General features: G+C 60.6%; 51 protein-coding genes and 2 pseudogenes (1 of these 53 running past the window's edge). 29 read left to right on the plus strand and 24 right to left on the minus strand.

Translation table 11 applies throughout. The features are described from left to right. Positions 1–164: 164 nt before the first annotated feature. The 3 genes from NDJ82_RS26055 to secA form a co-directional block, all read right to left on the minus strand. Positions 165–1109 carry a Nudix family hydrolase gene (locus NDJ82_RS26055; RefSeq protein ID WP_112196608.1) on the minus strand — a complete coding sequence of 315 codons (945 nt, stop codon included), beginning with the start codon at positions 1107–1109 and terminating at the stop codon, positions 165–167. 18 nt (positions 1110–1127) lie between these two features. After that, positions 1128–2345, minus strand: a complete 1218-nt coding sequence (gene argJ, locus NDJ82_RS26060) for a bifunctional glutamate N-acetyltransferase/amino-acid acetyltransferase ArgJ (RefSeq protein WP_250926580.1) — start codon at positions 2343–2345, stop codon at positions 1128–1130. A 123-nt stretch (positions 2346–2468) separates the two neighbouring features. Beyond that, a complete protein-coding gene (gene secA / locus NDJ82_RS26065) occupies positions 2469–5204 on the minus strand; it encodes a preprotein translocase subunit SecA (protein ID WP_099585515.1) in 2736 nt (911 codons plus the stop codon). A gap of 294 nt (positions 5205–5498) precedes the next feature. Here secA and NDJ82_RS26070 point away from each other — a divergent pair, with 294 nt between their 5' ends. Continuing rightward, positions 5499–5954 (plus strand): DUF721 domain-containing protein, encoded by a 456-nt coding sequence (locus NDJ82_RS26070; RefSeq protein ID WP_099585516.1) that lies wholly within the window; start codon positions 5499–5501, stop codon positions 5952–5954. Between the two features lie 4 nt (positions 5955–5958). Here the strand turns inward: NDJ82_RS26070 and NDJ82_RS26075 are convergent, their stop codons facing one another. Beyond that, on the minus strand, positions 5959–7437 hold the full coding sequence (locus tag NDJ82_RS26075) for a helicase HerA-like domain-containing protein (protein WP_250926581.1): 1479 nt from the start codon (positions 7435–7437) through the stop codon (positions 5959–5961). A 190-nt stretch (positions 7438–7627) separates the two neighbouring features. On the opposite strand from NDJ82_RS26075, the pseudogene NDJ82_RS27790 reads away from it, so the two are divergent. Together NDJ82_RS27790 and NDJ82_RS27795 are read left to right on the plus strand one after the other, a co-directional pair. Then, positions 7628–8659, plus strand: a pseudogene (locus tag NDJ82_RS27790) (HAMP domain-containing protein); the annotation flags it as partial. Positions 8660–8752: 93 nt separating this feature from the next. Beyond that, positions 8753–9517: a methyl-accepting chemotaxis protein gene (locus NDJ82_RS27795; protein WP_502941248.1), complete on the plus strand. Its 765-nt coding sequence runs from the start codon at positions 8753–8755 to the stop codon at positions 9515–9517. Positions 9518–9523: 6 nt separating this feature from the next. On the opposite strand, the gene NDJ82_RS26085 is transcribed toward NDJ82_RS27795, so the two are convergent. Both NDJ82_RS26085 and purU read right to left on the minus strand, forming a co-directional pair. Then, complete coding sequence (locus tag NDJ82_RS26085; protein WP_177411569.1) at positions 9524–9694, minus strand: hypothetical protein; 171 nt, start codon at positions 9692–9694, stop codon at positions 9524–9526. An 86-nt stretch (positions 9695–9780) separates the two neighbouring features. Beyond that, positions 9781–10629, minus strand: coding sequence for a formyltetrahydrofolate deformylase (purU, locus tag NDJ82_RS26090; RefSeq protein WP_015885632.1), 849 nt, complete (start codon positions 10627–10629; stop codon positions 9781–9783). A 347-nt stretch (positions 10630–10976) separates the two neighbouring features. Between purU and mvaT the strand changes: the two genes are divergently transcribed. Then, the gene (gene mvaT / locus NDJ82_RS26095; RefSeq protein ID WP_003175830.1) at positions 10977–11351 is read left to right on the plus strand and encodes a histone-like nucleoid-structuring protein MvaT; all 375 of its coding nucleotides are present in this window, start codon (positions 10977–10979) and stop codon (positions 11349–11351) included. Positions 11352–11440: 89 nt separating this feature from the next. Here the strand turns inward: mvaT and sbcB are convergent, their stop codons facing one another. Then, the gene (gene sbcB, locus NDJ82_RS26100) at positions 11441–12868 is read right to left on the minus strand and encodes an exodeoxyribonuclease I (RefSeq protein ID WP_158877833.1); all 1428 of its coding nucleotides are present in this window, start codon (positions 12866–12868) and stop codon (positions 11441–11443) included. Between the two features lie 167 nt (positions 12869–13035). Between sbcB and NDJ82_RS26105 the strand changes: the two genes are divergently transcribed. From NDJ82_RS26105 to NDJ82_RS26130, 6 genes are read left to right on the plus strand one after another with little or no spacing between them, the layout of a single operon-like run. Further along, positions 13036–13728, plus strand: a complete 693-nt coding sequence (locus tag NDJ82_RS26105; protein WP_099585519.1) for an RDD family protein — start codon at positions 13036–13038, stop codon at positions 13726–13728. Next, on the plus strand, positions 13725–14705 hold the full coding sequence (locus NDJ82_RS26110) for a stage II sporulation protein M (protein ID WP_099585632.1): 981 nt from the start codon (positions 13725–13727) through the stop codon (positions 14703–14705). The genes NDJ82_RS26105 and NDJ82_RS26110 overlap by 4 nt, the downstream gene beginning before the upstream one ends. Further along, complete coding sequence (locus NDJ82_RS26115) at positions 14692–16212, plus strand: DUF4129 domain-containing protein (protein ID WP_250926583.1); 1521 nt, start codon at positions 14692–14694, stop codon at positions 16210–16212. Before NDJ82_RS26110 ends, NDJ82_RS26115 begins: the two co-directional genes overlap by 14 nt. Continuing rightward, on the plus strand, positions 16209–17366 hold the full coding sequence (locus tag NDJ82_RS26120; protein ID WP_250926584.1) for a DUF4350 domain-containing protein: 1158 nt from the start codon (positions 16209–16211) through the stop codon (positions 17364–17366). Before NDJ82_RS26115 ends, NDJ82_RS26120 begins: the two co-directional genes overlap by 4 nt. Further along, the gene (locus NDJ82_RS26125) at positions 17363–18358 is read left to right on the plus strand and encodes an AAA family ATPase (protein ID WP_099585522.1); all 996 of its coding nucleotides are present in this window, start codon (positions 17363–17365) and stop codon (positions 18356–18358) included. Before NDJ82_RS26120 ends, NDJ82_RS26125 begins: the two co-directional genes overlap by 4 nt. 7 nt (positions 18359–18365) lie before the next feature. After that, positions 18366–19697 carry a DUF58 domain-containing protein gene (locus tag NDJ82_RS26130; RefSeq protein WP_250926585.1) on the plus strand — a complete coding sequence of 444 codons (1332 nt, stop codon included), beginning with the start codon at positions 18366–18368 and terminating at the stop codon, positions 19695–19697. 63 nt (positions 19698–19760) lie between these two features. On the opposite strand, the gene NDJ82_RS26135 is transcribed toward NDJ82_RS26130, so the two are convergent. Both NDJ82_RS26135 and NDJ82_RS26140 read right to left on the minus strand, forming a co-directional pair. Continuing rightward, a complete protein-coding gene (locus NDJ82_RS26135; protein ID WP_158877838.1) occupies positions 19761–20120 on the minus strand; it encodes a PilZ domain-containing protein in 360 nt (119 codons plus the stop codon). Between the two features lie 226 nt (positions 20121–20346). Beyond that, positions 20347–20721 (minus strand): tol-pal system YbgF family protein, encoded by a 375-nt coding sequence (locus NDJ82_RS26140; protein ID WP_099585525.1) that lies wholly within the window; start codon positions 20719–20721, stop codon positions 20347–20349. Between the two features lie 175 nt (positions 20722–20896). Between NDJ82_RS26140 and pyk the strand changes: the two genes are divergently transcribed. Next, a complete protein-coding gene (gene pyk / locus NDJ82_RS26145; protein WP_032890873.1) occupies positions 20897–22348 on the plus strand; it encodes a pyruvate kinase in 1452 nt (483 codons plus the stop codon). A 64-nt stretch (positions 22349–22412) separates the two neighbouring features. Here the strand turns inward: pyk and NDJ82_RS26150 are convergent, their stop codons facing one another. Further along, positions 22413–23162, minus strand: coding sequence for an enoyl-CoA hydratase-related protein (locus NDJ82_RS26150; RefSeq protein WP_099585526.1), 750 nt, complete (start codon positions 23160–23162; stop codon positions 22413–22415). Between the two features lie 30 nt (positions 23163–23192). Next, entirely contained in the window at positions 23193–24125 is a 933-nt protein-coding gene (locus tag NDJ82_RS26155; RefSeq protein ID WP_250926586.1) for an iron-sulfur-binding ferredoxin reductase, read from the minus strand. A gap of 217 nt (positions 24126–24342) precedes the next feature. On the opposite strand from NDJ82_RS26155, the gene NDJ82_RS26160 reads away from it, so the two are divergent. The 4 genes from NDJ82_RS26160 (at position 24343) to NDJ82_RS26175 (ending at position 30552) form a co-directional block, all read left to right on the plus strand. Beyond that, complete coding sequence (locus NDJ82_RS26160; RefSeq protein WP_191960281.1) at positions 24343–25866, plus strand: fumarate hydratase; 1524 nt, start codon at positions 24343–24345, stop codon at positions 25864–25866. Positions 25867–25971: 105 nt separating this feature from the next. Further along, positions 25972–27738 (plus strand): sensor histidine kinase, encoded by a 1767-nt coding sequence (locus NDJ82_RS26165; RefSeq protein WP_250926587.1) that lies wholly within the window; start codon positions 25972–25974, stop codon positions 27736–27738. Then, positions 27732–29066: a two-component system response regulator MifR gene (gene mifR / locus NDJ82_RS26170; RefSeq protein ID WP_250926588.1), complete on the plus strand. Its 1335-nt coding sequence runs from the start codon at positions 27732–27734 to the stop codon at positions 29064–29066. The genes NDJ82_RS26165 and mifR overlap by 7 nt, the downstream gene beginning before the upstream one ends. Positions 29067–29232: 166 nt before the next feature. Then, complete coding sequence (locus NDJ82_RS26175) at positions 29233–30552, plus strand: MFS transporter (protein ID WP_099585530.1); 1320 nt, start codon at positions 29233–29235, stop codon at positions 30550–30552. A gap of 55 nt (positions 30553–30607) precedes the next feature. On the opposite strand, the gene NDJ82_RS26180 is transcribed toward NDJ82_RS26175, so the two are convergent. Continuing rightward, complete coding sequence (locus NDJ82_RS26180; protein ID WP_112196617.1) at positions 30608–31363, minus strand: COG4705 family protein; 756 nt, start codon at positions 31361–31363, stop codon at positions 30608–30610. 190 nt (positions 31364–31553) lie between these two features. Between NDJ82_RS26180 and NDJ82_RS26185 the strand changes: the two genes are divergently transcribed. Then, positions 31554–32186: a flavin reductase family protein gene (locus NDJ82_RS26185; protein ID WP_250926589.1), complete on the plus strand. Its 633-nt coding sequence runs from the start codon at positions 31554–31556 to the stop codon at positions 32184–32186. 45 nt (positions 32187–32231) lie between these two features. Here NDJ82_RS26185 and NDJ82_RS26190 read toward each other — a convergent pair whose 3' ends face one another. Together NDJ82_RS26190 and NDJ82_RS26195 are read right to left on the minus strand one after the other, a co-directional pair. Further along, positions 32232–32477 carry a hypothetical protein gene (locus NDJ82_RS26190; RefSeq protein WP_099585533.1) on the minus strand — a complete coding sequence of 82 codons (246 nt, stop codon included), beginning with the start codon at positions 32475–32477 and terminating at the stop codon, positions 32232–32234. Between the two features lie 44 nt (positions 32478–32521). After that, positions 32522–32863: an antibiotic biosynthesis monooxygenase family protein gene (locus NDJ82_RS26195; protein ID WP_065930419.1), complete on the minus strand. Its 342-nt coding sequence runs from the start codon at positions 32861–32863 to the stop codon at positions 32522–32524. Positions 32864–33190: 327 nt separating this feature from the next. Here NDJ82_RS26195 and NDJ82_RS26200 point away from each other — a divergent pair, with 327 nt between their 5' ends. Next, on the plus strand, positions 33191–34120 hold the full coding sequence (locus tag NDJ82_RS26200) for an AraC family transcriptional regulator (RefSeq protein WP_099585534.1): 930 nt from the start codon (positions 33191–33193) through the stop codon (positions 34118–34120). Between the two features lie 13 nt (positions 34121–34133). Here the strand turns inward: NDJ82_RS26200 and NDJ82_RS26205 are convergent, their stop codons facing one another. The 4 genes from NDJ82_RS26205 to edd all read right to left on the minus strand — a co-directional run bounded on the left by NDJ82_RS26205 (position 34134) and on the right by edd (position 39226). After that, the gene (locus tag NDJ82_RS26205) at positions 34134–35603 is read right to left on the minus strand and encodes an ATP-binding protein (RefSeq protein WP_112196619.1); all 1470 of its coding nucleotides are present in this window, start codon (positions 35601–35603) and stop codon (positions 34134–34136) included. Beyond that, positions 35593–36327 carry a response regulator gene (locus tag NDJ82_RS26210; protein WP_099585536.1) on the minus strand — a complete coding sequence of 245 codons (735 nt, stop codon included), beginning with the start codon at positions 36325–36327 and terminating at the stop codon, positions 35593–35595. Before NDJ82_RS26210 ends, NDJ82_RS26205 begins: the two co-directional genes overlap by 11 nt. 119 nt (positions 36328–36446) lie before the next feature. Then, positions 36447–37403 carry a glucokinase gene (locus tag NDJ82_RS26215; RefSeq protein WP_250926590.1) on the minus strand — a complete coding sequence of 319 codons (957 nt, stop codon included), beginning with the start codon at positions 37401–37403 and terminating at the stop codon, positions 36447–36449. After that, entirely contained in the window at positions 37400–39226 is a 1827-nt protein-coding gene (gene edd, locus NDJ82_RS26220) for a phosphogluconate dehydratase (protein ID WP_191947323.1), read from the minus strand. Before edd ends, NDJ82_RS26215 begins: the two co-directional genes overlap by 4 nt. Before the next feature lie 221 nt (positions 39227–39447). On the opposite strand from edd, the gene gap reads away from it, so the two are divergent. The 8 genes and pseudogenes from gap (at position 39448) to NDJ82_RS27805 (ending at position 48329) form a co-directional block, all read left to right on the plus strand. After that, positions 39448–40449 carry a type I glyceraldehyde-3-phosphate dehydrogenase gene (gene gap, locus NDJ82_RS26225; RefSeq protein ID WP_250926591.1) on the plus strand — a complete coding sequence of 334 codons (1002 nt, stop codon included), beginning with the start codon at positions 39448–39450 and terminating at the stop codon, positions 40447–40449. Positions 40450–40585: 136 nt separating this feature from the next. Then, the gene (locus NDJ82_RS26230; RefSeq protein WP_250926592.1) at positions 40586–41104 is read left to right on the plus strand and encodes an RNA polymerase sigma factor; all 519 of its coding nucleotides are present in this window, start codon (positions 40586–40588) and stop codon (positions 41102–41104) included. Between the two features lie 74 nt (positions 41105–41178). Continuing rightward, entirely contained in the window at positions 41179–42147 is a 969-nt protein-coding gene (locus NDJ82_RS26235; RefSeq protein ID WP_250926593.1) for a FecR family protein, read from the plus strand. A gap of 114 nt (positions 42148–42261) precedes the next feature. Next, entirely contained in the window at positions 42262–44826 is a 2565-nt protein-coding gene (locus tag NDJ82_RS26240; protein WP_250926594.1) for a TonB-dependent receptor, read from the plus strand. A gap of 136 nt (positions 44827–44962) precedes the next feature. Further along, a complete protein-coding gene (locus NDJ82_RS26245) occupies positions 44963–45571 on the plus strand; it encodes a biliverdin-producing heme oxygenase (protein ID WP_099585543.1) in 609 nt (202 codons plus the stop codon). Positions 45572–45652: 81 nt separating this feature from the next. Next, a complete protein-coding gene (locus NDJ82_RS26250) occupies positions 45653–46054 on the plus strand; it encodes a YbaN family protein (protein ID WP_099585544.1) in 402 nt (133 codons plus the stop codon). Positions 46055–46331: 277 nt separating this feature from the next. After that, a pseudogene (locus NDJ82_RS27800) lies at positions 46332–47471 on the plus strand (methyl-accepting chemotaxis protein); the annotation flags it as partial. A gap of 102 nt (positions 47472–47573) precedes the next feature. Then, positions 47574–48329, plus strand: coding sequence for a methyl-accepting chemotaxis protein (locus NDJ82_RS27805; protein ID WP_371926541.1), 756 nt, complete (start codon positions 47574–47576; stop codon positions 48327–48329). A gap of 59 nt (positions 48330–48388) precedes the next feature. Here the strand turns inward: NDJ82_RS27805 and NDJ82_RS26260 are convergent, their stop codons facing one another. Then, positions 48389–48952: an NAD(P)H nitroreductase gene (locus NDJ82_RS26260; RefSeq protein ID WP_099585546.1), complete on the minus strand. Its 564-nt coding sequence runs from the start codon at positions 48950–48952 to the stop codon at positions 48389–48391. A 175-nt stretch (positions 48953–49127) separates the two neighbouring features. On the opposite strand from NDJ82_RS26260, the gene NDJ82_RS26265 reads away from it, so the two are divergent. Genes NDJ82_RS26265 through NDJ82_RS26275 form a run of 3 tightly spaced genes read left to right on the plus strand, consistent with a single transcriptional unit; the run spans position 49128 to position 52715 of the window. Further along, positions 49128–50519, plus strand: coding sequence for a di-heme oxidoreductase family protein (locus NDJ82_RS26265; protein WP_400530344.1), 1392 nt, complete (start codon positions 49128–49130; stop codon positions 50517–50519). Between the two features lie 31 nt (positions 50520–50550). Next, positions 50551–51615 carry an imelysin family protein gene (locus NDJ82_RS26270; RefSeq protein ID WP_250926596.1) on the plus strand — a complete coding sequence of 355 codons (1065 nt, stop codon included), beginning with the start codon at positions 50551–50553 and terminating at the stop codon, positions 51613–51615. Between the two features lie 2 nt (positions 51616–51617). Beyond that, positions 51618–52715 (plus strand): DUF1513 domain-containing protein, encoded by a 1098-nt coding sequence (locus NDJ82_RS26275; RefSeq protein ID WP_099585633.1) that lies wholly within the window; start codon positions 51618–51620, stop codon positions 52713–52715. Positions 52716–52798: 83 nt separating this feature from the next. Here the strand turns inward: NDJ82_RS26275 and NDJ82_RS26280 are convergent, their stop codons facing one another. The 5 genes from NDJ82_RS26280 to colR all read right to left on the minus strand — a co-directional run bounded on the left by NDJ82_RS26280 (position 52799) and on the right by colR (position 56568). Next, positions 52799–53026, minus strand: a complete 228-nt coding sequence (locus tag NDJ82_RS26280) for a hypothetical protein (RefSeq protein ID WP_099585549.1) — start codon at positions 53024–53026, stop codon at positions 52799–52801. Continuing rightward, on the minus strand, positions 53023–53742 hold the full coding sequence (locus tag NDJ82_RS26285; protein ID WP_250926597.1) for a lipopolysaccharide kinase InaA family protein: 720 nt from the start codon (positions 53740–53742) through the stop codon (positions 53023–53025). The genes NDJ82_RS26280 and NDJ82_RS26285 overlap by 4 nt, the downstream gene beginning before the upstream one ends. A 4-nt stretch (positions 53743–53746) precedes the next feature. Then, complete coding sequence (locus tag NDJ82_RS26290) at positions 53747–54427, minus strand: class I SAM-dependent methyltransferase (protein ID WP_099585551.1); 681 nt, start codon at positions 54425–54427, stop codon at positions 53747–53749. A 187-nt stretch (positions 54428–54614) separates the two neighbouring features. Further along, entirely contained in the window at positions 54615–55895 is a 1281-nt protein-coding gene (locus NDJ82_RS26295) for a sensor histidine kinase (RefSeq protein ID WP_099585552.1), read from the minus strand. Then, positions 55885–56568: a two-component system response regulator ColR gene (colR, locus tag NDJ82_RS26300; protein WP_027605482.1), complete on the minus strand. Its 684-nt coding sequence runs from the start codon at positions 56566–56568 to the stop codon at positions 55885–55887. The genes NDJ82_RS26295 and colR overlap by 11 nt, the downstream gene beginning before the upstream one ends. 201 nt (positions 56569–56769) lie before the next feature. Between colR and NDJ82_RS26305 the strand changes: the two genes are divergently transcribed. Then, positions 56770–57671, plus strand: the start of a protein-coding gene (locus NDJ82_RS26305) for an LTA synthase family protein (protein WP_112196627.1). 1048 nt of this gene lie beyond the right edge of the window; only the first 902 of its 1950 coding nucleotides appear in the window; it begins with the start codon at positions 56770–56772; its stop codon lies beyond the right edge, outside the window.

Genomic DNA, 57671 nt, shown 5'->3' on the forward strand with positions numbered 1-57671 from the left:
GGTCGATCAGCTCTTGGGGAATGGATGGAAGGTCTCGCGGGGCCTCACGGGCCGGTTTCTTTTTGGTCGGCATACATGCACCTCTATCAACATGTTATGCCCGAACACAAAATTTATGACAGTCCCGAGGGGGCTTGCCCCCGATGAGGCCAGTCAGGACAACATCACCCCTCAGGCCAGAACGCCCGAATCCCAGCAACACCTTGAGCCCCGGCTTCCCAAGCCTGTTCCCGCTCTGCAGGTCCAACCCCGCCCAACAGAAACACCGGCTTGCTGAACCCACGAATCAACTCCGCCGCCTGCTCCCAACCCAAAGGCTGGGCATCTGGATGGCTCTGGGTCGGCTGCACCGGCGACAGCGTGACAAAATCCACGTCCATCATTTCTGCCAGCGCCAGTTCCTCAGCGTTGTGGCAGGACGCCGCCAACCAACGGTCTTTCGGCAACGGCCGGCCCTTGCTCGCGTATTTGCGCAATTGGGCCGAGGTCATGTGCCAACCGGCCGCAGGGAAATCCCCCAACCATTCAAACGGTCCCTTGAGCATCAACTGTGCCTTGCCCGCACACAGCCCCACCGCATCCACCGCCAAGTCGCGATATTTAGGGTCGTAACCGTTGGGCGCACGCAGTTGGACCAGCTTGATGCCACCCGCGATAGCCTTCTGAATCCCGCGCAACAGGGTCGGGGTTTCCAGCTCGCCGGGGGTAATCAGGTAATCGGCGGGCAAGCGCGCGGCGGCAACGATTGGAGCGTTAGCGGCCGGGAACTCGTAATTGATCAGATCCCGAGGTGCCACCCACTCCAGGGGTTGCCCTTCGGCACCGTGGGGCTCGCCGGTAAAGGCCGAGACTTCCCAGACATCCAGCAACACCTGCTTGTCCGGGTAGTCATGCTGCACCTTGATCAACGGCCGCGCCGTGGTCACCTGGATGCCCAGTTCTTCCTGCAATTCGCGGGACAAGGCCGTAGCGACGGACTCGCCCGCCTCGACCTTGCCGCCGGGAAACTCCCAGAGACCGCCCTGATGCTGAGTATCGGCGCGGCGCGCCAGCAGGATCCTGCCATCGACACCGCGGATCACCGCTGCTGCTACATGCACTCGTTTCACCGCGCTTATCCTCCAGGCTCAGGTACGGTATTCCGCGTTGATCTTCACGTATTCGTGGGACAAGTCGGTGGTCCAGATGGTTTCGCTGCAGTCGCCGCGACCCAACTCAATGCGGATGGTGATTTCTTCCTGCTGCATCACCGCCGAACCCTGGGCTTCGGTGTAACTCTCGGCGCGGGCGCCACGGCTGGCAATGCACACGTCACCGAGGAAAACGTCGATCTTGCTCACGTCCAGGTCCGGCACACCGGCACGGCCGACGGCGGCGAGGATGCGACCCCAGTTCGGATCGGAGGCGAACAGTGCAGTCTTGATCAGCGGCGAGTGGGCCACGGTGTAGCCGACATCCAGGCATTCCTGGTGATTGCCGCCGCCGTTGACTTCAACCGTCACGAACTTGGTGGCGCCTTCGCCGTCACGCACGATGGCCTGGGCCACGTCCATGCAGACTTCAAACACCGCCTGCTTCAATGCTGCGAACAACGGGCCGCTGGCCTCGGTGATTTGCGGCAGGTTGGCCTGGCCGGTGGCGATCAGCATGCAGCAGTCGTTGGTCGAGGTATCGCCATCGATGGTGATGCGGTTGAACGATTTGTTGGCGCCATCCAGGATCAGGCTGTGCAGCACGTCGCGGGAGACTTTGGCGTCGGTGGCGATGTAGCCGAGCATGGTGGCCATGTTCGGGCGGATCATGCCCGCGCCCTTGCTGATACCCGTGACGGTAACAGTCACACCGTCGTGCACGAACTGACGGCTCGCGCCTTTGGGCAGGGTATCGGTGGTCATGATGCCAGTGGCGGCGGCCGCCCAGTTATCCACAGACAGGTCGTCCAACGCGGCTTGCAAGGCGCCTTCGATTTTCTCCACCGGCAGCGGCTCGCCGATGACACCGGTGGAATACGGCAGCACCTGGCTGGCATTCACGCCGGTCAACTCGGCCAGCTTGGCGCAGGTACGCGCTGCTGCAACCAAACCCGGCTCACCGGTGCCAGCGTTGGCATTGCCGGTGTTGGTCAGCAGGTAACGGATGGTGCCGGCAACGCGCTGCTTGGCCAGGATCACCGGAGCGGCGCAGAAGGCGTTGAGGGTGAACACACCGGCGACGGTCGAACCTTCGGCACAGCGCATCACCACCACATCCTTGCGCCCCGGGCGTTTGATGCCGGCCGACGCGATACCGAGCTCAAAACCGGCAACCGGGTGCAATGTGGGCAAAGGACCAAGACCAACAGCCATGAACGCGCTCCTTATAAATAGATGATGTCTGTGCCGTCGTAATCGACGGTGAAATTAATGGCAAAACGCCGCGACGGCAGAGGCCGGTCGCGGCGCGGGGTATTGCAGCGTCAGGCGAAAATCTTATTCGATCTGGCCATGGCAGTGTTTGAATTTCTTGCCCGAACCGCAGTAGCACAATTCGTTGCGGCCCAGCTTCTGGTCATTGCGAACCGGAGCCTGAGCCAAGGCCACATCGACCTCTTCACCCAACACTTCAGGTGCTTCCAGACCCGGCGCTTCGTCATGCTGGAACTGCATGCGCGCCGCCAGTGCTTCGGCTTCCTGACGCAGGCGGGCTTCTTCCTCGATCGGGTCTTCGCGACGCACCTGAACGTGGGACAGCACACGAATCGAATCGCGCTTGATCGAATCCAGCAACTCGGAGAACAGCGTGAACGACTCGCGCTTGTACTCCTGCTTCGGGTTCTTCTGGGCGTAGCCACGCAGGTGGATGCCGTGACGCAGGTGGTCCATGGTCGACAAGTGGTCTTTCCACAGGTCGTCCAGCACGCGCAGCACGATTTGTTTCTCGAAGGTGCGCAGTGCTTCAGCACTCGCTTGCTCTTCTTTCTCGTTGTACGCGGCCAACAGCTCGGTCATCAGCTTCTCGCGCAGCGTCTCTTCGTACAGGTGATCGTCTTCGTCGAGCCATTGCTGGACCGGCAAGTCGACACCGAAGTCGCTCTTCAACGCGGCTTCCAGACCGGCAACATCCCACTGCTCTGGCAGGGATTGTGGCGGGATATGTGCGCTGACGGTGGCGTTGAGCACGTCCTGGCGGAAATCGGCGATGGTCTCGCCAATGTTGTCGGCGGCCAGCAACGTGTTACGCATGTGATAGATCACTTTACGCTGTTCGTTGTTGACGTCATCGAACTCAAGCAGTTGCTTGCGAATGTCGAAGTTACGGCCTTCAACCTTGCGCTGCGCCTTCTCGATGGCGTTGGTCACCATGCGGTGCTCGATCGCTTCACCGGACTGCATGCCCAGGGCTTTCATGAAGTTCTTCACCCGATCCGAGGCGAAGATGCGCATCAGGCTGTCTTCCAGGGACAGGTAGAAGCGGCTGGAACCGGCGTCACCCTGACGGCCGGCACGACCACGCAGCTGGTTGTCGATACGGCGCGATTCGTGACGCTCGGACGCAATCACCTGCAGGCCACCGGACTCCAGCACGGCCTGGTGGCGCTTCTGCCAGTCAGCCTTGATCTGGGCGATCTGCTCAGGAGTCGGGTTGTCCAGGGACGCCACTTCCACTTCCCAGTTACCGCCCAACAGGATGTCGGTACCACGACCGGCCATGTTGGTGGCGATGGTCAGTGCGCCTGGGCGACCGGCCTGGGCAATGATCTCTGCTTCTTTTTCGTGGAACTTGGCGTTGAGGACCTTGTGCTCGATGCCTTCCTTGTTGAGCAGGTTGGACACGTGCTCGGAAGTCTCGATGGTTGCGGTACCCACCAGGATCGGGCGGCCCTGGGCCAGGCCGTCCTTGATGTCGTTGATGATCGCCGCGTATTTCTCTTCGGCGGTCAGGAACACCAGGTCGTTGAAGTCTTTACGTGCCAGCGGCTTGTTCGGTGGAATCACCATCACGGCCAGGCTGTAGATCTGGTGGAATTCGAACGCTTCGGTGTCCGCTGTACCGGTCATGCCGGACAGTTTGTTGTACAGACGGAAGTAGTTCTGGAAGGTGGTAGAGGCCAACGTCTGGCTTTCGGCCTGGATGTTGAGCACTTCCTTGGCTTCGATAGCCTGGTGCAGGCCTTCGGACAGACGACGACCCGGCATGGTACGACCGGTGTGTTCGTCGACCAGTACCACCTGGCCATCCTGCACGATGTATTCAACGTTGCGATGGAACAGCTTGTGGGCGCGCAGGCCGGCGTACACGTGGGTCAGCAGGCCCAGGTTATGCGCCGAGTACAGGCTTTCGCCTTCAGCCAGCAGGCCGATCTGGGTCAGCATATCTTCGACGAACTGGTGACCCGCCTCGTTGAGTTCGACCTGACGGGTCTTCTCGTCGATGGAGAAGTGACCTTCTTTGGTCACCACGCCTTCCACTTCCTCGATGTGCTGCTCCAGACGCGGGATCAACTTGTTGATCTCGGTGTAGAGGCGCGAGCTGTCTTCGGCCTGGCCGGAGATGATCAGTGGGGTGCGGGCTTCGTCGATGAGGATGGAGTCGACTTCGTCGATCACGGCAAAATTGAGTTCGCGCTGGAATTTTTCATCCATGCTGAACGCCATGTTGTCGCGCAGGTAGTCGAAACCGAATTCGTTGTTGGTGCCGTAGGTAATGTCGCACGCGTAGGCAGCGCGCTTCTCTTCCGGCGGCTGGAACGGCGTGACCACACCGACGGTCAGGCCGAGGTATTCATACAGTGGGCGCATCCAGTTGGCGTCCCGGCGAGCCAGGTAGTCGTTCACCGTCACAACGTGCACGCCCTTGCCGGACAGTGCGTTGAGGTAAACACCCAGGGTCGCGACCAGGGTCTTGCCTTCACCGGTACGCATTTCGGCAATCATGCCTTCATGCAAGGTCATGCCGCCGATCAACTGGACGTCGAAGTGGCGCATGCCCATGACACGCTTACCGGCTTCACGGGCGACCGCAAAGGCTTCGGGAAGCAGCTTGTCGAGGGTTTCACCTTTAGCTATGCGGGCCTTGAACTCTTGGGTCTTGGCGCGCAATTGCTCGTCCGACAGGGCAACCATCTGCTCTTCGAAGGCATTGACCAGCTGCACCGTCTTGAGCATGCGTTTGACTTCGCGCTCATTCTTGCTTCCAAAAAGTTTCTTTAACAAAGGCGCAAACATATCGGCAGGTTCTTCCACACATAGGGATGGAGGGCGCACCGTGAGTGGCCCGAGCAGCCCTCACGGCCGCATGCGAACGCGCATTCTACCCGGAATCGTGGGTGAGGAAAGTGGCGTTGTTCCCCGACGCTGGCATGGTGCTGTGAGAGGGCTTGTTTAAAATAAGGGCTTTTGCGCGAACTTCAACCCATGGAGCCGATTGATTTCATGGGAAACCCCCCGGCAATGCATTGTCCGGGGCCGCGCAGACGCATTCTGCTAAGATGGCCGCTCTGTTACTTAAGGTGTCCAATCATGGCATTTCGCCCTCTTACAGCCCGCGCACCCAGCGTGTTGCTTCGCGAAGCCAAGCCGTTGAAAGCCATCTTTGGCCATGCGCAACGCTTGGGCCACCTGCAACGCCTGCTCGAAAGCCAACTGCAACCCGCCGCCCGCGAGCACTGCCATGTAGCGTCGTGGCGTGAGGGTAATTTGCTGTTAATTGTCACCGACGGTCATTGGGCCACCCGGTTGCGCTATCAGCAAAAACGTCTGCAGCGTCAATTGATGGCATTCGATGAGTTCGCCAGCCTGACCCGCATCCAGTTCAAGGTGCAACCACCGACCGTGCAGCAAGGGGCAGCCGGCCATACTATGGACCTGTCGGAAAATGCGGCCGAGACTATTCAGGCCACGGCCGACGGCATCAGCGATCCAGGCTTGCGCGCCGCGCTTGAGCGCCTGGCCGCCCATGGCAAGCCCAAGGCCTGAAGCGCTATTTGCGCTTGCTGCCGCCCAGCAAAGACCCCAATAAACCCCGTACCAGTTGGCGCCCCATCTGATTGGCTGCCTGCTGCATGGCCGATTTCAGCGCCTTGCCTGCGGTGGTTCCGAGGAACGCACCCGCCTTGTCCGTGAAGCTGGGCTCCTCGGCGGGCTGACTGGCCTCTTCCGTGGGACCCAGCTCCTTACGCGCCATCAGCACTTCATAGGCAGACTCCCGATCAATCGGCTTGTCATAGCGGCCCTGCAACGGCGAACTCGCCACCAGTGCGGCGCGCTCAGCCGTGCTGAGCGGCCCGATCCGCGATTGCGGTGGCGCGACCAGTACGCGCTGGACGACTTCCGGCGTGCCTTTTTCCTGCAACGTACCCACCAACGCCTCACCCGTGCCCAGCTCGGTCAACACTGACAAGGCATCGAATGTCGGGTTGGGCCGGAAACCGTCCGCTACCGCCCTGAGGGATTTCTGCTCTTTCGTGGTGAACGCCCGCAGGCCGTGCTGCACCCGTAAACCAAGTTGCGCCAGCACAGTGTCCGGCAGGTCGCCCGGCGATTGAGTGACGAAATACACACCCACGCCTTTGGAACGAATCAGCCGCACCACTTGCTCCAGGCGCTCTTGCAATGCCTTGGGCGTGTCGGCAAACAATAAATGTGCCTCGTCGAAGAACAGCGCCAGCAGTGGTTTATCCGCGTCGCCGCGCTCCGGCAACTGCTCGAACAACTCCGCCAACAGCCACAGCAGGAAGGTCGCATACACCTTCGGCGCCTCATGCACCAGGCGGCTGGCGTCCAGCAAGTGGATGCGCCCACGCCCGTCAGCCGTGGGCTGCAAGATGTCTTCAAGCTGCAGGGCCGGCTCGCCAAACAGCGCCTCCGCCCCCTGCTGTTCCAAGACAGCCAGGCGCCGCAACAGCGCCTGGCTGGAACCGGTGGTCATCAGCGCCGCGTCTTCACCGAGCAGTTCCGGGTGATAGCGTAGATGGTTGAGCAGTGCCTTGAGGTCCTTGAGGTCCAGCAGCAACAGGCCTTCGCGATCCGCAACCTTGAACGCTGCGTACAAGGCCGACTGCTGGCTGTCAGTCAGTTCCAGCAGACTGCCCAGCAACAACGGCCCCATTTCACTGATGGTAGTGCGCAACGGATGACCGGACTGCCCGTGGATATCCCACAACGTAACGGGATACGCCTTGGCCGTGTAATTAAGGAAAGGCATCCCGGCAATACGCTCGGCCACCTTGCCCTGAGGATTGGCAGCGGCACCCAGGCCACAGAGGTCACCTTTGATGTCCGCCGCAAATACCGCCACGCCCGCATCACTGAAGGCTTCAGCCAGGCGTTGCAACGTGACGGTCTTGCCGGTGCCCGTGGCGCCGGCGATCAGCCCGTGGCGGTTGGCCAGGCGCATGGCCTGGGCAATGGGCTGGCCATCAAGACCGGCACCGATTAGGAGTTGCGTGGAATCAGGCATTTCGTCACCCATGGTTAAGCTTTAGTGTCGCCAGGTCGATAAGAAAGATGTGAGACCCATAAAGTCTAAAAATCGCTCAGATAGTTCCTACAGGGACCAACGGAAATATCAAACTTTTTTTACGCCACCCTTTCGCGTGTTCCACAAGGACGCGCTTCGGATATTAAGACCTTAGCGGACCCTTCAAGCTATGAATAAAAATCTGCGCTTCAGCCACAAGATCCTGCTTGCAGCCTCCCTTATCGTCATCGCGGCCTTTGCCCTGTTCACCCTCTACAACGACTACCTACAACGTAACGCTATCCGTGACGACCTCAACAATTACCTTCACGAAATGGGCGATGTCACCGCCAGCAACATTCAGACCTGGCTGACCGGGCGCATTGCGCTAGTGGAAAACGCCGCACAAAACATCGCCATCAACCCTGAGCCTTCGACCGTTGCCAGCCTGCTGGAACAGAAAAGCCTGACATCCTCCTTCATGGCGACCTACGTGGGTGACAGCAAAGGGGCTTTCACCATTCGCCCCGACACCAAGATGCCGGACGGCTTCGACCCACGGGTTCGCCCCTGGTACAAGGGCGCCCAGAACAGCAACGGCTCGACCCTGACCGAGCCGTACATTGATGCCGCTACCGGGCAATTGATCATTTCCATCGCCACCCCCAGCGCCAAAGGCGGCCAGAGCATTGGCGTGGTGGGCGGTGACCTGAGCCTGCAAACCCTGGTGGATAACATTGGCGCGCTGAATTTCGGCGGCATGGGCTATGCATTCCTGGTCAGCGCCGATGGCAAAGTGCTGGTACACCCGGACAAAAACCTGGTGATGAAGACCCTGGCCGACGTGTATCCAAAACATACGCCGAAGATCAGTGGCGACTTCAGTGAAGTCGAAGCCAACGGCAAGGACAACATCGTGACCTTCACACCGATCAAAGGCCTGCCGTCGGTGAACTGGTACTTGGGTATTTCGGTGGATAAAGATAAATCCTACGCCATGCTCAGCGAATTCCGCACCTCGGCGGTGATCGCCACGATCATTGCCGTGGTGATCATCATTGCCTTGCTGGGCATGCTGATTCGTGTCTTGTTGCAACCACTGCATGTGATGACCCGTGCCATGCAGGACATCGCCGACGGCGAAGGTGACCTGACGCGCCGCCTGACCATCCAGAACCACGATGAATTCGGCATCCTGGGTAATGCCTTCAACCGCTTCGTAGAGCGGATTCACACGTCCATCCGCGAAGTGTCCTCGGCCACCGAGCACGTGAATGAAGTGGCACTGCGGGTGGTCAGCGCGTCCAACTCGTCGATGGTCAACTCTGACGAACAGGCCAACCGCACCAACAGCGTGGCTGCCGCCATCAACGAGCTGGGCGCCGCCGCCCAGGAAATCGCACGCAACGCTGCGCAGGCCTCCAACCAGGCCAGCGATGCACGGCACTTGGCCGAAGACGGTCAACAGGTGGTTGAGCGCAATATCAAGGCGATGACTCAGTTGTCTGCAATGATCAGCGCCTCCAGCAGCAATATCGAAGCGCTTAACAGCAAGACCGTGAACATCGGCCAGATTCTCGAAGTGATCACCAGCATTTCCCAGCAAACCAACCTGCTGGCGTTGAACGCTGCCATCGAAGCGGCCCGTGCCGGTGAAGCCGGACGCGGGTTTGCGGTCGTCGCCGACGAAGTGCGCAACCTGGCGCACCGCACCCAGGAATCGGCGCAACAAGTACAAAAGATGATCGAGGAACTGCAAGTCGGCGCGCGGGAGTCGGTCAGCACCATGAGCGACAGCCAGCGCCACAGCCATGACAGCGTAGAGATTGCCAACCTGGCGGGTGAGCGCCTCAACAGCGTGACTCAACGCATTGGCGAGATCGACAGCATGAACCAGTCGGTGGCGACTGCCACGGAGGAACAGACCTCGGTGGTGGAGTCAATCAACATGGACATCACCGAGATCAACACCCTCAATCAGGAAGGCGTGGAAAACCTGCACTCCACTCTGCGCGCGTGCACCGACCTGGAACAGCAGGCGGCACGGTTGAAACAATTGGTGGGCAGCTTCCGGATCTGATCTGCTTTATTCAGCAGCGGGATCCGGTTTGGCCTGCTCACGCTCCCACAGCTCGGCGGCACCCGGAAATTCGGTGCCGTCTTCACTGTCCAGGTCATCCGGATCGTACCGGCTCAAGCACCCTTCACCCAATGTCGCAGGTGCTTTGGAGGTGGCTTTGTCCAGTGGGTCACTCATCGGTCAATCCTCAATGGCACACAAAGAAAAAGGGCCTGCAGCGATTTAACGCCCAGGCCCTTCATTCTTCAATCAGAACGCCTTGATCAGAACACGACAGTCTTGTTGCCGTGTACCAGCACGCGGTCTTCCAGGTGGTAACGCAGGCCACGGGCCAGCACCATTTTCTCGACATCGCGGCCGAAGCGCACCATGTCCTCAATGCTGTCGCTATGGCTGACGCGCACTACGTCCTGCTCGATGATCGGACCGGCGTCCAGCTCTTCGGTGACGTAATGGCAGGTTGCGCCAATCAACTTCACGCCCCGCAGGGACGCCTGGTGGTATGGCTTGGCCCCCACAAATGACGGCAGGAAGCTGTGGTGAATGTTGATCACCTTGCCGGCGTATTCGCGGCACAGTTCCGGCGGCAGGATCTGCATGTAGCGCGCCAGCACCACAACATCAGCCTCATGCTGCTTGACCAGGCGAGAAACCTCGGCGAACGCCGGCTCCTTGTCCTGTGGGTTGACCGGCACGTGGTAGTACGGGATCCCGTGCCACTCGACCATGCTGCGCAGGTCGTCATGGTTGGAGATTACACACGCGATCTCGCAGTCCAGCTCATCACTGTGCCAGCGGTGCAGCAAGTCGGCCAGGCAGTGGGATTCGCGACTGGCCATCAACACCACGCGCTTCTTCTGCTCGGTGTCGGTGATATGCCAGGTCATCGAAAACTCTTCGGCGATTGGCGCAAAGGCCTCGCGAAAAGCCTCAAGGCCAAAGGGCAGCGTGTCGGCACGGATTTCATGACGCATGAAGAACCAACCGCTGAGATTGTCCGAGTGATGGCTCGCCTCGGTGATCCAACCGTTGTGGGAGGCCAGAAAATTACTGACTTTGGCAACGATGCCGACCCGGTCCGGGCAAGCAATCACCAGCCGAAAAGTGCGCATTAGGGGGAAACTCCAGAACTTCGCAAAGGCCGCCATTCTAGCGATTACGCAGGAAAACTGCAGTATTCGTTAGCGCTTATTCTGTTCACCTGCCCGCGACCTCCCCCTCGCCAACCCAAGGATTACCACCGCTACTATGAATTTACTGTGCCCCCAAGGCTGTTCCCTGATGTCAGCAATATTATCTTTAGGTTTACACCGTGATAATTAACTCGATTGCATTAGGTGTGCTAAAAACATTCAAAGTAATTCACATAAATGCGACCTAAATGTTTACTTGGGGAAACTGCCTGACTATTATTGGGCCACTGTCCCTGTCAATCAGCGTTCTACATAAGGTAGTCCACATGTCTCTGATCAACGAATACCGTGCCACCGAAGAAGCTATCAAAGAGCTGCAAGCCCGTTTGAAGAACCTGTCCCAAGACGACAAGCTGAAAACCGAGCTGGAATTCGAAGGCAAACTGCGCACCCTCATGGGTGAATACTCCAAATCCCTGCGTGACATCATCGCGCTGCTGGATCCAGAGTCGAAAGTTAAAGCACCTCGTGGCGCCGTGAAAACTACCGGTACCAAGCGTGCTCGCAAGGTCAAACAATACAAAAACCCGCACAACGGCGAAGTGATTGAAACCAAAGGTGGCAACCACAAAACGCTGAAAGAGTGGAAAGCCAAGTGGGGCGGTGACGTGGTTGAAGGCTGGGCTACCCTGCTGGGCTAAGCTTTGCCAGGCCTGCGCCTGATACGCAACACATTAAAAACGCCAGCTTGCTGGCGTTTTTTATTGGCCGTCAATTCTGCACAACCTAATTACAGATTCACACGGGCCGCTAAAGCATCGGCATATTCCTGCCACTGCACCAGCACCTGCTGCTGCAACGGCGTCGCACTAACAGCCAACTCCTGCCGCGCCTGATTAAATGCCTCAAGGGTATTGGGTGCGCCAAATTCAGGGCTGGACAAACGTTGCTGACAGAAAAGTTTCCAGCGTTGTAGCTCCTCGCTGTTCAGCGTATCGGGGAAGTTACGCGCTCGGTAGCGAAATAATAATTCCGGCAATCGATGATCATCAAAAGGCCACTGCTGTCTTGCTAATTGCTCGGGCTCTGCCATCCGGACTTGTTCACATAAGCGTCGATCACGATCGCCAATAAAGCCGTCGTAAAGCTGCTGTTCCGGGTCGGTATTCCCTGAAAAATCTTCGTCGGCATAAATGACCGCCAACTTATCGCGCCACAGTTCCTGTGCGTCAGTTAGCCGCAGCGCCCGCGCCTGATAAATGTCCATATCCAATTGCAGGCGTTCACGATCTTCGACCCGCAATACGTTCAAGGGCGCGACAACCGGACAGCGATTGATATGCACCAGCTTCAGCGGCACCGGCAACTCACCTTCGGCAAGGTCATCACGACGGGTGTACAGGCGTTGGCGCAAGGTGGCGGCGTCAGCGTCAAGCAGCCCCTGAGGGTCCAGGCCAAGGTCGCAGACAATCAACGCGTTGCGGTTGCGCGGATGCCAAGCCAAGGGCAGGACAACGCCAAGGTAATGACGCTCGGCGGAAAACCGCCCTGATATGTGCACCATTGGTTGCAACAGGCGCACCTGGTCCATCACTCGCTGTTTACTGCGTAATTGAAACAGCCAGTCGTACAGTTTTGGCTGCTTCTCGCGCACCAATCTAGCCAGGGCGATCGTGGCGCGCACGTCGGATAACGCATCGTGGGCCTGCCCATGATCGATGCCGTTGGCAGCCGTCAAACGTTCAAGCTTGAGGGTCACACGCCCGTCCTGCTGCGGCCAGTCGATGCCTTCCGGACGCAGGGCGTAGGCGGTGCGAACCACATCGATCAAGTCCCAACGACTGTTACCGCCCTGCCATTCGCGCGCGTAAGGGTCGAAGAAGTTGCGATACAGGCTGTAGCGCGTCATTTCATCGTCAAACCGCAATGTGTTATAGCCGGCACCACATGTTCCCGGAGTTGCCAGTTCGGCATGTACGCGGGTCATGAAATCAGCCTCGGCCAGGCCCTTTTCGGCCAGTATGGCGGGGGTGATCCCTGTAATCGCGCACGCGGCGGGATGGGGCAGGATATCGTCGCCGGGCTGACAGTAGATGTTGACCGGCGGGCCGACCTCGTTGAGTTCGAGATCCGTACGAATCCCCGCTACCTGGAGCGGTCGATCACTGCGCGGGTTGATGCCGGTGGTTTCATAGTCGTACCAGAAAATGGTGGTCACGGGCTATTCCTGTGCTGAAGATCGACAAAGTCTAGGCGCTGGGCCTGGTTCGGGGCCAGCACCAAATCAACTGTACAAACATCCAGCAAAACCTTGAGTGGTTGCTTCCATCGCCGACGCTGTTAGCATCCGTGTCACCCAGCCGCTCTGCACTGCCAAGGATCGCGATGCCATCAGCCCCATTGGATACCCGCTACCAGATCGAAACCCCAGAGGGCATCGACCTGCCACTGCGCCCCGCCGGCCTGGTGCCACGGGTGCTGGCATTTGCCTTTGACCTCGGCGCACGCGCAGTGATCATGGGCGTATTTATGGTGCCATTAGCCCTGCTCGGCAATATTGGGATCGGCCTGGGCTCGCTGCTGCTGTTCCTGGTCAGTTGGTGGTACATGGTGCTGTTCGAGGTCCTCAACCAGGGCTGTTCACCGGGCAAACAGGTCATGGGCCTGCGGGTAGTGCAGGACGATGGCACGCCCATAGGCTGGTCAGCGTCACTGATCCGCAACCTGCTGCGGTTCGTCGACATGCTTCCGTTCGGCTACTTCCTCGGCGCCATCAGTTGCCTGCAGCACCCTCACTTCAAACGCCTTGGCGACCTGGCCGCCGGCACCTTGGTGGTCTATCGCGAGCAGCCCCTGGCACGCCCCCAGATACCTCAAGCTGCAGCACTGCGCCTACCGTTTGCCCTGGACCTGAGTGAGCAGCGGGCGATCCTGGGTTTCGCCGAACGCCAGGCTGAGCTGTCCCCCGAGCGGGTACACGAACTCGCCTCCATCCTCGCGACACCGCTGCAAGTATCCCCAGCACGTGCCGTGGAGCAACTCAATGGCGTGGCCCGTGGCCTGCTGGGGCCAACATGAAACAGAGCCTCTTCGAAAGCCGTTACCAGCCCCAATGGCAAGCCTTTGCCGAACAACTTAAGCAGTTGGAACAAGGCAAGGCCAAGGCCGGTGACCTCGCCGACTTTCCTCATCAATACCGCCGTCTATGCCAGCACCTGGCCCTGGCCCAGGAGCGTGGTTACAGCAGTTACCTGGTGGACCCGCTGCAACAATTGGCATTGCGCGGCCATCAACAACTCTATCGCCACCGCAGCCAATTGGCGGCGAATGTACTGAGTTTCCTACTGGCCGACTTTCCGCGACAAGTAAGGGAACAATGGCGCTTCGTGTTGATTGCCAGCCTGCTGTTCTTTGGCAGCCTGCTGGGCATTGCCCTGCTGGTCTACCTGTTTCCCGACCTGATCTACAGCATTGTCAGCCCACAGCAGGTAGCCGAAATGCAGGGCATGTATGACCCCGATGCCAGCCGCCTGGGTCGCGCCGCCGAACGGGCGTCAAGCGAAGACTGGATGATGTTTGGCTACTACGTGATGCACAACGTCGGCATCGCCTTCCAGACATTCGCCGCGGGGTTGCTGTTCGGCTTGGGCAGTGTGTTTTTCCTGATATTCAACGGGCTGATCATCGGCGCGATTTCCGGGCACCTGACCGAAATCGGCTATGGGCAGACCTTTTGGTCATTTGTCATCGGCCATGGTGCCTTTGAACTGACGGCTATCGCCCTCGCTGGCGCCGCAGGCTTGCAACTGGGCTGGGCGCTGATTGCGCCTGGGCAACTGACACGCAGCGAATCCTTGCGACTTGCCGCTCGCAAGAGCGTGCAACTGCTGTGCGGTGTCATGGTGTTCCTGCTGATCGCAGCCTTTATCGAAGCCTATTGGTCTTCCACCACCCAAATCGACCCTTGGATAAAATACCTTGTGGGCACTGCACTTTGGCTGTTGGTGGCTGCTTACCTGACCTTTGCCGGACGGACTCGCCATGCGCCTGAGTGATGCCAGCGTGGCGATTCGCCCGCGAACCGCATGGGAGGCCATGGACCTTGGCGTATCAATGGCCCGGGAGCATCGCCTGCTGTTGATGGGGAGCTGGGCGCTGGTGACCCTGCCGGTGTTTGCCGTGCTCACCGCGTTGCTATGGAACTACCCATCCACGGCCATGTTCCTGTTCTGGTGGTTCAAACCGGCGTTCGACCGCTTGCCTTTATTCATTCTCTCCAAAGCCCTGTTCGGTGAAACGCCTCGCCTCAAGCAGGCTGTGCGCCAATGGCCAAAACTGCTTAACAGCCAACTGCTGGCCAGCCTGACCTGGCGCAGGCTAAGCCTCAGCCGCAGTTTTGTGATGCCGGTCAGTCAGCTCGAAGGCCTCGACGGCCAGGCGCGTCAACAACGCCTGGGCGTGCTGCTGCAACGTAACGCCGGTGCCGCGCGCTGGTTGACCACTGTCGGGGTGCACCTGGAAATCGGGCTGTGGTTTGGCTGCATGGCGCTGTTCTACCTACTCATTCCGCAGCAACTTGAACTGGATTGGGACTGGCAACGGTTGGCGCTGGCTACGGGTTCCGAAGCCTTGTGGCTGGAGCATCTGGGCAACGCGTTCTATGCCTTGATACTGGTGTTTTGGGAGCCCATTTATGTCGCCTGTGGTTTCAGCCTTTATCTCAATCGCCGCACCGTGCTGGAAGCGTGGGACCTGGAGCTTGTATTCCGCCGCCTGCGCCAGCGCCTGAGCAACGTAGCGTCGCTTTTACTGCTGGCGCTCGGGCTGACATTCCTGCCATACAGCCCGCACGCCATGGCAGAGGAAGGCAAAACACTGAGCCATGAAAGCGCAAGCCAATCCATCAAGTCGCTTCTGGACCAGCCCCCCTTCAAAAACCCGGAGACCGTCACTCGCTACCGCTTTGGCGAAGAAAAGCCCGCCGTTAAAAACCAGACACACAGTGACGGCAAACTTCCGGCGTGGCTGCAGGCACTGCTGGACAACTTCAACGGCAATACTTTCAAGCATGTCGCCCAGGGCCTGGAAGTGCTGTTGTGGAGCGTACTGATCGGCGGCCTGGTCCTATTGATATGGCGCTATCGGGAATGGCTGCGTACTTTTGTCAGCCGGCGCGGGCCAGGGAAACCCAAAGCCGCCAAAGCAGTACCCGCCCAGTTGTTCGGTCTGGAGCTGGGCACAGAGAGCCTGCCCAGGGACATCGCCAGCACTGCCGAGCAACTCTGGTCGAGCCAACCCCGGGAAGCCCTTGGCCTGTTGTATCGCGGCCTGCTGAGCCGCTTGCTGCATGACTTCAACCTGCCCCTTAAAAGCGCGGACACTGAAGGCCAGGTGCTGGAACGCGTTCACCTGTTACAGCAACCACAACTGATGGCGTTCAGCGATGAGTTGACCCGACACTGGCAAAACCTGGCCTACGGTCATCAACTCCCACCCGCCTCGGCCCAGCAAAAACTATGCAACGATTGGCGTGCCCTGTTCAGTTCGGAGGGCGCCCAATGAACCGATGCTTACTAGGGATAGGACTGCTGCTGGCATGCCTGATCACTGCGGGCGGCTTTTACGCCTGGAACAAGGCGATCCCCTATGAAGAGGTGGTGGACCGCGGTCCCGCTCCGCAAGCCCTGGCCAATCCCTACCTGGCTGCCGAACACTTTCTGCGCCAGCAAGGCCTGCCCGTGGAACATGCCAATAGCCTCGAACGCCTGGCCACCCTGCCGGCCGCAGGCAACAGTCTGTTGCTACTGGAAGAACGCAGCAACATGTCGCCACGCCAGGTCGAACAGTTGCTGGATTGGGCCAAGTCCGGTGGACATCTGTTGTTAGTGGCCGAAGCACTCTGGGATGAAGATACCGGCAAAAGCGGCGACCTGTTGCTCGATCGCCTGCATATCCACCAAGTGCTGAGTGACGAACCCGAAGAGCCCGCACCCGCCAGTAAAAAGAAAGCGCCGGACCTGACGAAACTCTATATCGACAATGACACCGCCCCGGCCTACTTCAGCTTCGATACCGACTTCAACCTTATCGACCCCAGGCACCTCGCACAATTTTCAGCCAATAGCGCCAGGTCGAGCCACCTGATGCAACTTGACCTCGGGCAAGGCCGCGTTACGGTAATCACCGACAGCGAACTGTGGAAAACACCCGAGATCGGCAAACACGATAATGCCTGGCTGTTGTGGTATCTGAACCAGGGCACTGCCGTCACCTTGCTGTCCAACAGCAACGTGGATGATCTGTTCACCCTGTTGTTGCGTTACTTCCCCCAGGCAGTGGTTGCGCTCATTGCACTGATAGCCCTGGGACTCTGGCAGGCCTGGATGCGCCAGGGCCCGATCCAGGCCCCAGCCTCCAAGGCGCGCCGGCAATTGCAGGAGCACTTGAAAGCCAGCGCCGACTTTCTGCTGCGCCGCAGCGGTCAAGGCACGCTATTGCAGGCTTTGCAGCACGATATTCTGCGTGCGGCCCGACGTCGCCATCCAGGCTTCGAACATCTCGACAAAGCAGAACAATGGCGGGTACTGGAACACCTGACGCGCCAACCCTCTCACGTCATCAGCCAGGCCCTCGGCCCACTCCCGGCAAAACGGCTTTCCAGCGCCGATTTCAGCCGGCAGGTGGCATGCCTGCAAACCCTCAGGAATGCCCTATGAGCGATTTCCCCAGCACCACAGCCTCGACCGGCGAACCCCTGCAACGCGCCAGCAAGCAAGCCCAAGCTCTGCGTATTGAACTGCGTAAGGCGGTGATCGGGCAGGATCAGGTGATCGATGACGTACTGACCGCACTGATCGCCGGCGGCCACGTCTTGCTCGAAGGCGTACCCGGGCTGGGCAAGACCTTGCTGGTGCGCGCCCTGGCCCGTTGCTTTGGCGGGGACTTCGCGAGGATCCAGTTCACTCCGGACCTGATGCCCAGCGATGTCACCGGCCATGCCGTGTACGACCTGCATACCGAGCAGTTCAAACTGCGCAAGGGTCCCGTGTTCACCCACCTCTTGTTGGCCGACGAAATCAACCGGGCCCCAGCCAAGACCCAGGCGGCCCTGCTCGAAGCCATGCAGGAGCGGCAAGTCACCCTCGAAGGTGAAGCCCTGCCCATCGGCCAGCCGTTCATGGTGCTGGCCACGCAGAACCCAATCGAGCAGGAAGGCACCTACCCCCTGCCGGAAGCCGAGCTGGACCGGTTCATGCTCAAGGTACGCATGGACTATCCCGACGCGCAGCAGGAACTGGATATGGTGCGAGAAGTGACGCGCTCGTCACGGGCCGACATGCTGGATGTGCAACCTTTGCGTACAGTGCTGCAGGCCGAAGACGTGTTGCAACTGCAACAGATCGCCAGTGAACTGGCCCTGGATGAACACGTACTCGACTATGCCGTGCGCCTGGCGCGAGCCACACGCAGTTGGCCAGGCCTGGCCATCGGCGCCGGCCCACGAGCGTCAATCGCACTGGTACGCGGCGCCCGCGCCCGTGCACTGCTACGTGGGGGCGAGTTCGTCACGCCGGATGACATCAAAAGCTGCGCCCTTGCGGTACTGCGTCATCGGGTACGCCTTGCACCAGAACTGGACATCGACGGATTGGAGGTCGACCAGGTGCTCAAGCAACTGCTCGACCAGATTCCGGCACCCCGGCAATGAAGCGCCCATGAAACCGACCCGTCTGTTATTAGTCTGGCTTGGCGTGCTGCTGGGCTTGAACATCCTGCTGGGCACTGCGGCAGCCTTGCAGTTCAAGGTGCCCGACACCCTGCACTCGGTGGCGTGGGGTCTGCTCCTGGCGCTGTTCCTCTTGGCGTTGCTGGACGCGCTGCGACTGCGCCGCAGACCACCACCGAACGTGCATCGGCATATGCCCGGCAGCCTGGCGCTGGGACGCTGGGGCGAAGTACGCCTGGTCCTGGAACATGGCTCTCCACAAGCGTTGACGGTGCAGGTGTTCGATCACGTTCCCGACGGGCTGAGCCTGGAAAACCTGCCCCAGTCCATCGAGTTACGCCCCGGTGAACGCAGCGAGCTGGGCTATCGGCTACGGCCTTTACGGCGCGGGCATTTCACGTTCAGTCGATGCGAAGTCCACCTGCCCAGCCCATTGGGCCTCTGGTCCGCCAGGCGCTTTATCGAAGTCGAGGATGCCACCCGCGTCTATCCGGATTTTGCCCGACTGTACGGGGCACAGCTGCTGGGGGTGGATAACTGGCTGAGCCAACTGGGGGTGCGTCAACGCCAACGACGGGGCTTGGGGCTGGAGTTTCATCAACTGCGCGAATTTCGTGAGGGTGACAGCCTGCGGCAGATCGACTGGAAAGCCACTGCGCGGCAACGTACTCCCATCGCACGAGAGTATCAGGACGAGCGCGACCAGCAGATCGTGTTCATGCTCGATTGCGGCCGACGCATGCGCAGCCAGGATGATGAACTGTCACACTTCGACCACGCCCTCAATGCCTGCCTGTTGCTCAGTTATGTAGCCTTGCGCCAGGGCGATGCGGTGGGATTGTGCACCTTTGCTTGCGACCACCCACGCTACCTGGCGCCGGTCAAGGGCAGTAGTCAGTTGAACCTGTTGCTCAATGCGGTCTATGACCTGGACACCACCCGCCGAACTGCCGACTACGAGGCGGCGGCCAGCCAACTGCTGGCCCGGCAAAAGCGGCGGGCATTGGTGATCGTGGTCAGCAACCTGCGGGATGAGGACGATGAAGCACTACTCAGCGCCGTCAAACGCATCAGCCGTCAACATCGGGTGCTGGTGGCGAGTATGCGGGAGGAAGTCCTCGATCTACTGCGCCAGTCTCCCGTACAGACGTTGCCCGAGGCTTTGGCCTACAGCGGCACTGTCGACTACCTCAACATGCGGGACGAATTGCATGACCGTTTGAACGCACACGGTCTGTCGGTGCTGGATACGCTGCCATCAGCCATGGGCGCCGCCCTGGTAACACGCTACCTGGGCTGGAAAAAAGCTGGAGTCTTCTGAAAAAAGCGCACGACTGCTGGGGGACAGCACCATTCCCCCGGACATGTCGACTGCATGCTGCTTCTAGGCCGAGGCCTCCAAGGGATCGAAGCTGAAGTAATGCAACAGCGCCTTGATGAGCTGCCCATATTCCTCGGGCGCCTGAAGCACGCTGAACCCGGAATCGTAATGCTGCGGGTTGATATCTTCATGACTCCACAGGCAGGTCGCCGTGAGGTCAATGGCATGGAAGGTGTCGTCAGCCCCAGGAATTTTCAAGCGCAACTCGAACTCCGCGTCGACCATCATGGGTAACTGGCTGATCAACATCAGCCCGTCGTCAGAGAGGTTACCCAAATATCCGATGGGCTTGTCGGTGACGCGGTTAAACACCTGCAGGAAATAAGGAAGTTGATGCCGCTCGATCCGTCGGTCGGTAAACATGGTGAGATCGCCATCCAGTGGCCATGACTCTGGCCGTGCCAGTGATTCGGAACGAGCGCAATTGCTCGCTCTCCCTGGATCTCGGTGTGACGAAAGACAACGCCTTGTCACTAGACAGCTGCCGAATCCGGGCCCCGCATTCGTTCGAATAGAAAACCTATACAAACGCCCATTCAAAGGATAGCCCAAGACTGGCAAGGGGCCAGTTATTAAATGACGAACGCCATTACAACGAGGCCGGACGCGGCTTTGCAACGCTTGCACCGGGGTAATGCCCCAGTTGTTGCAAGGTGTCCAACCTTGCGCGTGCACGGTAGGCGTATTCGCTCGACGGGTACTGATTAATGATGAATTGGTAGGTTTGCACCGCATCGACGAACAGCTTCTGTCGTTCAAGGCATTGCCCGCGCAACATCGAGACCTCCGGCTGCACGTAGCGCCGGGTACGACTCTCGCGGTCGACCTGGGACAATTCCAGAGTGACACGCTCGCAGTCACCGACCTTGTACGCACGGTAAGCGTTGTTCAAATGATGGTCCATCGACCAGCGGGTGCAGCCGACAACACTGACGGCCAGGGCAGCAATGAGCAAAATTCGCATGAGGGTTCTCCTGTCTTGTGCAGTGTATCGACCCCTCGTCGAAAATCTTCAAGGATGTTGGTCTATTCAATCGGAACGAAAACAAGCGAATCGTCGATAAGTAGTGCAAACGAACAATGACTACAACCAAAGAGCATAGTAGCCTTCCTCAGCGCTTGAACTCAGGAGTCTGTGCATGTCCGTCCGTCGTACCAAAATCGTCGCCACCCTTGGCCCGGCCAGCAACTCGCCGGAAGTCCTCGAACAGCTGATTCTGGCTGGTTTGGACGTTGCCCGTCTGAACTTCTCCCACGGCACCCCGGACGAGCACAAGGCTCGCGCCAAGCTGGTGCGTGACCTGGCCGCCAAGCACGGTCGCTTCGTCGCATTGCTGGGTGACCTGCAAGGCCCGAAAATCCGTATCGCCAAATTCACCAACAAGCGTATCGAGCTGAAGATCGGTGACAAGTTCACCTTCTCCACCAGCCATCCGCTGACCGAAGGTAACCAGGACGTCGTGGGTATCGACTATCCGGACCTGGTCAAGGACTGTGGCGTCGGTGACGAGTTGCTGCTGGATGACGGCCGCGTAGTCATGCGTGTCGACACCGCCACCCCGACCGAACTGAACTGCACCGTGATCATCGGCGGCCCGCTGTCCGATCACAAAGGCATCAACCGTCGCGGCGGTGGCCTGACTGCTCCAGCCCTGACTGAAAAAGACAAGGCCGACATCAAGCTCGCCGCTGAAATGGAAGTGGACTACCTCGCCGTGTCCTTCCCGCGTGACGCCGCTGACATGGAATACGCCCGTAAACTGCGCGACGAAGCCGGCGGTACCGCCTGGCTGGTGGCGAAGATCGAACGCGCCGAAGCCGTGGCCGATGACGAAACCCTCGACGGCCTGATCAAGGCATCCGACGCCGTGATGGTTGCCCGTGGTGACCTGGGTGTGGAAATCGGCGACGCCGAGCTGATCGGTATCCAGAAGAAGATCATCCTGCACGCACGCCGCCACAACAAAGCAGTGATCGTCGCGACCCAGATGATGGAGTCGATGATCCAGAACCCGATGCCGACCCGCGCCGAAGTGTCCGACGTGGCCAACGCCGTGCTCGACTACACCGACGCCGTGATGCTCTCGGCTGAAAGCGCCGCTGGCCCGTACCCGCTGGAAGCCGTGCAGGCCATGGCGCGCATCTGCGTCGGCGCCGAAAAGCACCCGACCAGCAAGACCTCCAGCCACCGTATCGGCAAGGTCTTTGAAAGCTGCGACCAGAGCATCGCCCTGGCCGCCATGTACACCGCCAACCACTTCCCGGGCGTTAAAGCGATCATCGCCTTGACCGAAAGTGGCTACACGCCGTTGATCATGTCGCGCATCCGTTCCTCGGTGCCGATCTACGCGTTCTCCCCACACCGCGAAACCCAGGCCCGCGCGGCGATGTTCCGTGGCGTGTACACCGTACCGTTCGATCCGGCTTCGTTGCCGCCCCATGAAGTCAGCCAGGCGGCCATCGACGAGTTGATCAAGCGTGGCGTCGTGGAGAAAGGCGACTGGGTCATCCTGACCAAGGGCGACAGCTACCACACCATCGGCGGCACCAACGGCATGAAAATCCTGCACGTTGGCGATCCAATGGTCTGAGTCAAACGCTGAAAAACAAAAGCCCTGCCATGTGAATGGCAGGGCTTTTTGTTTTTGATGTGGCTCAGCGTTTGGTGATAAACCCCGATAACGCCGCAATCGCCTCCGGTGACTTCAAACGCTGGACGAACAACGCGCCCTCCTCCTCAATCACCTGCCGCAACTGCTCACGATCCACACTCTTCATCAATTGCTTGGTCACCTGCACCGCCCCCGGCGCCAGCGTTTCAAAGCGCTCGGCGATTTCCCGCGCCTTGGCCAACGCCGCTTCGCCACTGCCCAACGCCTCGGTGGCGATCCCCCATGCAGCAGCCTGCTCCCCGGTAAACCCCTCACCCAGCAACAACAATTCAGCCGCCTTCGCATGCCCCAGCAAACGCGGCAGGATCAGGCTCGAACCAAACTCAGGACACAGCCCCAGGTTGACGAACGGCATACGCAAGCGCGCATCACGGCTGATATACACGAGGTCACAGTGCAGCAGCAGGGTTGTGCCAATCCCCACCGCCGCTCCTGCCACCGCAGCGATTACGGGCTTGCGACAGTTGAGCAGACTTTTCATAAAGTGAAACGGTGGGCTGTCGAGGTCGCTGGGCGGCTGTTCAAGAAAATCGCCGATGTCATTACCGGCGGTAAAACACTCGCTGCTGCCCTGGATCAGTACGGCGCTGATCGCTGAATCGGCATCCGCCAACTCCAGCGCCTCGGCGAGTTGGGTGTACATGGCGCGGGTCAGGGCGTTTTTCTTGTCCGGGCGGTTGAGCTGCAGGGTCAGCAACCCGCGCTCGCGGTGCAGCAGGATGGCGTCGGTCATGGTGCGTCTCGCGGCTGTAGGGTTCAGCGCTCAACCACGGGGCAGGAACACATCGGCCAGCAGTTGATTGCGCGGCAGTCCCGCCAGGAACAAGCGCTTGGAAAACGCCTCGACACTCGCGGGGTGTCCGCAGAGTAAGGCCAGCGTTTGCCGGGAAACAAGCCGCAGTTGCGCCAATGCCTGGGTCGACTCAGCCGCCGTCCACAACTCCACCGACAGGTTTGAATGCTGCGCGGCCAGCGCTGCCAGGGGTTCGGCCAGGTAATGAGCGTCGGCATCATGGGCCAGGTGAATCACACGGATGGCGCCTTGATGATCCTGGCGCAAGGCCTCGCGCAACACGCCCCACAACGGACCAAGGCCAGTGCCGGAGGCCAGCAGCCACAGCGGGCGGGATTGCCAGTCTGGATCGTATTGCAAAGCGCCGCCGCGCAACTCGCCCAGGCGCAATGGATCGCCGACCTGCAGCTGCCGAGCGAGATCACTGAATTGACCGGGCTGCCGGCAATCGATATGAAACTCCAGAAATGCATCTTCCTGAGGCAAGCTGGCCAAGGAATACGGCCGCGCCACGTGCCCGGCCCACAGCACCAGATGCTGCCCGGCCCGATATCGCAGGCCGCGCTCGGGTTGCAGGCGCACGCGCACAACATTCGAGTTCAGCCAGTCGGCGCCCACCACCCGAGCCGCCAGACCATCGCGTTGCGGATCAAACGCTTCGACCTGCAGATCACCCGTCACATGGCACTGGCAGGCCAACCGCCAACCGTCCTGGCGTTGCGCAGGGCTCAGGGCATCGGGCTGTCTGTCCTCGACCTCGCCCCGGCAACGTACCAGGCATGCATGGCAACTGCCGGCGCGGCAACTGTAGGGCACGGCCACGCCCGCCTGGTTCAAGGCATCCAGCAGGTTGCTGCCGGCAGTTACCGACCAATGGCGTTCGCCGACGTACAGTTCAGGCATATAAGGGCTCAATCACAGGGGAGGCGCACAGGGAATCATGCCTGCGACAGTTTGACCATAGTCGGGTGTATCGGCCACCGCGTCGGGTTATACTGCCGCGCCTTTTTAGCGTCGCGCCTGCACCACTTGGCGTGCCTTGGAAAGGTGGCTTCAGCCGACCGATACACCCCACTGAAGCCACCTTTATTGAATGTTCCCTTATAGAGGAGCGCGACTCATGACCGTGATCAAGCAAGACGACCTGATTCAGAGCGTTGCCGACGCCCTGCAATTCATTTCCTACTACCACCCCGTTGACTTCATCCAGGCGATGCACGAGGCCTACCTGCGCGAAGAATCGCCAGCAGCCCGTGACTCCATGGCGCAGATCCTGATCAACTCGCGCATGTGCGCCACCGGCCATCGCCCGATCTGCCAGGACACTGGTATCGTCACCGTGTTTGTGCGCGTGGGCATGGACGTACGTTGGGATGGCGCCACCATGGGCCTGGACGACATGATCAACGAAGGCGTGCGTCGCGCCTACAACCTGCCGGAAAACGTCCTGCGAGCGTCTATCCTCGCCGACCCGGCCGGTGCGCGTAAGAACACCAAGGACAACACCCCAGCGGTGATCCACTATTCCATCGTCCCGGGTAACACCGTGGAAGTGGACGTGGCTGCCAAAGGCGGTGGTTCCGAGAACAAGTCGAAAATGGCCATGCTCAACCCGTCCGACTCGATCGTCGACTGGGTGCTCAAGACCGTTCCGACCATGGGCGCCGGTTGGTGCCCGCCGGGCATGCTCGGCATCGGCATCGGCGGCACCGCCGAGAAAGCCGCAGTGATGGCCAAGGAAGTGCTGATGGAATCCATCGACATCCACGAGCTGATCAAGCGCGGCCCGTCCAACCGTATCGAAGAAATGCGCCTGGAGCTGTTCGAGAAGGTCAACCAACTGGGCATCGGCGCCCAGGGCCTGGGTGGCCTGACCACCGTGCTCGACGTGAAGATCATGGACTACCCGACTCACGCCGCTTCGCTGCCGGTGTGCATGATCCCCAACTGCGCCGCCACCCGTCACGCGCATTTCGTGCTCGACGGTTCCGGCCCGGCGTCGCTGGAAGCACCACCGCTGGACGCCTACCCGGAAATCGTCTGGGAAGCCGGCCCGTCGGCCCGTCGCGTCAACCTCGACACCCTGACCCCGGAAGACGTGCAGAGCTGGAAGCCGGGCGAAACCGTGTTGCTCAACGGCAAGATGCTTACCGGCCGCGACGCCGCGCACAAGCGCATGGTCGAGATGCTGAACAAGGGCGAAACCCTGCCGGTGGACCTCAAGGGTCGCTTCATCTACTACGTCGGCCCGGTAGATCCAGTGCGCGAAGAAGTGGTTGGCCCAGCTGGCCCGACCACCGCCACGCGGATGGACAAGTTCACCCGCCAGATCCTTGAGCAAACCGGCCTGCTGGGCATGATCGGCAAATCCGAGCGCGGCCCGACTGCGATCGAAGCGATCAAGGACAACAAGGCCGTGTACCTGATGGCCGTGGGCGGCGCTGCTTACCTGGTGGCGCAAGCCATCAAGAAGTCGCGGGTTGTCGCGTTCGCCGAACTGGGTATGGAAGCGATCTACGAGTTCGACGTCAAAGACATGCCGGTCACCGTTGCCGTTGATAGCAAAGGCGAATCCGTGCACATCACCGGTCCTGCCATCTGGCAGAAAAAGATCAGTGAAAGCCTGGCGGTAGAAGTGCAGTAAGCACTTTACTGCAAGGATAAAGGCGACTGCGGCCCCATGGCCCAGTCGCCTTTTTTATGGCTCATGGTATGGTGCTCGCCCCTTATTGCAGCTGTTCATATCCGTATGATCGCGATCCCTCGCCCCCTGCGCCTGACCTTCTACTCGTTATTGATCATCGCCGGAGCGGTGCTGGCCGCTGCCTTGGCCACGCGTCATGCCGAGCGCCAGGCCCTGGCCGACGATGCCGCACGCGCCAATCAACAGCTCGCGCTGTACGCCAACTCGCTGCACACCCTGATCGAACGCTACCGCGCCCTGCCCGCCGTGCTGGCGCTGGACTCGGAAATGATCAGCGCGCTCAAAGGCCCGTTGGATGCCGCTACCCAGGACGTGCTTAATCGCAAACTGGAACGTATCAATGGTGCCGCGCAATCGTCCACCCTGGAATTGATGGACCGCAGCGGCCTCGCCGTGGCCGCCAGCAACTGGGCGCTGCCGAGCAGTTATGTGGGCCACAACTATGCATTCCGGCCGTATTTCAGCCAGACCAAGAGCCAGGGCACCGGGCGCTTTTATGCGGTGGGGGTGACCACCGGGATTCCGGGTTACTTCCTCTCCAGCGCAGTACTCGATGAAAACGAGCAGTTCCTGGGCGCCATGGTGGTGAAACTGGAGTTCCCCGAGCTGGAGCGCGAATGGGCCCAGGGCGATGACTTGCTGCTGGTCAGTGATGCACGTGGCATCGTGTTTATTGCCAACCAGCCGGGCTGGCGTTATCGCAATCTGAGGTCGCTATCGGCCAATGACCTCGCCGAGCTCAAGGCCACTCGCCAATACGACAAGAAACAACTGCAGCCGCTGGAAACCGAGACCCTGCAGCGCTTTGACGAAAACAGCCACCTGATGCGCGTCAACGGCCCCGACGGCAGTGCCCGGTACATCTGGGAATCGCTGCCGCTGAAGGCAGAAGGCTGGACCCTGCACCTGCTGCGCAAACCGCAATTGCCGTTTGAAGACCAACGCAACGCGGGCCTGGCCGCCGCGGGCTCCTGGCTGGCGCTGGTGTTCCTCGTGCTGTTCCTGAGCCAACGCTGGCGCCTGGCCCGCTTGCGCCAGCGCAGCCGCGAAGAGCTGGAGCAACTGGTGGAAGAACGCACCCAGGCCCTGCGCACCGCACAGGACGGCTTGGTGCAATCGGCCAAGCTGGCGGCGCTGGGGCAAATGTCCGCCGCCCTCGCCCACGAAATCAACCAGCCACTGACTGCCCAGCGCATGCAGCTTGCCACCCTGCGCCTGTTGCTGGATCACGGCCGCGTGGACGACGCCTACAAGGCGCTCACGCCGCTGGACGACATGCTCACGCGCATGGCCGCGCTCACCGGCCACCTCAAGACCTTCGCACGCAAAAGCCCCAGCGGCTTGCGCGAACGCCTGGACCTGGCCACGGTGGTCGACCAATCCCTGCACCTGCTCGACGCACGCCTGCGCGATGAAGGCATCGGCGTGGTGATGGACCTGACCCGCCCGGCCTGGGTGCGCGGCGACGCGATTCGTCTGGAGCAGGTGCTGATCAACCTGCTGCGCAACGCCCTGGACGCCATGGCCGACAAGCCGCGCAAGCGCCTGGAAATCCGCCTGCACGCCGACCAGCAGCTTTGGCTTTTGACCGTCAGCGACAGCGGCGGCGGGATTGCCGAGGAACACCTGAACAACGTGTTTGACCCGTTCTTTACCACCAAGCCGGTGGGTGATGGTCTCGGTTTGGGACTCGCGGTGTCTTACGCTATCGTGCATGAACTCGGTGGACGCCTGATCGCCGGCAACCACGGCGACGGCGCGATATTCACCCTGACCCTGCCCATCGCGCTGGAGACGCCGGACCTATGCTGAATGCGGTGATTGTGGTCGATGACGAAGCCAGCATTCGCACGGCCGTAGAGCAGTGGTTGAGCCTCTCCGGGTTTGAGGTGCAGCTGTTCAGCCGCGCCGAAGAATGCCTGGCACACCTGCCCAAGGACTTTCCCGGCGTGATCTTGAGCGACGTGCGCATGCCAGGGCTCAGCGGCCTGGAGTTGCTGGCCGAGGTGCAGCGTCGCGACGCCGACTTGCCGGTGATATTGCTGACCGGCCATGGCGATGTGCCGATGGCTGTCGAAGCCATGCGCGACGGCGCCTACGATTTTCTGGAAAAACCCTTCAGCCCTGAAGCCCTGCTCAACAGCCTGCGCCGGGCGTTGGACAAACGTGGGCTGATCCTGGAAAACCGTCGCCTGCACCAACAGGCCGACCACCGTTCGAAGCTCGAATCCAGCCTGCTCGGCGTGTCCCGCGGCTTGCTGAACCTGCGCCGTCAGGTGCTCGACCTGGCGAGCTTGCCGGTCAACGTGCTGATCCGTGGCGAGACCGGCAGCGGCAAAGAGCTGGTTGCCCGCTGCCTGCATGATTTCGGCCCTCGGGCCAAGAAGCCGTTTGTGGCGCTCAACTGCGCGGCAATTCCCGAGCAGTTGTTTGAAGCCGAGTTGTTCGGCCACGAAAGCGGCGCGTTCACCGGCGCCCAGGGCAAGCGCATCGGCAAGCTGGAATACGCCCACGGCGGCACGCTGTTCCTCGATGAAATCGAAAGCATGCCCCTGGCCCAGCAAGTGAAGTTGTTGCGGGTGTTGCAAGAACAGAAGCTGGAGCGACTGGGCTCCAACCAGAGCATCCACGTGGACTTGCGCATCATCGCCGCGACCAAGCCGGACCTGCTGGAAGAGGCCCGAGCGGGGCGGTTTCGCGAAGACCTGGCTTATCGCCTCAACGTCGCACAATTGCGCCTGCCGCCGTTGCGCGAGCGCCGTGAAGATATTCCGCTGCTGTACGAGCACTTTGCCCAGAGCGCTGCTGAACGTTTGGGGCGTACGGCCGAGCCATTGAGCGGGCCGGCGCTGGGGCGCCTGCTCAGCCATGACTGGCCCGGCAATGTGCGTGAACTGGCCAACGTCGCCGAGCGCCAGGTGTTGGGCCTTGGCGACCCGGAACCGGAAGGCATCGAGGCCGGGCAATCCCTCGCGGCACAGCAAGAAGCCTTCGAAGCCCATTGCCTGAAGGCAGCGCTGACCCGGCACAAAGGCGACATCAAGGCCGTGCTGGCGGAATTGCAACTGCCCCGCCGTACCTTCAATGAAAAAATGCAACGCCATGGCCTGGCACGCGACATGTTCATCAAGGATGAATGAGCGGATTTCCGCTCATCATTCCAGAATAACCAGCGATATTCCGCTCAAAAAAAACCACAAACCCTTCTAGACCGGGCCTTCATCTACCTGGCACAGCTCCTGCTACAGCCCCAGCCAGGCAGCGCTCGCGCCGCTCCATAAAAACAACTAGATGAAGGATCCTTCAATGGATAACTCCAACACCTTGCCTCTGGGGTCGGCGGCCGCGCCGGCACAACCACGCACCACTTCCAGCCGCATCAAGTCGATCTTCAGCGGATCAGTCGGCAACATGGTCGAGTGGTACGACTGGTACGTCTACGCCGCTTTTTCACTGTACTTCGCCAAAGCCTTTTTCCCGAAAGGCGACACTACCGCCCAACTCCTCAACACCGCCGCAATCTTCGCCGTGGGCTTCCTGATGCGCCCGATCGGCGGCTGGCTGATGGGCCTGTACGCCGACAAGGTCGGGCGTAAAAAAGCCCTGATGGCCTCGGTCTACCTGATGTGCTTCGGCTCGTTGCTGATTGCCCTGAGCCCAGGCTATGAAGTCATTGGTATCGGTGCGCCCATCCTGCTGGTGTTTGCCCGTTTGCTGCAGGGGCTGTCAGTCGGCGGCGAATACGGCACCTCCGCCACCTACCTCAGCGAGATGGCGACCAAGGAGCGCCGTGGTTTCTACTCCAGCTTCCAGTACGTGACCCTGATCTCCGGCCAGCTCATCGCTTTGGCGGTGCTGATCGTGCTGCAACAGGTGCTCACCACCGAGCAACTGTATGCCTGGGGCTGGCGTATCCCGTTCGCCATCGGCGCCCTGTGCGCAGTGGTCGCGCTGTACCTGCGTCGTGGCATGGAAGAAACCGAGTCGTTCACCAAGAAAGAAAAAGCCAAGGAAAGCGCGATGCGCACCTTGATGCGTCACCCCAAGGAACTGATGACCGTGGTCGGCCTGACCATGGGCGGCACCCTGGCCTTCTACACCTACACCACCTACATGCAGAAGTACTTGGTGAACACGGTAGGCATGAGCATCTCCGACTCCACCACCATCTCGGCAGCTACGCTGTTTCTGTTCATGTGCCTGCAACCGATCGTCGGCGGGCTGTCGGATAAAGTCGGCCGTCGTCCAATCCTGATCGCCTTCGGCATCCTCGGCACGCTGTTCACTGTGCCGATCCTCACCACCCTGCACACCATCCAATCCTGGTGGGGCGCGTTCTTCCTGATCATGGCGGCGCTGATCATCGTCAGCGGTTACACCTCGATCAACGCAGTGGTGAAGGCCGAACTGTTCCCCACCGAAATCCGTGCCTTGGGCGTGGGCCTGCCGTATGCACTGACCGTATCGATCTTCGGCGGCACCGCTGAATACATCGCGCTGTGGTTCAAGAGCATCGGCATGGAAACCGGTTACTACTGGTATGTGACTGCGTGTATCGCAGTGTCGCTGGTGGTCTACGTGACCATGAAGGACACCCGCAAGCATTCGCGCATTACCACGGACTAAAAAATGTGGGAGGGGGCTTACCCCCTCCCACATTGGCTTTACATCGCTTAGTTAATCAGCGCAGTTCCGCCACCTCACTACGCCCATACCGCCGCTGCGCATACGACGCCCCTGCAATCATCATCACCAATATTCCCGCCAACACCGCCGATGAACCAATGGTGCCAAAATCCAGGCCACCCTGCTCATGGGGCTTGGTCAGGAAATCCCCCAACGTCGCGCCAAACGGCCGGGTCAGCACAAACGCTACCCAGAACAACAGCACCGACGAAATCTGCGTGAAGTATTTGAGCGCCACCACTGCGGCGATGGTCGAGCCGATCAACAGTGCCCCGCCAGCAAACCCCAACCCCGAATCGTCCGCCAGGAAATCGCCCAACGCCGTGCCGAGGGTGTTGGAAAACAGAATTGCCATCCAATAGAACAACTCACCCCGGAAGGTCTGCACCTTGTTCACGTTCAGCGAGTCACCGCTGAGGTGCCACAGCGCGAAAATGATCATCAGGATCACAATCAGGATCATCGACCCCGTGGCGTAACCCAAGCCCAGGGTGCGGTCCATAAAGTCGGACATGGTGGTGCCGGCCGTGCTGGTGGATAAAATCACGATCCAGTACAGCACCGGGTTGTAGGTTTTCGACCAGAGTTGCGTCACCAGAGTGACCAGGAACACGCTGATCAAAATCATCGAACTGATCGCATAACCGACATTCAGGGTCATCGACAACAAGTCCCCGGCGGTTTCGCCCAAGGTGGTTGCGCAGATTTTCATGACCCAGAACGCCAGGGTGATCTGAGGAAGTTTATTCATGGGGTAGAAGGCTCCGAGATTCAGTCTTTCGATGGCCGACTTATGGGGGTGTCGACCTTGGGCGCAGACTGAACGGGGCGCTGTGAAAAATAGGTGGGCGATGAATGAAAATTCCATGGGCCAATGGAAATTCGCTGCCACGGGTTGCACTATGACCTCCTCCCAGAATTGCGTAGCAGGAACCCGGCCCATGTCTGACGATATCCATTTCTACGAACCCGCCAACGGCCACGGCCTGCCCCATGATCCGTTCAACGCCATCGTCGGCCCACGGCCTATCGGCTGGATTTCGTCCCACGACAGCGCAGGCCGCCTGAACCTGGCGCCCTACAGTTTTTTCAATGCGTTCAACTACATTCCGCCAATCATTGGGTTTTCCAGTGTCGGGCGCAAAGACAGCCTGAACAACATCGAACAGACCGGCGAGTTCGTGTGGAACCTCGCTACCCGCCCGCTGGCCGAGCAGATGAACCAGAGTTGCGCAGCGGTCGCGCCAGACGTGAATGAGTTCGAGTTGTCAGGCCTGACGCCGGTGGCCTCGAAAATCGTCGCCGTGCCACGGGTGGGCGAAAGCCCGGTGTCATTCGAATGCAAGGTGACGCAGATCATCCAGCTGCAACGCGCCGACAAAGGGTTGGTACCGAGTTGGCTGGTGCTGGGCGAGGTGGTTGCGGTGCATATTGCCAAGTGGCTGCTCAAGGACGGCGTCTACGACACCGCCGCCGCCGAGCCGATTTTGCGCGGCGGTGGCCCGGCGGATTACTTCCAGCTAGGGCCAGAGGCACTGTTCAAGATGCACCGCCCAGGCGCCCCCCAACGCTGATTGGAGTGCGATCAATTGTGGGAGGGGACTTGCCCCCTCCCACATTTAGTCAGCGGCAGGCGCCCAAATCAGTTGACCCTCTGCATCCACGTCGACCAAGCCTGCAAGCTGCAGCGTCGCCGCATCATCGGCATCCGAAGCGGTCTTGAACGTCTGCCCATCGAGGATCTTGTGAAACTGCGGTGCGCCCATGCCATCCAGTGCCTTGACGGCGACGGCGGCGCTGTAGCCTCCTTCACCCGGTACTACGGCGGAAACGGCTTCGTGGTGGGCAAATTGTTTACGTGCCATGTTGCAGGTCCTGGCCAATGGAAAGGCGGCCATTCTAAACCGGTTCAACCGGCGAGTTGCAGGTACTCGCCATAGGCGTGGGCGGCGGATGCATCGGTGAAGGTCTGAAAGTCCATGCTGCGCACCACCATGTCGTTCAACAACTCGGTGAAGATCATCAGCGCCGGCGAGCTGAAGTAGGCGCTCATCGCCTGCTCGCTGCTCCAGAAACCCGAGACCAGCCACACATCGGGGTCGACCTGGGAATGCTGCAACGAAAATTGCAGACAACCCTGAGCCTGACGCCCTGGTTCGATCAAACTGCTCAAACGTGCACCGAGTTCGGTGCTGCACCCGGTGCGGGCACGGATAAAGGCCATATGGCTCGCGGGAATGGGGGTGGACATGTTCGACTCTCCCGTTGAGAAGTGATGCTCGGCAAGCACTGTGAGGGTGTGTTGCCACAGGATCAACGATAACGGCGCGGGGGTGGACGCGGTTAGTCGATTCCTGCCGGCTTATTGCACAATCCTGCGAGAAGCGTAAACCGAGTGTTCGGCCCAGCGGTTTTACGCAGGGGCGAACGCCGTGTTTCAGGGAGATGACAGGCCTCGCGCTTGCCTGATTGCCCACATGGCGCAGGATCAGGCAAGGATTATGCAGAATCGACCTAACACTCTTTGAAAAGCCGCCGCTAAGCTGACCCCATCAAAGCCGCCTGCAGAGGACGCTTCATGTCGTCGCCCGAACATCAGCCCATTCCCCTCGATGCCGAGATGGAAAAACAGCGCGCCGAACTGGCCAGTATCGTGCACCGGCATACCTGGGAAGATGGCTCCTACGGCACCGCGATCACCTCGCTGTACCTGAACCGCCACAACACACCGCGCGACTTTATGCCGGTGCTGGTGGAGCCCGCGCTGTGCATCCTCGCCAACGGCAGCAAGGAAGTGCGCCTGGCCGATGAAATCTTTGCCTACGACCCGCTCAACTATCTGGTGTTCTCGGTGGCGATGCCGGTGGCCGGGCGGATCATCGATGCGACGCCGGAAGATCCGAACCTGTCGGTGCGCATCAACATCGACCCGGCGCAACTCACAGCCCTGATTGCAGAGGCCGGCCCCATGGGCGTCCCTACGCGCCCGACATCGCGCGGCATGTACGTGGACCGCATCGACACCCAATTGCTCGACGCCGTGCTGCGCCTGGCTCGCTTGCTGGATACGCCCAAAGACATCGCCATGCTGGCGCCGCTGATCAACCGGGAAATTCTCTACCGCCTGTTGCGGGGGCCGCAGGGGTATCGCCTGTATGAAATTGCCGTGGCCAATAGTCAGAGCCATCGGGTGAGCCAGGCGATCAAGTGGCTCAACGGCAACTATGAGCAACCGCTGCGCATTGATGACCTGGCCAGGGAAGTGAACCTCAGCGTCTCGACCCTGCATCACCGCTTCAAGGCGATCACTGCCATGAGCCCGCTGCAATACCAGAAGCAACTGCGCTTGCAGGAAGCGCGGCGGTTGATGATTGCCGAAGGGCTTGAAGCCTCGGCAGCCGGTTATCGGGTGGGGTATGAAAGCCCGTCGCAATTCAGCCGGGAGTACAGCCGACTATTTGGTGCGCCGCCGTTGCGGGATCTAGCCAGACTGCGCCAAAGCATCTGATCTTCAGTGTTTTTCAGTCCAGGGTGCGCGGGAGCTGCAAGGTGACCCGCAACCCACCCTCGCGCAGATTCTGCAAGCTCACCTCGCCACCATGGCTGTGGGCAATATTGCGCGCAATCCCCAGACCCAACCCGTAGCCCTGCTGCTGCCCGGCCAGGCGGAAGTGCGGCTCGAACACCTGTTCCAAGCGCTGCTCCGGCACGCCAGGACCTTCATCGTCGACGTGCAGGACAAATTCCGCGCCATCATCCTCGACATGCAAATGCGCGTTCTGCCCGTACTTCAAGGCGTTGTCGATCAGGTTGCCAATGCAACGCTTGAGCGCCAGCGGCTTGCCCGGATAGGCCACCAATGCAGCGCCATTCAGGGTCACGCGGCCGTTGCCGTTGGGCGCAACATAAGGCTCCACCAGGCATTCGAGCACATGGTTCAGATCGACGGGCTGGATGTTCTCGTGGATATCGGTGTCTTTCACGCATTGCAGCGCGCCCTTCACCAGCAGTTCCAACTCATCCAGATCGCGGCCGAACTTGGTTTGCAGATTCTCGTCTTCCAGCAGCTCCACGCGCAGGCGCAGACGGGTGATCGGTGTGCGCAGGTCGTGGGAAATCGCGCTGAACAGCTGGCTGCGCTCGGTCAGGTAGCGGCTGATGCGCTCGCGCATGGCATTGAATGCGCGTCCCACTTCCACCACTTCACTACCGCCACCTTCGGCCACAGGTTCTACGTCGGCGCCCAGGGACATATCCCGCGCCGCCCGCGCCAGGCGCTTGAGCGGCCGGCTTTGCCAGTGCACCAGCAGGCCAATAAACAACAGCAGAAAACCGCTGGTCAGTACGATAAACCACACCTGCTGCGATGGCAGGCCCTGTTCTTCAAGACTGGTGTAAGGCTCAGGCAGCAACGAAGCGATGTACAGCCATTCGCCGGGGGCGAGCTGGATCTGGGTCACCAGCACCGGCGGGTTTACCGGTTCCAGGGTCAGTGCGTAATGGGCCCAGGAACGCGGCAGCTCATCGAGCTTGAGGCCGGCGTTGAAGATGCGCAGGTCTTCGGCGCTGACGAACTCCACCGAGATATGCACGTCGGCGCCCAGGGTTTGGCGCAGCACTTCGTCCACCGCCACCAGCACCGCCTGTTTGCGCGGGGTTTCGGGCAAGACCTGCATGTCCAGCGGGCGGTCATTGAGGGTCACTACAAACCGGGTGCCGCCCATGCTGCGCAATTGGTCCAGGACCAGCGGGCGATAGGCCACGGGCAACGAACGGAAGTAACTCACACTGGCGGTCATCGAATGCGCCAGGCTGCGGGCGCTGGTGACCAGGCCCTCAAGCTGGGTGGCGCGCAACTGCGAGACCCAGATCACGCTGGACAACGCTTGGGCGAACAACACCGCGAGCAAGGTCAACAGCAGCATGCGCCCCAACAGCGAGCGCGGTACCGGGAAGCGGCGACGGCGTTCGGTCACCGGCTCATTGGACATTGCCGGCAACCACGCTGGCTGCCAGTTGATAACCGCTGCCACGTACGGTGCGGATCAGCCTCGGGGGTTTTTCGGTGTCGCGCAGGCGTTGGCGCAGCCGGCTCACTGCCATGTCCACGATGCGGTCCAGCGGCATCAGGTCGCGGCCACGGGTGGCGTTGCCGATAGTGTCGCGGTCGAGAATCTGTTGCGGGTGGTCGAGAAACAACTTGAGCAGCGCGAAGTCGGCACCGGAGAGGATCACTTCCTCGCCGTCGACGTGAAACAGGCGGTGGCTGATCATGTCCAGGCGCCATTCATCGAACACCAGCACATCAGCATTCCCACTGCGCTCCTGGCCGAACTGGCAGCGGCGCAACAGGGCCTTGATCCGCGCCTGCAACTCGCGAGGGCTGAACGGTTTGCCGATATAGTCATCGGCGCCCAGCTCCAGGCCGATCACACGGTCGGCTTCGTCGGAACTGGCGGTGAGCATGATGATCGGCACCTGCGCCTGGCGCGGATGCTGGCGAATCCAGCGGCAGAGGCTGAAGCCGTCTTCGTCCGGCAACATCACATCGAGGATGACCAGGTCGCACGGCGCCTCGTTCATCGCCTGGCGGAACCCCGCGCCATCCGGCACGCCACGCACCTGGAAACCGGCGCGACTGAGGTAGGTTTGCAGCAATTCGCGGATTTCCTGGTCGTCGTCGACGAGGAGAATCGATTTACTGATTACGCTCACGGGGTCCTCCTTGTTGTTATGGGTGTTCTTGATGGCCCTATCGGGGGCAAGCCCCCTCCCACATTTTGAACGCGTTCCAAATGTGGGAGGGGGCTTGCCCCCGATGAGGCCATCACTGCCTAAGCAAATGCCTGTTCCAATGCCACACCCGCCCCGGTCAACCCGGAATACGGCGCGGTCACCAACCACACCGGAATGCCTTTGAAGTAGTCGCTCATGCAGCCTTTGTCACTGAAGCTTTTGGCGAAACCGCTGGCGATAAAGAAGTCGGCAAACCTCGGTATCACCCCGCCCACGATGTACACGCCACCGCGCCCACCGGTGGTCAGTACATTATTGCCTGCAACCCGGCCCAGCCAAATGCTGAACTGTTCCAATACTTCCATCGCCACCGGGTCGCCAGCCAGGCCTGCCGCCGTGATGGCTTCGGGTGTGTCCAGTACCGGCGCGTGACCATCGACCGCGCAAATCGCCCGGTACAAACGCGGCAAGCCGCCGCCGCTCAACGCCGTTTCGGCGCTGACGTGGCCAATTTCGGTGTAGATGTGCTGCCACAGCTGGGTTTCCCGCGGGCTGCTCAGGGGCAGGTCGACATGGCCGCCCTCCCCTGGCAACGCCGCGTAACGACCAGCACCAAGGTCCAGCAGTGTGCCGACGCCCAGGCCAGTGCCCGGCCCGATCACCACCGCCGGGCGCAACGGCTCCGGCGTGCCTTCGCAGACCACGCGGAATTCGTCGGGCTGCAGGCGGGTCATGCCCAGGGCCATGGCCGAGAAATCATTGACCAGCAGCAGTTCATCCACCTGTAACGTCTTGCAAAACGCCGTCTTGCTCAAGCGCCAGTGATTGTTGGTGAACTTGAACTCATCGCCGCTCACCGGCCCGGCCACCGACAGGCACACCGCACCGATGTCCCCGATTTCCAGGCCTTCTTCCTTCAGATAGACCATGATCGCCGCTTCAGGGCTTGGGTAATCCGCCGTGGCATGCACCCGGATGGAGTGCAGCGCCGAATCTCGCCACACTGCAAAACGGGCGTTGGTGCCCCCGATATCACCGACCAGCGCTAACTTCACTTAAGCGTCTCCAAGGCAGAGGTAAAGGCGCTGGCGCCCTGCTCTGCGGAGCTTGCGGCCAAGCGCATAAATGCAAACAGCTCGCGACCGGCTCCCACGTTATTGCCCAGAAGGCCCGTGGCAGGCGTGCGCGCTGCAAATGCTTCGGCGTCCACCTTAAGCTCCAAGGTGCCGGTCACGCCATCCACACGAATGATATCGCCATCGCGCACCCGCGCCAGTGGCCCGCCGCTCTGGGCTTCGGGGTTGACGTGAATCGCGGCGGGGATCTTACCCGACGCGCCGGACATACGCCCGTCTGTCACCAGCGCCACCTTGAAACCACGGTCCTGCAACACGCCAAGGAACGGCGTCATCTTGTGCAATTCCGGCATGCCGTTGGAGCGCGGCCCCTGGAAGCGCATCACCGCGACGAAGTCTTTTTCCAACTGGCCAGCCTTGAAGGCGTCGGCCAGGTCTTGCTGATCCTGGAACACCACAGCCGGTGCTTCGACGATTTGATGTTCCAGCGCCACGGCGGAGACTTTCATCACGCCGCGCCCCAGGTTGCCTTCCATCACGCGCAGGCCACCTTCTGGCGAGAACGCGCGAGCCACCGGGCGCAGGATGGTTTCGTCGAGGCTTTCGATAGGGCCGTCGCGCCAGACCAGCTCACCGTCGACCAGGAACGGTTCCTGGATATAGCGGCTCAGGCCCTTGCCGGCTACGGTGTTGACGTCTTCGTGGAGCAACCCGGCTTCCAGCAACTCACGGATCAGGAACGACATGCCGCCCGCCGCCTGGAAGTGGTTGATGTCGGCCTTGCCGTTTGGATACACGTGGGACAGGGTCGGCACTACCTCGGAGAGGTCAGCCATGTCGTCCCAGGTGAGGATGATGCCCGCCGACATGGCGATGGCCGGCATGTGCAGGGTGTGGTTGGTGGAGCCGCCGGTGGCGTTGAGGGCGACGATAGAGTTGACGATGGATTTCTCGTCGACGATCTCGCCGATCGGCGTGAAGTTGCCGTTGGCTTTGGTCAGGCGCGTGACCTGATGCGCGGCTTCGCGAGTCAGGGCGTCACGCAGCGGCGTGTACGGGTTGACGAACGAGGCGCCCGGCAAGTGCAGGCCCATCACTTCCATCAGCAACTGGTTGGTGTTGGCGGTGCCGTAGAACGTGCAGGTGCCGGGGCTGTGGTAGGACTTCATCTCCGATTCCAGCAGCTCTTCGCGGGTGGCCTTGCCTTCGGCATAGCGCTGGCGCACATCGGCTTTCTGCTTGTTGGAGATGCCCGACGGCATTGGGCCGCCCGGCACGAAGATCATCGGCAGGTGGCCATAGCGCAGCGCACCCATCATCAGGCCGGGGACGATCTTGTCGCAGATGCCCAGCATCAGTGCGGCGTCGAACATGTTGTGGGACAGCGCTACCGCCGTGGACATGGCAATCACTTCACGGCTGAGCAGGCTCAGCTCCATGCCCGGCTCGCCCTGGGTCACGCCGTCGCACATCGCGGGCGTACCACCGGCGAACTGGCCGACCGAGCCGACTTCGCGTAGGGCTTTCTTGATTTGTTCAGGGAAATGTTCGTACGGCTGATGCGCCGAAAGCATGTCGTTATATGACGAAACAATTGCCACGTTGGCGGCATTCATCATGCGCAGGCTGTTTTTGTCTTCAGTGCCGCAACCGGCCACGCCGTGGGCAAAGTTGGCGCATTGCAGCTTGCCGCGCATCGGACCGTCGCTGGCGGCGCCGCGAATGAGCGCAAGGTAAGCCTCGCGGGTGGCGCGGCTGCGGGCGATAAGCCGTTCGGTGACCTCAAGAACGCGGGGATGCATGTGTAGAACTCCAGGCTAACGGATGTGGCGACCTGAGTGTCTATGCTGATCAAACGCCCGCAGCTCATGGGATGGCAGGGTGTCGTTTAAATCATCGGACCAGTTGATTCAGGTCACTCGTTGTAGATTGAACAAAATATTGCCACTAAAAAGGCTTGTTTTCTATTTTTATGCGAATAATCTTGTAATTCTTACAACAAATCGACGACAGGCACTCTCCAATGACTCTTCGTATCGCAATCAATGGTTTTGGCCGTATCGGCCGTAATGTCCTGCGCGCACTGTATACCCAAGGCTACCGCCAGGATTTGCAGATCGTCGCCATCAACGATCTGGGCGACAGCTCGATCAATGCCCACCTGCTCAAATACGACACCGTACATGGCACATTCGACGCAGAGGTCGCTCACGATCAGGAAAGCCTGACCGTCAACGGTGACCGGATTGCCGTGAGTGCCATTCGCAACCCGGCCGACCTGCCATGGGCTGCACACAAGATCGACGTGGTCTTTGAATGCACCGGTCTGTTCACCGACCGTGACAAGGCTGCCGCCCATATTAGCGCCGGCGCGCGCAAGGTGATCATCTCGGCACCGGCCAAGGGCGCGGACGCTACCGTGGTGTATGGCGTGAACCACGACATTCTGCGTCAATCCCACCAGATCATCTCCAACGCCTCGTGCACCACCAACTGCCTGGCGCCAGTCGCCCAGGTGCTGCACCGCGAGCTGGGCATCGAAAGCGGCCTGATGACCACCATCCACGCCTACACCAACGACCAGAACCTGACCGACGTCTACCACACCGACCCGTACCGCGCGCGCTCGGCCACCCAGAACATGATCCCGAGCAAGACCGGTGCCGCCGAAGCGGTCGGCCTGGTGCTGCCGGAACTGGCGGGCAAACTGACCGGCATGGCCGTGCGGGTGCCGGTGATCAACGTGTCGCTGGTGGACCTCACCGTGACACTGAAGAAAGAAGCCACCGCCGAAGAAGTCAATGCGCTGCTCAAGGAAGCCAGCCGGCACTCGAAGATCCTCGGTTACAACACACTGCCGCTGGTATCCAGTGACTTCAACCACAACCCGCTGTCGTCGATTTTCGACGCCAATCACACCAAAGTAAGTGGCAAGTTACTCAAAGTGTTGGCGTGGTATGACAACGAGTGGGGTTTCTCCAACCGCATGCTGGATAACTGCCTGGCGTTGTGCAACGCCGAGTAAACCCGTCTTGTGATGAGCTTATGTGGGAGGGGCTTGCCCCCCCACATTTGATCGATGCAGGCCTGCAGAAATAGCCACTTGCCATTTCAGTTGATGATAAGCATTATCATTAACTGCAAATCGGTCTGGTATCACTGTGAGCCAATCTCGCTTCAATCAAGTCTTTCTCACCCAACGGGTGATTCTGCTACGCACCTTGCAGCGGATGGTGAATAACCCCAGCACCGCCGAGGACCTGTTGCAGGAAACCTACCTGCGCGTCACCCGGGCCCTCAGCGAGCGGCCGATCGATCACCTTGAACCTTTCGTCTACCAAACCGCGCGCAATCTGGCGTTGGATCATCTGCGTTCGCGCAGGATTCAGGCCCGAACGCTGCAGGAAGATGTCCCGTTCGACATCCTGCAAAGCGTCGCAGCGCCCATCAGCACCCCCGAAGATGCGACCCAGGCCGAGCAACTGCTTGAACACCTGAGCATCAGCCTGGGCCAGTTGAGCGCCCGCCAGCAGCAGATTTTCATCCTCAGCCGCCTGCACGGGTGCAGCTACCAGGAGATCGCCGATCAGTTGGACGTGTCCTTGAGCACCGTGCAAAAGGAACTGAAATTGATCATGGCCATCTGCGTAGGTGTGGCCGAACGGCTGGATCGGCCTTAAGCTGCACCCGACAGAAGTGTCGACCCAGGCTGTAGGATTAATGAATAAAACGTGGCGAAGACCCGAGGCACACCGTGACGGACCCGAATAAACTGCGCCCCCATGAGCTGGCTCATGAGGTGTTGCAAGACACGGCTATGGACCAGGCCCTCGACTGGCTGATCGCCTTGCAGTGCCCGCAGCCCGGGCAGCAGGCCGAGTTTGAAGCCTGGCTGGCCCACGACACGGCCCACGTCCAGGCTTTCGCCAAGGCCCAGGCCGCCTGGGGTGGCGCGCCCGTGCACAGTGCTGCCATAGCTTTGGCCGCGCCACGCAAGCCCAGCGCCTGGCGCCGGATCAAACCCCATTGGAAACCACTGGCCACCGCCGCTGTGCTGCTGATTGGCCTGTTCAGCTTCAGCAATCTGCCAGTACGCCTGCAAGCCGATCACCTGACCGTGGTGGGCGAACGCCAGCGCCTGCAACTGGACGATGGCTCGAAAGTATTGCTGAACACCAACTCGGCGTTCTCCAGCAGCATCAAGGACCAACAGCGCATCGCCCGCCTGTACCAGGGCGAGGCTTTTTTCGAGATCGCGCCCAGTCATGGCCAGCCCCTGGAAATCGACGCCGGCCCGGTGCGCGCCAGCGTGCGCGACACCGCCTTCGCCGTGCGTTACCTCAATGGCGAGGCCCAGGTGCAGGTGCAGCGCGGCGATGTGGACCTGAGCAACACGTTCGACGACGCCCGTGTACGCCTGCGCGCTGGTGAAAGTATCCGCATCGGCCCCAAAGGCTTCGGCCAGCCGGCCAAGCTGGATGCCAGCAAGGAACTGGCCTGGGTGCAAGGCCGGCTGATTTTCGAAAACTGCCCGATGAGCGAGGTGCTCGCCGAGTTGCGCCGCTATTACCCAGGCTGGATCGTCAACACCAACGACCAACTCGCCAGCGTCGCGGTCACCGGTAATTACCGGCTCGATCAACCGCTGGACGTGGTGCGCTCCCTGGCGCACATCACCTCGGCCAAGCTGTCGGAATACCCGGCGTTGGTCATCCTGAACTAAATGAGAATTATTTTTACTCGATAACCTTCGGCGGTACGTCTCGTCTTAGCCAATGCAACTGATTCCTATTTGATTCGGTTCGCAACTATAAGATTCGTACCCGGAGCGCTCTCGATGTCCTCTCGTTTCAACCGCCGGTCTTCTTCGCCCGTCCTATCCCTGTTGACCGCCGCCATCCTGCTGGCCAGCGCGCCGGTCATGGCCGCCACCGCCGCCGAACCGGTTTCGCGCAGCCAGGGCAACTACACCTTCAGCATCGAACAGCAGCCGCTGGTCTCGGCCCTCAATGCCTTTACCGCCGTGACCGGCTGGCAAGTCGGCCTGCCAGCAGAGTTGGGCCAGGGCGTGTCGTCCCCTGGTGCACGCGGCCCGTTGTCGCCGGAAAAAGCCCTGGACCGGCTGTTGGTGGGGACCAACCTGAGCTACCGCAAACTGGGCAGCAACAACATCGTGCTGGAAAAGCGCGCAGCCGGCAGCACCCTCAATCTGCAACAGGTGACCATCAGCGCCACCCGTAACGAGCAGGACGTAAACAGCGTACCAGGCACCGTCAGCGTGCATGAGCGCGAAGAGCTGGACCGCCAGAACGTCAATAACATCCGTGAGCTGGTGCGCTACGAGCCCGGCGTCTCGGTGGGCGGCGCCGGCACCCGTGCAGGTAACGCCGGCTTCAATATCCGCGGCATCGATGGCGACCGTATCCTCACCCAGGTGGACGGCGTGGAAGTGCCGGACAACTTCTTCAACGGCCCCTACGCCAAGACCCGTCGCAACTATGTCGATCCGGAAATCGTCAAGCGCGTGGAAATCCTGCGCGGCCCGGCCTCGGCGCTCTACGGCAGCAGCGCCATCGGCGGCGCCGTCAGCTACTTCACCCTCGACCCGGATGACATCATCAAGCCCGGCCAGGACGTCGGCGCCCGCCTGAAGACCGGCTACAGCTCCGCCGACGAAAGCTGGCTGACCTCCGGCACCTTTGCCGGCCGCGTGCAGGACTTCGACGGTTTGCTGCACCTGAGCCAGCGCAATGGCCATGAAACCGAATCCTATGACGGCAACAACGCCACCGGCCTGAACCGCACTGGCGCCAACCCGGAAGAAGCGCGCACCACCAATGTCCTGGCGAAACTCGGCTGGAACTATGGCGATGACAACCGTCTGGGCCTGACTTATGAGAAGTACAAGGATGATCGAGACGTCAACCTGAAGAACGCGGTGGGTGGCCCGTTTATCGGTGGCAGAGGCTTTAACCTCTACCGAGACCGTCGGGGTAACGACACAATTACCCGTGAACGTTTCGGCCTGGAAAACACCTTCGCCCTTGAGTCCCCCATAGCTGACCGCATCAAGACCAGCTTCAATTACCAGATCGCCAAGACCGACCAGACCACAGCCGAGATCTATCAGTCTGGGCGTCGCGTATTGCGCACCCGCGACACGCTTTACCAGGAAAAACAGTGGATCTTCGATGCGCAGTTGGACAAAGCGTTCAGCCTCGGTGAAACCGGCCACGAAGTAACCTACGGCACCACGCTCAAGCAACAAAAAGTGACGGGTTCGCGCGAAGGCAGCGCGACCTGCGTGGCCGTCGGCAGTGGCTGCACCGCCATTGGAGCACCCAGCCCAATCGCCACCGACAGTGTGAAGAAATCCAGCGATTTCCCAGACCCGACCATCAATACGTATTCGCTGTTTGCACAGGACCAGATCACCTGGAACAAGTGGACCTTCTTGCCCGCAGTACGCTACGACTACACCCAGCTCAAGCCCAAGCTCACCCAGGAATTCCTTAATACGGTGAACCCTACCGGTGCGGATTCTGTCAGCGACAAGGAAAAAACCTGGCACCGCGTAACACCCAAGTTTGGCCTGACCTACGCGCTGACCGATCAATACACCTGGTTCGGCCAATACGCCGAAGGTTTCCGCACGCCGTCCGCCAAGGCGCTGTACGGCCGATTTGAAAACCTGAACCTGGGCTACACCGTCGAACCCAATCCGGACCTCAAGCCGGAAACCAGCAAAGGAATCGAAACCGGCCTTCGCGGCAATTTCGACGAGGGTTCCTTCGAGATCGCAGTGTTCTATAACAAATACCGCGACTTTATCGACGAAGACAACGCCGTGGTCGGTGGCACTGTCGAGCAGTTCCAGGCCGTCAATATCAAGCGCGCCACCATCAAAGGTGCCGAAGCCAAGGGCCGCCTGAACCTGGACGCATTCGGTGCGCCACACGGCCTGTACACCCAGGGTTCTGTCTCCTACGCCTACGGTCGCAACGACGAAAACGGAGAACCGCTGAACAGCGTCAACCCGCTCAAAGGCGTGTTCGGCCTGGGCTACGACCAAGACAACTACGGCGGCCTGCTGAGCTGGACCCTGGTGAAGAAACAGAATCGCGTTGACAGTTCCACCTTCCACGCTCCGGACGGCGACACTAGCGCCCCCTTCAAAACGCCCGGCTTCGGCGTCATCGACCTGACGGCCTACTACAAAGTCACCAACGACGTGACCCTCAACGGTGGCCTCTACAACCTCACCGACAAGAAGTATTGGAACTGGGACGACGTACGCAGCTACGACAGCGTCGGCGAAGCCGCGGTGACCGGCCCGGCCAACCTCGACCGCCTGACCCAGCCCGGCCGCAACTTTGCGATCAATGTGATCTGGGACATCTGACGGCAGCCGCCTCGCCGCGCCGGAATTATTCACCGGCGGGGTGAGGATTTTTTACTGTGCCGCGTCTTCTTGTTCGTCTAGTTGATAACAGCTCTCTTTCGGGCACCAAGGCGCTCCCCTTCTCAAGGACTTTTTCATGACCGCTTCTTCTACCGCTGAACGCCCAAGCCTGCGCTCCCAGCGCCTGAACCAGATCACCAACGAGCCACACACCAAGCTCGATGCCCTGGTGAAGGCCCACGCCCCGTTCGAAACCCCGGCCAACTTTGCCCGTTTCGTGGTGGCGCAGTACCTGTTCCAGTCCGAACTGGTGGCCCTGTACAACGATCCCGAACTGATCAAGATCGTCCCTGACCTGGCCGCACGCTGCCGCGCCGAAGCCGCCAAGCTGGACCTCGCCGACCTGGACACCGACGTGCCGGCGCCGGTGGCCGGTGCCGTGAGCAACCCGAGCAAAGCCCAAGCCCTGGGCTGGCTGTTCGTGTCCGAAGGTTCCAAGCTGGGCGCCGCATTCCTGATCAAGCGTGCGGTGGGCTTGGGCCTGAGCGAAACCTTCGGGGCCCGCCACCTGGGTGAGCCGGCCGGTGGTCGTGCTGAAGGTTGGAAGAGCTTTACCCGCACCCTCGACGGCCTGCAATTGAGCGCCGAAGAAGAAGCGGCGGTGGAAAAAGGCGCGGTGGATGCGTTTGTGCGCTTCACCGTGTTGCTGGAACAGGCGTACGCTAGCGCCCCTGAAGTGGCCTGAGCCTGCCAACTTTGTGGGAGGGGCAAGGCCCCTCCTGCATTTCCCCCTCGTTCCAAACTGATTTTCTTTGATACCCGACCCATGACCGGCAAAACCCAATCCACCTCGAAAATCGCGCAGATCCTGTTCGGCCTGCTGGCCTACGTCAGCCTGGGCATTGGGCTGGTGGCGATTGTGATACCGGGTTTGCCCACCACCGAATTCATCCTGCTGGCCGCCTGGGCCGCGACCAAAAGCTCGCCGCGCCTCAGCGCCTGGCTGGAAAACCACCGCCTGTTCGGCCCCATCCTGTTCAACTGGCGCAACGGCAAGATCATTGCCCGCCGGGCCAAAGTCAGCGCCACCGTGAGCATGCTGCTGTGCGCGATCCTGATGCTGGTGATGCTCGACCATGGCTGGCCGATCTACCTGGCGATGGCCGGGATGGGCCTGGGCAACCTGTGGATCTGGTCACGCCCCGAACGGCTCGCACAGCCCGTATAACGCAGCGTATAGGCATTTTCCTACCGCTCATCGCCTCCCTCTCATGAAACCTCCTACCGCGCCGATGCTCCGGATATAGCGCTGAATGGACTTGGCCGTGCTGTGCATTCCAACAAGTCCATTCGTGAGTGAACCTATGTTCGACACCCTCTCTATCCGCTTGAAAATCGTGCTGCTCTCCGGGCTCTGCCTACTGGGCGTGATTGCGCTGGTGGTCGGCATCAATATCTACACCACCAACCAGAACGATCAGTTGGTCAGCGATTCAAGCTCACGAATGCTCACCGCCAGCGTGGAACAGCTGCTGCAAGCCAAGGCCGCCGAACAGGCCGTGCAATTGCAGAAAACCTTCGGCGACAGCCAGGTGGCGTTGACCGCCCTGGCTGACCAGATCAAAGACCTGCGCAACCTGGGGACCCATCGCGGCCTAGACGCCGGTGCCCTGCGCGAAGAACTCAACCAAAGCGTAAAAACCGCATTCGAGCGCAACAATAAGGTGCTGGGGATCTGGCTGTCGTTCGAGCCCAACGGCCTGGATGGCAAGGACAGCGAATTCATTGATGACAAGGCCCGCGTGTCCAATGAAAAAGGCCGTTTCTCCAGCTACTGGAGCCGGGCCGGTGGCGCAGGCCTGAACACCATCATGGTCGAGGACGACCTCAACAAAACCGCCCTCAACCTGAGCGGCACGCCCTACAACATCTGGTACACCTGCCCACGCGACACCCGCAGCATTTGCCTGCTGGATCCGTATGAAGACACGGTGGCCGGCAAACCCGTGCTGATGACCACTATTTCCCTGCCGCTGATCGTGGACGGCAAGGTCATTGGCATTGTCGGCGTCGACATCGCCCTCACCGCCCTGCAAGCGACTACCGATGCCGCGCAGAAAGACCTGTTCAACGGCGCGGCACACCTGGAAATTCTCTCCAGTACCGGCTTGATCGCCGCCTACAGTGGCGAACCGGCCAAGGTCGGCAAGAACCTGATCGACACCCTTGGCGCCGAAGGCAAGGAAATCGTGCAACTGCTGGCCAGTGACAGCCGCATGATCCGCGAACAGGGCGACACCATCCGGGCCGTGTACCCGGTCAAGCCCATCAGCGATGCCAAGTCCTGGGGCGTGGTGATCAAGCTGCCAAAAGCCGTGATGCTGGCCGATAACGTCAAGCTGCAAGCCGTGCTCGACGATGCCCAGGCCGCTGGCACGCTTAAAGCGTTGCTGGTGGCGGCCGCCGCAGCGCTGCTCGGCCTGCTGCTGATCTGGCTGACCGCCACCGGCGTGACCCGCCCGATCAACAGCGTCGCCGCCATGCTCAAGGACATCGCCAGCGGCGACGGCGACCTCACCCAGCGACTGGCTTATGCCAAGAAAGACGAACTGGGCGAACTGGTGAACTGGTTCAACCGCTTCCTCGACAAGCTGCAACCGACTATCGCGCAGATCAAGCAAAGCATCACCGAGGCCCGCGGCACAGCGGATCAATCCTCAGCCATCGCCCGTCAGACCAGCGAAGGCATGCAGGTGCAGTTCCGTGAAATCGACCAAGTGGCCACGGCGTCCAACGAAATGAGCGCCACCGCCCACGACGTGGCCAACAGCGCCTCCAATGCCGCCAGCGCGGCACGCGGCGCCGATCAGTCGGCACGTGAAGGCATGCAGATCATTGAAAAGAGTACGCGGGATATCACCACCCTCGCCGAAGAGGTCAGCAAGGCAGTGGGCGAAGTCGAAGCCCTGGCGGTCAACAGCGAGCAGATCGGTTCGGTGCTGGAAGTGATCCGCAGCATCGCCGAGCAGACCAACCTGCTGGCGCTCAACGCGGCGATTGAAGCGGCCCGCGCCGGCGAAACCGGCCGTGGGTTTGCGGTGGTGGCCGATGAAGTGCGCAACCTGGCCAAACGCACCCAGGACTCCGTGGAGGAAATCCGCCTGGTGATCGAGCGCATCCAGAGCGGCACCCGTGGCGTGGTCGCGACCATGCACTCAAGCCAAAGCCAGGCCCAGAGCAATGCCGGGCAGATCCATCACGCCGTGCAGGCGTTGGGCAAGATCAGCGATGCGGTGACGGTGATCAGCGACATGAACCTGCAAATCGCCAGCGCCGCCGAACAACAGAGCGCGGTGGCCGAAGAGGTCAACCGCAACGTCTCGGCGATTCGCACGGTGACCGAAACCCTGACCGGCCAGGCTACCGAATCGGCGGCTATCAGCAGTCAACTGAATGCGTTGGCCAGCCAACAGATGAAACTCATGGATCAGTTCAAGGTTTAAGAAACACCACAGATCAAAAGTGGGGGCAAGCCCTCTCCCACCTTTGGATCACCTGTGTCTTAAAGACCGGTCCAGGTACTGACAAACTGCGTCAGGTCTTCTTTAGCTGCCGTACGCGGCGGGTTCTGCGGGGTGCCCAGGTAAAGGAAGCCAATCACCTCCTCATCCGCCGTCAGCCCCAAACCTTTGGCCACATGGGCCGAGTACGACAATTCCCCGGTACGCCACACCGCACCAATCCCCTGTGCATACGCCGCCAGCAATATGCCATGGGCCGCACACGCCGCCGCCAGCAGTTGCTCGGACTTGGGCACCTTGAAGTGCTCCTGCAAACGGGCTATCACCACCACCACCAGCGGGGCGCGCAACGGGCCGTTCTGGGCCTTGTCGATGGCGGCTTGCGGGGCGTCGGCGTCTTGCAGGCGTGCGGCCTCGGCCAGCAGCGTACCCATCTGCTCACGGGCGGCGCCTTCTACGGTGAGGAAACGCCAAGGACGCAGTTGACCATGGTCGGGCGCACGCATGGCAGCGGCGAACAGCACGTCGCGCTGCTCCTGGGTCGGTGCCGGCTCCAGCAAACGCGGCACGGAAACACGGTTGAGCAAAGCGTCGAGAGCCTGCATTGGCCACCTCCAGAAAAAAATGTGTGGCCATTCTAGCGGGAATGAATCGGCTACCACCAAACGATAATTGCTCTTATTCATTCCCCCCGGCCCTGTTAAACTTTGTGACCCTGTTTTTCGCCTTCGTTCAGGAAACCTGATGTTCCGTTCGCTTCTTCGTCTGTCTGTAGCATGCATGGCCCTGGGCCTGACTGCGTGCGATGACGCCCCCAGATTCACCAAGGCCGAGCCGGGTGAATCGCGGGCAGGCGGCGCGACGACGGTGAACAAGCGCGACCAGAACGCATTTTCCCTGCCGTCGGCCAACCTGTCGCCGACGCGCCGCCTGGACTTCAGCGTCGGCAACAGCTTCTTTCGCAACCCCTGGGTGATCGCGCCGTCCACCACCACCGCCCGCGATGGTCTCGGCCCGCTGTTCAACACCAACGCCTGCCAGAACTGCCATATCAAGGACGGCCGTGGCCACCCGCCGCTGCCCGATGCGGCCAATGCGGTGTCGATGCTGGTGCGCCTGTCGATTCCCGATGAGCCGCTCTACGCCAAGCTCATCGAGCAGGCGGGCGTCGTGCCCGAGCCCGTCTACGGCGGGCAACTGCAAGACATGGCCGTGCCGGGCGTGGCGCCGGAAGGCAAGGTGCGGGTCGACTACACGCCGGTCAACGTCACGTTCAAGGACGGCACCGTCGTCGAGTTGCGCAAGCCAAACCTGCAGATCACCCAGCTCGGCTACGGCCCAATGCACCCAGACACCCGCGTCTCGGCGCGCATCGCCCCGCCGATGATCGGCCTGGGCCTGCTCGAAGCGATCAGCGACGCGGATATCCTGCGCAACACCGATCCGAAAACCGCCGATAAAGAAGCCATCGTCGGCCGGGCCAATCAGGTCTGGGATGACGCCCGGCAAAAAACCGTCCTCGGGCGTTTTGGCTGGAAAGCCGGACAACCCAACCTCAATCAACAAAATGTTCACGCGTTTTCTGGTGATATGGGCCTCACCACGTCCCTGAGACCCTTCGATGACTGCACCGACGCCCAAGTGGCCTGCAAACAGGCGCCCAACGGCAATGGCGCCGATGGCGAGCCGGAAGTCAGCGATAACATCCTGCGCCTGGTGCTGTTCTACACCCGCAACCTTGCCGTGCCCGTGCGTCGCAACGTCAATGATCCGCAGGTGCTGGCCGGGAAAAACCTGTTCTACCAGGCCGGTTGCCAGGGTTGCCATAAGCCGACGTTCACCACCGCCGCGAATGCCGCCGAACCTGAGTTGGCCAACCAAGTGATCCGCCCCTACAGCGATTTGCTGCTGCACGACATGGGCGATGGCCTGGCCGACAACCGCAGCGAATTCAAGGCCGGTGGCCGCGACTGGCGCACGCCGCCATTGTGGGGCATCGGCCTGACACAAACCGTGAGTGGCCATACCCAGTTCCTGCATGACGGCCGCGCCCGCAACCTGCTCGAAGCCGTGCTCTGGCACGGCGGTGAAGCCCAAGCGGCGCAGCAGCATGTGTTGTCCTTTAATGCCGAACAGCGCGCTGCGTTGCTGGCGTTCCTGAATTCTTTATAAGCTTCGCCCCACTTACCGAAGGGAGCTCGACATGTTCCGTCCCAAGTTGTTGTTCACCAGCCTGGCCGCCCTTGCTCTGGGCGCCTGCTCGCCACAAGACCCGCAAGCCGTGACCTCGGCGGCGATCGCCAAACAAGTGATCCTGCCGACCTACAGCCGCTGGGTTGAAGCCGACCGTCAGTTGGCCGTCAGCGCCCTTGCCTACTGCCAGGGCAAGGAGAGCCTGGACACCGCCCGCGCCGACTTCCTCCACGCGCAAAAAGCCTGGGCCGAGTTGCAGCCGCTGCTGATCGGCCCGCTGGCCGAGGGCAACCGTGCCTGGCAAGTGCAGTTCTGGCCGGACAAGAAAAACCTGGTCGGTCGCCAGGTCGAGCAACTGGTCACCAGCCAGCCGCAGATCGACGGCGCCGCACTGGCCAAGTCCAGCGTGGTGGTGCAAGGCCTGTCGGCCTATGAATACATCCTCTACGACGCCAAGACCGACCTCGCCGACGACGCGAACAAAGCCCGTTATTGCCCTCTGTTAGTGGCCATCGGCGACCGCCAGAAAGTCCTGGCCGAAGAGATCCTGGCCATTTGGAACAGCACCGACGGCATGCTCGCGCAGATGACCAAGTTTCCGAACCAGCGCTACGCTGATTCCCACGAAGCCATCGCCGATCTGCTGCGCGTCCAAGTGACCGCACTGGACAGCCTGAAGAAAAAACTCGGCACGCCCATGGGTCGCCAGACCAAGGGTATCCCGCAGCCGTTCCAGGCCGATGCGTGGCGCAGCCAGTCGTCCCTGCAAAGCCTGGAGGCCAGCCTCGCCGCCGCCCAGACCGTATGGGTCGGCGTCGACAACAAAGGCCTGCGTGGCCTGTTGCCGTCGGATCAAAAGCCATTGGCCGACAAGATCGACGCCGCCTACGCCGCGGCCCTGAAACTGTTCGCCAGCAACCAGCGCACCCTCAACGAACTGTTGAACGATGACGCCGGGCGCCAGCAACTCAACGACATCTACGACAGCCTAAACGTCGTCCACCGCCTGCACGAAGGCGAACTGGCCAAGGCGCTGGGCATTCAACTGGGCTTTAACGCCAACGACGGTGACTGATGATGCTCAGGCGACAGGCTTTGGCGGTTGGCAGCGTGCTGCTCAGCGCACTCACGCTGGGTGGCTGGACGCTGTTCAAGCAAAAAGACAAGGGCCCGCTGCTGCTGTCGGCGCGCGATGATGCAGACGGCAAGCACTACGCCGTGGGTTATCACCTGGACGGCAAGCCAGTGTTTGCCACCCAGGTCGGCCAACGCTGCCACGACATCATCAACCACCCGACGCTGCCGATTGCGCTGTTCGTCGCCCGTCGTCCGGGCACCGAGAGTTACCTGATCGACCTGCGTGATGGCGCGTTGCTGCAAACCATCACCTCGAACGCCAATCGCCACTTCTACGGCCATGCGGTGATCCACAAGAGCGGCGACTGGCTGTACGCCACCGAGAACGACACGTCCGATCCCGGCCGAGGTTTGCTCGGTGTGTATAAGTTCGAAGGCGAGCGGCTGGTGCACAGCGGCGAGATTTCTACCCACGGCATCGGCCCGCACCAGGTGTCGTGGATGCCCGATGGCGAAACGCTGATCGTGGCCAACGGCGGCATTCGTACCGAAGCCGAAAGCCGAGTGGAAATGAACCTCAACGCCATGGAGCCAAGCCTGGTGTTGATGCAGCGCGACGGCACGCTGATCAGCAAGGAAACCCTGGCCCAGCAGATGAACAGCGTGCGCCATATGGGCATCGCCAGCGATGGCACCATCCTTACCGGGCAACAGTTCATGGGGCCGTCACAGGAGCGTTCCGAGTTGCTGGCGATCAAGCGGCCGGGTCAGCCGTTCGTGGCGTTCCCGGTGGCGGATGAGCAGTTGCAGGCCATGGGGCATTACACCGCCAGCGTCGCGGTGCACAGCGAGTTGCGCCTGGTGGCATTGACGGCGCCGCGTGGCAATCGCTTCTTTATCTGGGACATGGACAGCGGCGAACTGCGCCTGGACGGGCCGTTGCCCGATTGCGCCGGCGTCGGTGCGGTGGCGGATGGGTTTGTCGTCACATCGGGCCAGGGCCGGTGCCGTTTCTACGATTGCCGCCAGAAGCAGTTGGTCGCGAAACCGTTGGAATTGCCGGCGGGGCTTTGGGATAACCACCTGCATCTGATCTGACTGAAGGCCGCGCCCCGCTGGAATTCATTCGCAAAAAAAAGGGCCTCGCATCGCAAGGCCCTTTCCCGGTGGTTTCAATCGCTTCAACTCTGCGGCCTCATCCCTTGAGACATGCCGAACATGAACAGGAGCAACTCATGATCAGGCTTGGCTGCCGTACTCGCCTTGGCGACACGCGGCAACAGGCATTGCGCCCCGCCCTGCGTCGCACTGAGTACCTGTGTGCGAGGCTGCTCCCATGCGGCCAGGGCCAAGGCTGCAACGCCTAACGCCCCCACCAGAAACACACCTCGTGCTATTTCTAGCTTCATTTGGTTAAACCCTTGATAGCGCTGCCAAACGCCGTCTCGTAAAAGTAGCTGAGTTTTGCCCAGTCGCTATCGTTCCACGACGAATGGCGGCGCAGTTGCCGCATGTCATGGGATGCCGCCTGATGAGCGGTCATTCGCTGACGGCACTTCTCGAAGTCCAGGAGTGCCACTTCCACGTTGGCCGAGTCGCCCTCGCCCGTCACCCGTACAAAGATATGCTTGATGTACAGGCAACCATGCTGCCAACGCCCCTTGTGCATGCGCGCCAGGGTGCCGGCCAATTCCTTGAGTACGCGCTCGTGAACCCGCTCGCCGTAGCGTTCACGGCCACCGACCGAGTACCAGTTTTCAATTTCGTCGAAACCGTCGAGAGACGCCGTGACCAGCAACGCCTGCCATTGATGCTCGGCATCACGGCGGGCCTCGCAGAACACCAGTTCCGGTACCCGCACATCGAGCAGGCGCAGGCCCTTGAGGGCATCACGCTCGCGCAGCACGGTGGGGCGCCCAAACGGATGCAGCCAACTGCGGTAGATATGGCCGGTCTGGCGCTTGCTATAGAGCAGACGCCCGTTGGCGCTCATCACCCGCTGCACACCGCTTTCACCGCCGCGCCGACGATTGGGTTCTTCAACCCATTCGCCTTGTTGGCGCCAGAAATAGTCAAACCTTTCTTCGGGAGTTACGTGACTGCCTGCTACGCACTCAACTGCCATCCTGTTACCTCTTGCGCAATACATACACACGCCACATGGCGTACAGCGGTATGAAGTCCAGGGACTCCTGGACACGGAAACCGGCTTGCTCAAACTCTGCTTCAACAGTAGCAGCCGGTAACACAAATCTATTTTGGTAACCTTCCTGCTCACCCTTCTTGCGCCGCTGATCTTCGAGGCGCTTGCGTTTCCAGGCTTTGAAATTGCCATCGACCCACAGCGAAATGATCACGCTGTCGCGGGTAACACGCTGAAACTCCCGCAATATCGCCAGTCGGTGCGCCGGATCACCAATGTGGTGCAACAAGCGCATACAGAAAATGCTGTCGACCGAGTTATCCGGCAAATCGATATCAAAGGCAGATGTCTGCAAGGGTCGTACCCGTTTCACCACATCCGCGGGTTGGGCGACGGTTGCAACCTTCAACATTGATGCCGAATTGTCCGCACCGATAATCACACGGTTGGGTTTTTCCGCCAGCAACGGCCAGAAGCGCCCCGCCCCACAGGGCAAGTCCAGCACCAGGCCAGGCTCACCCGCCATCGCCAGCGCGCCACGGGCCAATTGCTCGTCGCGTTTGTGGGACAACCGGCGGGCCAGATTGTCCTGATGCTTGAGCAAATATTCGTGGGCGTGTTCGTCGTCGTACTTTTCGGAAAATTCGAGCTTGATGGGGTCAGACATCACAGGTCTCCAGTGACTGATGCCTACCACCTTAGGCAGCGAACTGTGATCAACAGGTCAACCGTGTGTGAAAAACTTGTCCTGTCCAATCCCATACATTTCAAGACTTTACAGACACATTCAGTAGCATGGGGCCATCTTCGCCGAATGACGGGAATGTCTGGCAGGATAGCGGCAGGGTGAGCGGTCAGGCCTTGACCTGACTCAACTCGACATGAAAGCGACAGCCATTGGGCTCCATGGTGCTGAGGCTGACGCTCCAGCCCTGGTTCTCGCAGATGCGCTGGACCAGTGACAAACCCAACCCCAGGCCCTCACCGCGCTTTTCGCTGCCGCGCACGAACGGCTCGAACATCGCTTCGCGCTTGTCTTCGGGAATGCCGACCCCCGAGTCCTCCACCACAAAACCATTGGGTTCAAGTGTGAGCCGGATAAAACCGTGCTCGGTGTAGTGCAAGGCATTGCGCAACAGGTTGCCCATCACCGCGTGCAGGAAGGTGGTGTTGTAACGCGTGTCCAGCGGGTTGCCCGGCTGGTAGATCAGCTCCAGGCCCTTGCGCTCGATTTGCTCACGCCAGATGCCGAGCAAATCGTCCGCCACTTGCGTCAGGGTGACCTGAGGCGACATGGCCGCATCGTTATGCTGGGCACGGGCCAGCATCAGGAAGGTCTGCACCAGTTCACGCATTTCTTCACAGGCCCGAGCAATACGCAGCACCTGGTTACGCCCGCGCTGGTCGATGGCTGGGTTTTCCAACAGCAGCTCACAGGAGCTGGCCAGCACCATCAAGGGCGTGCGCAATTCGTGGCTTACGTCGCTGGTAAACATTTGCTCACGGGACAGCGCCTGGCGCAGGCGCCCCAGGGTGGCATCGAAGGCCACGGCCAGCTCACCGACTTCATCGGCGGCATAGTCCGGCGCCAGGGGCGGCGCCAGGCCCAGCAACTGGTCGCGATGCCGCACTTGGCGCGCCAGGCGCACCACCGGTGCCATCACTTTGCGCGCCAGCACCCAGCCGAGGAACACCGCCAGCGCCAGGCTGAGCACAAAGCCCACCAGCACCACGGCGAACAGCACGCGCTCGCGCTCTTCGAAATCGCTTTGGTCTTGCAGCAGCACATAGCGACGGCCGTCGATCACTTCGACCATGGCGTGGTAGGACAGCGACTCGCGAAACACCTCATGAAAGCCCGGCTCCAGGTGCCGCAGGTCCTTGGGCAACTCGAAATCACCCGGACCACCGCTGAAGTAGAACAACTGGTCCGGCTCCGGCCGGTGGTTCCAGTCCTCGACGCTGTCCATCAACAGCAGCCGCTGCAGGTCACCACCCAAACCCGCCGAAATCAGCTTCTCTTCCACCAGATGCACGGTGGCGACGATGCCCATGGCGAAGGCCCCCGCCACTAACGCGCTCATCAGGGCAAAGGCAATGATGATCCGCTGGGCAAGGCTTTGCTTAAACTCCATCACGACCCTCGGCCAGGCGATAGCCGACGCCGTGCACCGTTTGCAGCAACGGCTTGGCAAAGGGTTTATCGATCACTTGGCGCAATTGGTGGACGTGGCTGCGCAGGCTGTCGCTGTCCGGGCAGTCATCGCCCCACAACGCTTCTTCGAGCACTTCCCGACGCAGCACGTGCGGGCTCTTCTGCATCAGTACCGCCAGCAGCTTGAGGCCGACCGGGTTGAGCTTGAGCAGACGCCCTTCACGGGTGACCTCCAGTGTGTCGAGGTCATAATTCAGGTCGGCCACTTGCAGGGCACGGCGTCCGCCGCCTTGGGCACGGCGCAGCACCGCTTCGATGCGCGCGGCCAGCTCCGACAGGGCAAACGGTTTGAGCAGGTAGTCATCGGCGCCGGACTTGAAGCCCTGCAGCCGGTCATCCAGTTGGTCGCGAGCGGTGAGCATGATCACCGGCGTGTCGCGGCGTGCGTCTTCGCGCAGGCGTTTGCAGAGGGTGTAGCCGTCGATACCGGGCAGCATGATGTCGAGCACAATCAGGTCGTAGTGCTCGGTGGCCGCCAGGTGCAGGCCCGACAAGCCGTCCTGCGCACAGTCAACGGTGTAGCCCTTCAGCCCCAGGTAATCAGCCAGGTTGGCCAGAATATCGCGGTTGTCTTCAACCAATAAAATTCGCATGGGCAGTGTCTCCGTACGCGGTAACGGCCGTGTTGGCTCGCGCAGCTTAAGGCCAAGTGTGACTCAGGGATAGAGCTGAACGGCCCGTCGATTAAGGTTTTCAACCGTTTCTTGAGTTGAACGAGTTTTTCACTATAGCTTCACAAACTGACTACAGTGTCAGCGTGAAGATCGCCACCCATTGATATAAGGAACATGGACATGGGGTTTCTCAAAACAGCGCCTATGCGCTATTTGCTGTTGGTAACCGGTGCCTGGCTACTGGTTTTCTTGCTCACGCGCAGCGTGCTGCTCCTCACTCACCTGGACGAAGTCGGCGGCAATCTGCTGCCGGTGTTTGGGGTGGGCTTGCTGTATGACCTGGGCTTCCTGGCCTATGCGGCGCTGCCGCTGGGGCTGTATGTGCTGCTATGCCCGCCCGGTCTGTGGCGTCGTCGTGGTCACCGCTGGTTCCTGCAAGCGGTGCTCACGGTCAGTCTGTTTGCGATGCTGTTCACCTCCGTTGCCGAATGGCTGTTCTGGGACGAGTTCGGCGTGCGCTTCAACTTTATCGCCGTTGACTACCTGGTGTATTCCGACGAGGTATTGAACAACCTGTTGGAGTCATACCCGATCGGCAAGCTGCTGAGCCTGCTGGCGATGCTGGCCCTGGTGCTGAGCCTGGCCTTGCGCAAGACGTTCAACGCAACAATGAATGCGCCCTTGCCGACGATGCGCGGCCGTATGGTGAATGCGCTGGCGCTGTTGGTCGTCGCCGGCCTCAGCCTGCAATTGATCAGCCAGGACAGCCCACGCACTCAGGGTGGCAACGCCTACAAAAACGAGCTGGCCAGCAATGGCCCCTATCAGTTCTTCGCCGCTTTCCGTAACAACGAACTGGACTACCCACAGTTCTACAAGACCTTGCCTACAGAGGTCGTCGCCCAGCAATTGCGCAACGAGCTCAGCGAGCCCAATGCCCGCTTTATCGGCAACGATCCGCTGGATATCCGTCGCGCCATCACCAACCCGGGAACGCTGCGCAAACCCAATATCGTGCTGGTGACCATCGAAAGTTTCAGCGCCAAGTACATGGGCAGCAACGGCGACGAACGCAACCTCAC

Origin of the sequence: Pseudomonas sp. SR18, from assembly GCF_023701505.1 — a bacterium.
Lineage (GTDB): Bacteria > Pseudomonadota > Gammaproteobacteria > Pseudomonadales > Pseudomonadaceae > Aquipseudomonas > Aquipseudomonas cyclaminis.

Coding starts and splice junctions, on each gene's coding strand:
- argJ (WP_250926580.1), bottom strand. CDS start 2,345: ATGGCTGTTGGTCTTGGTCCTTTGCCCACATTGCACCCGGTTGCCGGT.
- secA (WP_099585515.1), bottom strand. CDS start 5,204: ATGTTTGCGCCTTTGTTAAAGAAACTTTTTGGAAGCAAGAATGAGCGC.
- NDJ82_RS26070 (WP_099585516.1), top strand. CDS start 5,499: ATGGCATTTCGCCCTCTTACAGCCCGCGCACCCAGCGTGTTGCTTCGC.
- NDJ82_RS26075 (WP_250926581.1), bottom strand. CDS start 7,437: ATGCCTGATTCCACGCAACTCCTAATCGGTGCCGGTCTTGATGGCCAG.
- NDJ82_RS27795 (WP_502941248.1), top strand. CDS start 8,753: ATGGTCAACTCTGACGAACAGGCCAACCGCACCAACAGCGTGGCTGCC.
- NDJ82_RS26085 (WP_177411569.1), bottom strand. CDS start 9,694: ATGAGTGACCCACTGGACAAAGCCACCTCCAAAGCACCTGCGACATTG.
- purU (WP_015885632.1), bottom strand. CDS start 10,629: ATGCGCACTTTTCGGCTGGTGATTGCTTGCCCGGACCGGGTCGGCATC.
- mvaT (WP_003175830.1), top strand. CDS start 10,977: ATGTCTCTGATCAACGAATACCGTGCCACCGAAGAAGCTATCAAAGAG.
- NDJ82_RS26105 (WP_099585519.1), top strand. CDS start 13,036: ATGCCATCAGCCCCATTGGATACCCGCTACCAGATCGAAACCCCAGAG.
- NDJ82_RS26110 (WP_099585632.1), top strand. CDS start 13,725: ATGAAACAGAGCCTCTTCGAAAGCCGTTACCAGCCCCAATGGCAAGCC.
- NDJ82_RS26115 (WP_250926583.1), top strand. CDS start 14,692: ATGCGCCTGAGTGATGCCAGCGTGGCGATTCGCCCGCGAACCGCATGG.
- NDJ82_RS26120 (WP_250926584.1), top strand. CDS start 16,209: ATGAACCGATGCTTACTAGGGATAGGACTGCTGCTGGCATGCCTGATC.
- NDJ82_RS26125 (WP_099585522.1), top strand. CDS start 17,363: ATGAGCGATTTCCCCAGCACCACAGCCTCGACCGGCGAACCCCTGCAA.
- NDJ82_RS26130 (WP_250926585.1), top strand. CDS start 18,366: ATGAAACCGACCCGTCTGTTATTAGTCTGGCTTGGCGTGCTGCTGGGC.
- NDJ82_RS26135 (WP_158877838.1), bottom strand. CDS start 20,120: ATGTTTACCGACCGACGGATCGAGCGGCATCAACTTCCTTATTTCCTG.
- NDJ82_RS26140 (WP_099585525.1), bottom strand. CDS start 20,721: ATGCGAATTTTGCTCATTGCTGCCCTGGCCGTCAGTGTTGTCGGCTGC.
- pyk (WP_032890873.1), top strand. CDS start 20,897: ATGTCCGTCCGTCGTACCAAAATCGTCGCCACCCTTGGCCCGGCCAGC.
- NDJ82_RS26150 (WP_099585526.1), bottom strand. CDS start 23,162: ATGACCGACGCCATCCTGCTGCACCGCGAGCGCGGGTTGCTGACCCTG.
- NDJ82_RS26155 (WP_250926586.1), bottom strand. CDS start 24,125: ATGCCTGAACTGTACGTCGGCGAACGCCATTGGTCGGTAACTGCCGGC.
- NDJ82_RS26160 (WP_191960281.1), top strand. CDS start 24,343: ATGACCGTGATCAAGCAAGACGACCTGATTCAGAGCGTTGCCGACGCC.
- NDJ82_RS26165 (WP_250926587.1), top strand. CDS start 25,972: ATGATCGCGATCCCTCGCCCCCTGCGCCTGACCTTCTACTCGTTATTG.
- mifR (WP_250926588.1), top strand. CDS start 27,732: ATGCTGAATGCGGTGATTGTGGTCGATGACGAAGCCAGCATTCGCACG.
- NDJ82_RS26175 (WP_099585530.1), top strand. CDS start 29,233: ATGGATAACTCCAACACCTTGCCTCTGGGGTCGGCGGCCGCGCCGGCA.
- NDJ82_RS26180 (WP_112196617.1), bottom strand. CDS start 31,363: ATGAATAAACTTCCTCAGATCACCCTGGCGTTCTGGGTCATGAAAATC.
- NDJ82_RS26185 (WP_250926589.1), top strand. CDS start 31,554: ATGTCTGACGATATCCATTTCTACGAACCCGCCAACGGCCACGGCCTG.
- NDJ82_RS26190 (WP_099585533.1), bottom strand. CDS start 32,477: ATGGCACGTAAACAATTTGCCCACCACGAAGCCGTTTCCGCCGTAGTA.
- NDJ82_RS26195 (WP_065930419.1), bottom strand. CDS start 32,863: ATGTCCACCCCCATTCCCGCGAGCCATATGGCCTTTATCCGTGCCCGC.
- NDJ82_RS26200 (WP_099585534.1), top strand. CDS start 33,191: ATGTCGTCGCCCGAACATCAGCCCATTCCCCTCGATGCCGAGATGGAA.
- NDJ82_RS26205 (WP_112196619.1), bottom strand. CDS start 35,603: ATGTCCAATGAGCCGGTGACCGAACGCCGTCGCCGCTTCCCGGTACCG.
- edd (WP_191947323.1), bottom strand. CDS start 39,226: ATGCATCCCCGCGTTCTTGAGGTCACCGAACGGCTTATCGCCCGCAGC.
- gap (WP_250926591.1), top strand. CDS start 39,448: ATGACTCTTCGTATCGCAATCAATGGTTTTGGCCGTATCGGCCGTAAT.
- NDJ82_RS26240 (WP_250926594.1), top strand. CDS start 42,262: ATGTCCTCTCGTTTCAACCGCCGGTCTTCTTCGCCCGTCCTATCCCTG.
- NDJ82_RS26245 (WP_099585543.1), top strand. CDS start 44,963: ATGACCGCTTCTTCTACCGCTGAACGCCCAAGCCTGCGCTCCCAGCGC.
- NDJ82_RS26250 (WP_099585544.1), top strand. CDS start 45,653: ATGACCGGCAAAACCCAATCCACCTCGAAAATCGCGCAGATCCTGTTC.
- NDJ82_RS27805 (WP_371926541.1), top strand. CDS start 47,574: ATGCAGGTGCAGTTCCGTGAAATCGACCAAGTGGCCACGGCGTCCAAC.
- NDJ82_RS26260 (WP_099585546.1), bottom strand. CDS start 48,952: ATGCAGGCTCTCGACGCTTTGCTCAACCGTGTTTCCGTGCCGCGTTTG.
- NDJ82_RS26265 (WP_400530344.1), top strand. CDS start 49,128: ATGGCCCTGGGCCTGACTGCGTGCGATGACGCCCCCAGATTCACCAAG.
- NDJ82_RS26270 (WP_250926596.1), top strand. CDS start 50,551: ATGTTCCGTCCCAAGTTGTTGTTCACCAGCCTGGCCGCCCTTGCTCTG.
- NDJ82_RS26275 (WP_099585633.1), top strand. CDS start 51,618: ATGCTCAGGCGACAGGCTTTGGCGGTTGGCAGCGTGCTGCTCAGCGCA.
- NDJ82_RS26280 (WP_099585549.1), bottom strand. CDS start 53,026: ATGAAGCTAGAAATAGCACGAGGTGTGTTTCTGGTGGGGGCGTTAGGC.
- NDJ82_RS26285 (WP_250926597.1), bottom strand. CDS start 53,742: ATGGCAGTTGAGTGCGTAGCAGGCAGTCACGTAACTCCCGAAGAAAGG.
- NDJ82_RS26290 (WP_099585551.1), bottom strand. CDS start 54,427: ATGTCTGACCCCATCAAGCTCGAATTTTCCGAAAAGTACGACGACGAA.
- NDJ82_RS26295 (WP_099585552.1), bottom strand. CDS start 55,895: ATGGAGTTTAAGCAAAGCCTTGCCCAGCGGATCATCATTGCCTTTGCC.
- colR (WP_027605482.1), bottom strand. CDS start 56,568: ATGCGAATTTTATTGGTTGAAGACAACCGCGATATTCTGGCCAACCTG.